This window comes from Campylobacter sp. MIT 97-5078, from assembly GCF_006864455.1.
GTDB lineage: Bacteria > Campylobacterota > Campylobacteria > Campylobacterales > Campylobacteraceae > Campylobacter_D.
The window spans coordinates 1-57,671 of the sequence record NZ_QHLK01000001.1 but is presented as its reverse complement, the minus strand read 5'-3'; the positions used below and the strand labels follow the sequence as shown (position 1 = coordinate 57,671).

General features: G+C 34.2%; 61 protein-coding genes and 1 pseudogene (1 of these 62 running past the window's edge). 15 read left to right on the top strand and 47 right to left on the bottom strand.

Annotation, left to right across the window (positions count from 1 at the left end; translation table 11 throughout):
- The 4 genes in view from napH to DMB91_RS00290 are tightly spaced (at most 10 nt apart) and all read left to right on the top strand, a layout consistent with a single transcriptional unit that may run on beyond the window.
- On the top strand, positions 1-209 hold the 3' portion of the coding sequence (napH, locus tag DMB91_RS00305) for a quinol dehydrogenase ferredoxin subunit NapH (protein ID WP_034904007.1). It extends 577 nt beyond the left edge of the window; 209 of the gene's 786 nt are visible here — the last part of the coding sequence; the start codon falls outside the window, past its left edge; the stop codon is at positions 207-209.
- Entirely contained in the window at positions 206-760 is a 555-nt protein-coding gene (locus tag DMB91_RS00300; RefSeq protein ID WP_034904011.1) for a nitrate reductase cytochrome c-type subunit, read from the top strand. Before napH ends, DMB91_RS00300 begins: the two co-directional genes overlap by 4 nt.
- Positions 761-1,702: a WD40 repeat domain-containing protein gene (locus DMB91_RS00295; protein ID WP_034904018.1), complete on the top strand. Its 942-nt coding sequence runs from the start codon at positions 761-763 to the stop codon at positions 1,700-1,702.
- Between the two features lie 10 nt (positions 1,703-1,712).
- Entirely contained in the window at positions 1,713-2,048 is a 336-nt protein-coding gene (locus DMB91_RS00290; RefSeq protein ID WP_034904021.1) for a chaperone NapD, read from the top strand.
- 108 nt (positions 2,049-2,156) lie between these two features.
- On the opposite strand, the gene DMB91_RS00285 is transcribed toward DMB91_RS00290, so the two are convergent.
- The 10 genes from DMB91_RS00285 to DMB91_RS00240 form a co-directional block, all read right to left on the bottom strand.
- Positions 2,157-4,175 (bottom strand): ATP-dependent helicase, encoded by a 2,019-nt coding sequence (locus DMB91_RS00285; RefSeq protein ID WP_034904024.1) that lies wholly within the window; start codon positions 4,173-4,175, stop codon positions 2,157-2,159.
- Positions 4,176-4,446: 271 nt separating this feature from the next.
- The gene (cysE, locus tag DMB91_RS00280; protein ID WP_034904244.1) at positions 4,447-5,103 is read right to left on the bottom strand and encodes a serine O-acetyltransferase; all 657 of its coding nucleotides are present in this window, start codon (positions 5,101-5,103) and stop codon (positions 4,447-4,449) included.
- Positions 5,103-6,938: a biosynthetic arginine decarboxylase gene (speA, locus tag DMB91_RS00275; RefSeq protein WP_034904027.1), complete on the bottom strand. Its 1,836-nt coding sequence runs from the start codon at positions 6,936-6,938 to the stop codon at positions 5,103-5,105. The genes cysE and speA overlap by 1 nt, the downstream gene beginning before the upstream one ends.
- Positions 6,935-8,161: a histidine--tRNA ligase gene (gene hisS, locus DMB91_RS00270; RefSeq protein WP_034904029.1), complete on the bottom strand. Its 1,227-nt coding sequence runs from the start codon at positions 8,159-8,161 to the stop codon at positions 6,935-6,937. Before hisS ends, speA begins: the two co-directional genes overlap by 4 nt.
- Entirely contained in the window at positions 8,154-8,738 is a 585-nt protein-coding gene (gene tmk / locus DMB91_RS00265; protein WP_034904031.1) for a dTMP kinase, read from the bottom strand. The genes hisS and tmk overlap by 8 nt, the downstream gene beginning before the upstream one ends.
- Entirely contained in the window at positions 8,729-9,208 is a 480-nt protein-coding gene (gene coaD, locus DMB91_RS00260) for a pantetheine-phosphate adenylyltransferase (protein WP_034904034.1), read from the bottom strand. Before coaD ends, tmk begins: the two co-directional genes overlap by 10 nt.
- A gap of 60 nt (positions 9,209-9,268) precedes the next feature.
- Positions 9,269-9,883 carry a UbiX family flavin prenyltransferase gene (locus DMB91_RS00255; protein WP_034904037.1) on the bottom strand — a complete coding sequence of 205 codons (615 nt, stop codon included), beginning with the start codon at positions 9,881-9,883 and terminating at the stop codon, positions 9,269-9,271.
- Positions 9,880-10,548, bottom strand: a complete 669-nt coding sequence (flgA, locus tag DMB91_RS00250; protein ID WP_231549664.1) for a flagellar basal body P-ring formation chaperone FlgA — start codon at positions 10,546-10,548, stop codon at positions 9,880-9,882. Before flgA ends, DMB91_RS00255 begins: the two co-directional genes overlap by 4 nt.
- A gap of 74 nt (positions 10,549-10,622) precedes the next feature.
- Positions 10,623-11,399 (bottom strand): MetQ/NlpA family ABC transporter substrate-binding protein, encoded by a 777-nt coding sequence (locus DMB91_RS00245; RefSeq protein WP_034904040.1) that lies wholly within the window; start codon positions 11,397-11,399, stop codon positions 10,623-10,625.
- A 43-nt stretch (positions 11,400-11,442) separates the two neighbouring features.
- Positions 11,443-12,219, bottom strand: a complete 777-nt coding sequence (locus DMB91_RS00240; protein WP_034904042.1) for a MetQ/NlpA family ABC transporter substrate-binding protein — start codon at positions 12,217-12,219, stop codon at positions 11,443-11,445.
- Positions 12,220-12,554: 335 nt separating this feature from the next.
- Here DMB91_RS00240 and DMB91_RS00235 point away from each other — a divergent pair, with 335 nt between their 5' ends.
- Both DMB91_RS00235 and DMB91_RS00230 read left to right on the top strand, forming a co-directional pair.
- Positions 12,555-13,727: a pyridoxal phosphate-dependent aminotransferase gene (locus DMB91_RS00235; protein WP_034904044.1), complete on the top strand. Its 1,173-nt coding sequence runs from the start codon at positions 12,555-12,557 to the stop codon at positions 13,725-13,727.
- 687 nt (positions 13,728-14,414) lie between these two features.
- Positions 14,415-16,265: a TonB-dependent receptor plug domain-containing protein gene (locus DMB91_RS00230; RefSeq protein ID WP_052043177.1), complete on the top strand. Its 1,851-nt coding sequence runs from the start codon at positions 14,415-14,417 to the stop codon at positions 16,263-16,265.
- Between the two features lie 38 nt (positions 16,266-16,303).
- Here the strand turns inward: DMB91_RS00230 and hypA are convergent, their stop codons facing one another.
- The 11 genes from hypA to pta form a co-directional block, all read right to left on the bottom strand.
- Positions 16,304-16,648: a hydrogenase maturation nickel metallochaperone HypA gene (gene hypA / locus DMB91_RS00225; protein WP_034904047.1), complete on the bottom strand. Its 345-nt coding sequence runs from the start codon at positions 16,646-16,648 to the stop codon at positions 16,304-16,306.
- A 1-nt stretch (position 16,649) separates the two neighbouring features.
- Entirely contained in the window at positions 16,650-17,624 is a 975-nt protein-coding gene (hypE, locus tag DMB91_RS00220) for a hydrogenase expression/formation protein HypE (RefSeq protein ID WP_034904049.1), read from the bottom strand.
- Positions 17,625-17,636: 12 nt separating this feature from the next.
- Positions 17,637-18,725 (bottom strand): hydrogenase formation protein HypD, encoded by a 1,089-nt coding sequence (hypD, locus tag DMB91_RS00215; protein ID WP_034904052.1) that lies wholly within the window; start codon positions 18,723-18,725, stop codon positions 17,637-17,639.
- A complete protein-coding gene (locus DMB91_RS00210) occupies positions 18,709-18,990 on the bottom strand; it encodes a HypC/HybG/HupF family hydrogenase formation chaperone (RefSeq protein WP_034904054.1) in 282 nt (93 codons plus the stop codon). The genes hypD and DMB91_RS00210 overlap by 17 nt, the downstream gene beginning before the upstream one ends.
- A complete protein-coding gene (hypB, locus tag DMB91_RS00205) occupies positions 18,990-19,751 on the bottom strand; it encodes a hydrogenase nickel incorporation protein HypB (protein ID WP_034904056.1) in 762 nt (253 codons plus the stop codon). The genes DMB91_RS00210 and hypB overlap by 1 nt, the downstream gene beginning before the upstream one ends.
- Before the next feature lie 135 nt (positions 19,752-19,886).
- Entirely contained in the window at positions 19,887-21,272 is a 1,386-nt protein-coding gene (locus DMB91_RS00200; protein ID WP_034904060.1) for a short-chain fatty acid transporter, read from the bottom strand.
- 9 nt (positions 21,273-21,281) lie between these two features.
- A complete protein-coding gene (locus DMB91_RS00195) occupies positions 21,282-21,923 on the bottom strand; it encodes a 3-oxoacid CoA-transferase subunit B (RefSeq protein ID WP_034904063.1) in 642 nt (213 codons plus the stop codon).
- Positions 21,923-22,576, bottom strand: a complete 654-nt coding sequence (locus DMB91_RS00190) for a CoA transferase subunit A (protein ID WP_034904065.1) — start codon at positions 22,574-22,576, stop codon at positions 21,923-21,925. The genes DMB91_RS00195 and DMB91_RS00190 overlap by 1 nt, the downstream gene beginning before the upstream one ends.
- Positions 22,576-23,760 (bottom strand): acetyl-CoA C-acetyltransferase, encoded by a 1,185-nt coding sequence (locus DMB91_RS00185; protein ID WP_034904066.1) that lies wholly within the window; start codon positions 23,758-23,760, stop codon positions 22,576-22,578. The genes DMB91_RS00190 and DMB91_RS00185 overlap by 1 nt, the downstream gene beginning before the upstream one ends.
- 562 nt (positions 23,761-24,322) lie before the next feature.
- A complete protein-coding gene (locus DMB91_RS00180) occupies positions 24,323-25,507 on the bottom strand; it encodes an acetate kinase (RefSeq protein ID WP_034904068.1) in 1,185 nt (394 codons plus the stop codon).
- Positions 25,508-25,527: 20 nt separating this feature from the next.
- Complete coding sequence (gene pta, locus DMB91_RS00175) at positions 25,528-27,036, bottom strand: phosphate acetyltransferase (protein WP_034904071.1); 1,509 nt, start codon at positions 27,034-27,036, stop codon at positions 25,528-25,530.
- A gap of 94 nt (positions 27,037-27,130) precedes the next feature.
- On the opposite strand from pta, the gene flgH reads away from it, so the two are divergent.
- The gene (flgH, locus tag DMB91_RS00170) at positions 27,131-27,838 is read left to right on the top strand and encodes a flagellar basal body L-ring protein FlgH (protein ID WP_034904075.1); all 708 of its coding nucleotides are present in this window, start codon (positions 27,131-27,133) and stop codon (positions 27,836-27,838) included.
- A gap of 215 nt (positions 27,839-28,053) precedes the next feature.
- On the opposite strand, the gene DMB91_RS00165 is transcribed toward flgH, so the two are convergent.
- From DMB91_RS00165 to DMB91_RS00125, 9 genes are all read right to left on the bottom strand, one after another.
- On the bottom strand, positions 28,054-28,896 hold the full coding sequence (locus DMB91_RS00165; RefSeq protein WP_034904079.1) for a bifunctional riboflavin kinase/FAD synthetase: 843 nt from the start codon (positions 28,894-28,896) through the stop codon (positions 28,054-28,056).
- Positions 28,862-29,641 carry a TlyA family RNA methyltransferase gene (locus DMB91_RS00160; protein ID WP_034904083.1) on the bottom strand — a complete coding sequence of 260 codons (780 nt, stop codon included), beginning with the start codon at positions 29,639-29,641 and terminating at the stop codon, positions 28,862-28,864. Before DMB91_RS00160 ends, DMB91_RS00165 begins: the two co-directional genes overlap by 35 nt.
- Complete coding sequence (locus DMB91_RS00155) at positions 29,638-30,483, bottom strand: hypothetical protein (protein ID WP_143116756.1); 846 nt, start codon at positions 30,481-30,483, stop codon at positions 29,638-29,640. The genes DMB91_RS00160 and DMB91_RS00155 overlap by 4 nt, the downstream gene beginning before the upstream one ends.
- 136 nt (positions 30,484-30,619) lie before the next feature.
- Positions 30,620-32,560, bottom strand: a complete 1,941-nt coding sequence (ligA, locus tag DMB91_RS00150) for an NAD-dependent DNA ligase LigA (protein ID WP_034904088.1) — start codon at positions 32,558-32,560, stop codon at positions 30,620-30,622.
- Between the two features lie 14 nt (positions 32,561-32,574).
- On the bottom strand, positions 32,575-33,717 hold the full coding sequence (gene folP / locus DMB91_RS00145; protein WP_034904091.1) for a dihydropteroate synthase: 1,143 nt from the start codon (positions 33,715-33,717) through the stop codon (positions 32,575-32,577).
- A complete protein-coding gene (locus DMB91_RS00140) occupies positions 33,717-34,325 on the bottom strand; it encodes a DNA polymerase III subunit delta' (RefSeq protein ID WP_034904093.1) in 609 nt (202 codons plus the stop codon). Before DMB91_RS00140 ends, folP begins: the two co-directional genes overlap by 1 nt.
- Complete coding sequence (locus DMB91_RS00135) at positions 34,322-34,861, bottom strand: HobA family DNA replication regulator (RefSeq protein WP_034904095.1); 540 nt, start codon at positions 34,859-34,861, stop codon at positions 34,322-34,324. The genes DMB91_RS00140 and DMB91_RS00135 overlap by 4 nt, the downstream gene beginning before the upstream one ends.
- Positions 34,858-36,063, bottom strand: a complete 1,206-nt coding sequence (locus DMB91_RS00130; protein WP_034904098.1) for an aspartate kinase — start codon at positions 36,061-36,063, stop codon at positions 34,858-34,860. Before DMB91_RS00130 ends, DMB91_RS00135 begins: the two co-directional genes overlap by 4 nt.
- Positions 36,063-36,533: an RNA pyrophosphohydrolase gene (locus DMB91_RS00125; protein ID WP_034904252.1), complete on the bottom strand. Its 471-nt coding sequence runs from the start codon at positions 36,531-36,533 to the stop codon at positions 36,063-36,065. Before DMB91_RS00125 ends, DMB91_RS00130 begins: the two co-directional genes overlap by 1 nt.
- Before the next feature lie 103 nt (positions 36,534-36,636).
- On the opposite strand from DMB91_RS00125, the gene hemW reads away from it, so the two are divergent.
- The 4 genes from hemW to queA all read left to right on the top strand — a co-directional run bounded on the left by hemW (position 36,637) and on the right by queA (position 39,934).
- Positions 36,637-37,692, top strand: a complete 1,056-nt coding sequence (gene hemW / locus DMB91_RS00120; protein ID WP_034904101.1) for a radical SAM family heme chaperone HemW — start codon at positions 36,637-36,639, stop codon at positions 37,690-37,692.
- Between the two features lie 65 nt (positions 37,693-37,757).
- Positions 37,758-38,183, top strand: coding sequence for a Sec-independent protein translocase protein TatB (tatB, locus tag DMB91_RS09205; protein ID WP_034904103.1), 426 nt, complete (start codon positions 37,758-37,760; stop codon positions 38,181-38,183).
- Positions 38,176-38,916: a twin-arginine translocase subunit TatC gene (gene tatC / locus DMB91_RS00110; protein WP_034904105.1), complete on the top strand. Its 741-nt coding sequence runs from the start codon at positions 38,176-38,178 to the stop codon at positions 38,914-38,916. The genes tatB and tatC overlap by 8 nt, the downstream gene beginning before the upstream one ends.
- Positions 38,906-39,934, top strand: coding sequence for a tRNA preQ1(34) S-adenosylmethionine ribosyltransferase-isomerase QueA (gene queA, locus DMB91_RS00105; RefSeq protein WP_034904107.1), 1,029 nt, complete (start codon positions 38,906-38,908; stop codon positions 39,932-39,934). The genes tatC and queA overlap by 11 nt, the downstream gene beginning before the upstream one ends.
- A 163-nt stretch (positions 39,935-40,097) precedes the next feature.
- Here the strand turns inward: queA and mrdA are convergent, their stop codons facing one another.
- From mrdA to DMB91_RS00045, 12 genes are all read right to left on the bottom strand, one after another.
- Positions 40,098-41,921 (bottom strand): penicillin-binding protein 2, encoded by a 1,824-nt coding sequence (mrdA, locus tag DMB91_RS00100; RefSeq protein WP_034904109.1) that lies wholly within the window; start codon positions 41,919-41,921, stop codon positions 40,098-40,100.
- Positions 41,918-42,427, bottom strand: coding sequence for a hypothetical protein (locus tag DMB91_RS00095; RefSeq protein WP_052043181.1), 510 nt, complete (start codon positions 42,425-42,427; stop codon positions 41,918-41,920). The genes mrdA and DMB91_RS00095 overlap by 4 nt, the downstream gene beginning before the upstream one ends.
- 1 nt (position 42,428) lies before the next feature.
- The gene (gene yihA, locus DMB91_RS00090; protein WP_034904112.1) at positions 42,429-43,019 is read right to left on the bottom strand and encodes a ribosome biogenesis GTP-binding protein YihA/YsxC; all 591 of its coding nucleotides are present in this window, start codon (positions 43,017-43,019) and stop codon (positions 42,429-42,431) included.
- A complete protein-coding gene (gene lptA, locus DMB91_RS00085) occupies positions 43,016-43,477 on the bottom strand; it encodes a lipopolysaccharide transport periplasmic protein LptA (protein ID WP_034904114.1) in 462 nt (153 codons plus the stop codon). Before lptA ends, yihA begins: the two co-directional genes overlap by 4 nt.
- Complete coding sequence (locus tag DMB91_RS00080; protein WP_034904116.1) at positions 43,459-43,965, bottom strand: LPS export ABC transporter periplasmic protein LptC; 507 nt, start codon at positions 43,963-43,965, stop codon at positions 43,459-43,461. The genes lptA and DMB91_RS00080 overlap by 19 nt, the downstream gene beginning before the upstream one ends.
- Positions 43,956-44,444, bottom strand: coding sequence for a KdsC family phosphatase (locus tag DMB91_RS00075; protein ID WP_034904118.1), 489 nt, complete (start codon positions 44,442-44,444; stop codon positions 43,956-43,958). Before DMB91_RS00075 ends, DMB91_RS00080 begins: the two co-directional genes overlap by 10 nt.
- Positions 44,445-44,471: 27 nt before the next feature.
- Positions 44,472-45,299, bottom strand: coding sequence for a septal ring lytic transglycosylase RlpA family protein (locus DMB91_RS00070; RefSeq protein WP_034904121.1), 828 nt, complete (start codon positions 45,297-45,299; stop codon positions 44,472-44,474).
- Entirely contained in the window at positions 45,253-46,383 is a 1,131-nt protein-coding gene (locus DMB91_RS00065) for a lytic transglycosylase domain-containing protein (RefSeq protein ID WP_034904257.1), read from the bottom strand. Before DMB91_RS00065 ends, DMB91_RS00070 begins: the two co-directional genes overlap by 47 nt.
- 8 nt (positions 46,384-46,391) lie before the next feature.
- Complete coding sequence (locus DMB91_RS00060) at positions 46,392-47,198, bottom strand: TatD family hydrolase (RefSeq protein ID WP_034904123.1); 807 nt, start codon at positions 47,196-47,198, stop codon at positions 46,392-46,394.
- Positions 47,189-48,436: a response regulator gene (locus DMB91_RS00055; protein ID WP_034904126.1), complete on the bottom strand. Its 1,248-nt coding sequence runs from the start codon at positions 48,434-48,436 to the stop codon at positions 47,189-47,191. Before DMB91_RS00055 ends, DMB91_RS00060 begins: the two co-directional genes overlap by 10 nt.
- Before the next feature lie 205 nt (positions 48,437-48,641).
- Positions 48,642-50,168, bottom strand: a complete 1,527-nt coding sequence (locus DMB91_RS00050; protein WP_034904128.1) for an AAA family ATPase — start codon at positions 50,166-50,168, stop codon at positions 48,642-48,644.
- Positions 50,169-50,193: 25 nt separating this feature from the next.
- On the bottom strand, positions 50,194-51,054 hold the full coding sequence (locus DMB91_RS00045; RefSeq protein ID WP_034904130.1) for an NAD(+) kinase: 861 nt from the start codon (positions 51,052-51,054) through the stop codon (positions 50,194-50,196).
- 82 nt (positions 51,055-51,136) lie between these two features.
- Here DMB91_RS00045 and aspS point away from each other — a divergent pair, with 82 nt between their 5' ends.
- The 4 genes from aspS to msrA all read left to right on the top strand — a co-directional run bounded on the left by aspS (position 51,137) and on the right by msrA (position 54,578).
- Positions 51,137-52,888: an aspartate--tRNA ligase gene (aspS, locus tag DMB91_RS00040; protein ID WP_034904133.1), complete on the top strand. Its 1,752-nt coding sequence runs from the start codon at positions 51,137-51,139 to the stop codon at positions 52,886-52,888.
- The gene (locus DMB91_RS00035) at positions 52,885-53,460 is read left to right on the top strand and encodes an adenylate kinase (RefSeq protein ID WP_034904136.1); all 576 of its coding nucleotides are present in this window, start codon (positions 52,885-52,887) and stop codon (positions 53,458-53,460) included. The genes aspS and DMB91_RS00035 overlap by 4 nt, the downstream gene beginning before the upstream one ends.
- A 1-nt stretch (position 53,461) precedes the next feature.
- Positions 53,462-53,980 carry an inorganic diphosphatase gene (gene ppa, locus DMB91_RS00030; protein ID WP_034904139.1) on the top strand — a complete coding sequence of 173 codons (519 nt, stop codon included), beginning with the start codon at positions 53,462-53,464 and terminating at the stop codon, positions 53,978-53,980.
- A gap of 73 nt (positions 53,981-54,053) precedes the next feature.
- Positions 54,054-54,578, top strand: a complete 525-nt coding sequence (msrA, locus tag DMB91_RS00025; RefSeq protein ID WP_034904260.1) for a peptide-methionine (S)-S-oxide reductase MsrA — start codon at positions 54,054-54,056, stop codon at positions 54,576-54,578.
- Between the two features lie 228 nt (positions 54,579-54,806).
- Here msrA and DMB91_RS00020 read toward each other — a convergent pair.
- From DMB91_RS00020 to DMB91_RS00005, 5 genes and pseudogenes are all read right to left on the bottom strand, one after another.
- A pseudogene (locus DMB91_RS00020) lies at positions 54,807-55,616 on the bottom strand (type ISP restriction/modification enzyme); the annotation flags it as partial.
- Positions 55,532-55,846, bottom strand: a complete 315-nt coding sequence (locus tag DMB91_RS09240; protein ID WP_409513456.1) for a type ISP restriction/modification enzyme — start codon at positions 55,844-55,846, stop codon at positions 55,532-55,534. The pseudogene DMB91_RS00020 and the gene DMB91_RS09240, both read right to left, overlap by 85 nt.
- A gap of 175 nt (positions 55,847-56,021) precedes the next feature.
- The gene (locus tag DMB91_RS00015; protein WP_142930367.1) at positions 56,022-56,234 is read right to left on the bottom strand and encodes a hypothetical protein; all 213 of its coding nucleotides are present in this window, start codon (positions 56,232-56,234) and stop codon (positions 56,022-56,024) included.
- A 63-nt stretch (positions 56,235-56,297) separates the two neighbouring features.
- The gene (locus tag DMB91_RS00010; RefSeq protein ID WP_260604854.1) at positions 56,298-57,074 is read right to left on the bottom strand and encodes a hypothetical protein; all 777 of its coding nucleotides are present in this window, start codon (positions 57,072-57,074) and stop codon (positions 56,298-56,300) included.
- Positions 57,071-57,671 (bottom strand): bacteriocin (locus DMB91_RS00005; protein ID WP_260604853.1); only part of this gene is annotated, 601 nt, incomplete at its 5' end. The genes DMB91_RS00005 and DMB91_RS00010, both read right to left, overlap by 4 nt.

Here is a 57,671-nt window from a genome sequence, read left to right as displayed (position 1 = left end):
CTTTGCTTAAAATAAAGCACAAAGCACAAAACTGCACCAAATGCTATAAATGTATAGAAATCTGCCCTGAAAAACAAGTGCTTTTTATGGTAGGTAAAGAAAGCAAAAGCGTGAGTTCTGGAGAATGTATAAGATGTGGGCGTTGCATTGAGGTTTGTGATGATGATGCTTTGGTTTTTAATATTTTAGATTTAAGGAGTAAAAAATGAAAAAGAAAATTATAATGTTGGCATGTGCGTGTGCTTTGACTTTCATCGCTTGTCAAGATAAAAAAGAAAACACAAGTTCAAAAGAAAATACAAGCTCAGCAGTAAGTTCTGATGAAATAGGCATAAGAAAAACAAGCGTTGAAAATGAAAACAATGTTGTTTTACCTGATGCAAATTTCACTTCTTTGCAACCAGGTGAATCAAATTTGATCGAGCGATCATTTGAAAACGCTCCACCGCTCATCTCTCACAGCATTGAGGATATGCTTCCTATCACAAGAGAAAATAATATCTGCTTAAGTTGCCATGACAAAGCAATTGCTGCTGATGTAGGAGCTACAGCTATGCCTATGACTCATTATTTTGACTTTCAAGCAGGCAAAGCAACAGGAGATGAAGTGAGTAACGAAAGATTTAACTGCACCCAATGTCATGTGCCTCAAAGCGATGCAAAACCTTTGGTTGGAAACACTTTCAAGCCAGAGTTTAAAAGCGAAGAAGCGAAGAAAAGATCAAATCTCATCGATGCCTTAAACGAAGGGGTAAAATAAGTGTCAAAAGCTCTTGCTATCTTGCTTTTAAGTCTAAGCCTGCCTTTGACTTTAGAGGCTGAAGTGTTTAAAAAAACTCAAGATCATTCAAATATTATGAGCTTGAGTAAAACAGATGAAATTTTACTCATCGGCACAGATTCAGGTAGTGTAGAGCTTTTTGACTTAAAAGATAAAAAGAATGCGTTTTATCTTCAGCTAGCAAAAATTGAAAACTATTATAAAAAAAATGTCTCACCACGCGTTTTTAGTCTTGATATGCAAAAAGACAGGGTGCTTATCTTAAGTGAGGCTTCATTTGGTGGAAAAAACTTAAGCTTGCTTGATAAAAATAAAAATTTACGAAGCAAAAAACTTATTTTTGATTCTACAAAAAAAGCTTTTTTACTCGATGATGATAAGGTTTTACTTGCTCTTTCTTCAGCTCGTTTAATCTTGCTTGATTTTTCAAATTTAAAAGTGCTGAAAGAGTATATTTTTTCACATTCTAGCTTAAATGATGTTGCATTAAATGAAAATAAAACCAAGCTTATAGCTGGTTTTGAGAGCGGAGAAGTCAAGCTTTTTGATTTAAAAAGTTGGCAAGAAATTGCTAATTTTGATCAAATTCATAAAGATAGTATATATAGCGTGGATTTTAAAAACTCAAGTGTTTTAAGTTGTGCTACAGATAGAAAAGTAGCACTTATACAAAATAATATTCAACGATTTATAGAAAGGGATTTTCTTATCTATACTTGTGCTTTAAGCACTAATGCAAGTATGTTTGCCTTTGGCGATAGTAGTAAAAATACGCTTGAAATTTTTTCTAGCTCAAGCCTAAAAAGGATAAAAGCTTTTGAAAATCTTAATTTTTCACTCGAACACATACTTTTTTTAGATGAAAAAACTCTGCTTGTTTCAGGATATAACGATACAATTTTAATTTTTACACTAAATTGAAAGGATAAAAATGAATATCTCAAGCGTTTTAATCATAGCAAAAAAAGAACACCAAGATAAGCTTTTAAAAGAGATTAAGCAGATCAAAGACTGTAGTGTCGAGCTTAATGAAAATGATAAAATCATCGTTATTATTGAAAGTATGTGCTTAGATGATGAACTAAAAGCATACAAAAGCCTAGAATCTTTAAAAAATATCATCAGCATAAATATGGTTTTTTCTTATCAAGACTTAGATGAGGATATTCAAAAAGCAAGCGAAAACAAAAACCTGCTTAAAAAACTTGAAAAAAAACAAAATGCAAAAGATATAGAGTATTATGGAAACATCTTTCAAAAATACTAAAACATTTAATTTTTACTTTTATATTTTTAAACCCGCAATCCATATACCCAGTTTTTCACTTTTTTAAGGTAAGTGTATAATTTGGAATAAAGCTAAAAAAATCTTTAGTTAAGAAGGCTTGCATAAACCAGCTTCAATGAGAAAACAAGAGGGCTTATAATGTGTGTTTTTATTTTTATCGTATTTGGCAAAACTAAGATAAAGCATATCTTTTGCCCTTGTTGTAGCTACATAAAACAACCTTCTTTCTTCCTCTAAAGATCCACCCATAAGCATAAGCTTTTCATTAGGAAAACGCCCCTGTGCAAGATCGACAACAAAAACAAGATCAAACTCAAGCCCCTTACTTGCATGAACGCTAAGTAAATTTACCCCAGAACCATTACTCATCTCATTTGCTCCAAGCGTGAGAAAATTATAAAATTTATAAACATCGCTGTAGTTTTTTGCCAAATCCTTAAGCATAGCCAGCTTTAACTCGATCTTTTCCAAAGCCAACTTTTTTTTATCTATATCAATATGTCCTGCTTTGTTTGTTGCCCTTTTTGTCGCCAGAAGATCACAAATTTCTACAAAAAGTTCGTTTTTTAAAATAAGTGTAATGAGTTCATTTGAATTTGTCGTTTTAACGCTTTCTTTTATAAAATGATATATTTTTTCAAGCTTTAAAGCCATATATTCATTGATCTTTGGCAGACTTAAAATGGGATTTTCATTAAATTCGCTTTTTAAATGAAAACGACTTGGGTTTTGCAAGCTTTCAAGCTCCTCAAAAAGCCCCAAATCATAACTTTTTTTTGCTATTTTTTTTAAATTTACTTTTTTATCTGGCTCTAAAAAACCACGGATTAAACTACCCTCGCCAAGTTTTAAAAAACTATCAAAAAGTTCCTTTGCAAGCACGCTTCCAACACCTTTTACATACTCAAGTAAATGAATAAAAGCCATGATATCTTTAGGATTTACCCTTAAAGCAAGCATTGCACAAAATGCTCTAATCTCAAGACTATCAAAAAAACTACGGCTTTCCTTTCGCACACAAGCAATGCCTTGCTCTCTTAAAGCCACTTCCATACCATCAGCACTTGAGTTGTTACGAAAGATCACTGCTATGTTTTCAAAATTTACTCCGCTTGTAAGTATGATTTTAGCAATATGCTGATACTGCTCAAAAAGTTCATTAAAGACGAGCAAAACAGGGGCTTTAAACTCTCCTTGCCTTGTTACAACAAGTTCTTTTGGATAAAGGCGTTCGTTATTGATAATGACTTTGTTTGCAAGGGCAAGTATAAAACGGCTTGAGCGGTAATTTTTGTTTAAGGTGTGGATCGTAGCACCTTTAAATCTTTCTTTAAAGCCCCCTATAATACTAATATCAGCTCCATTAAAAGCATAAATACTTTGATCATAATCCCCCACACAAAATAAACTCTTGCTCTTAAAAGCTTCTATTAAAGAGCCTTGCAAGGTATTTGTATCTTGATATTCATCAACTAAAATTTCATCAAATTCTTTTTTCTCTTCTTTTAAGCTTTGTTTAAGATAAAGTAGCAAATCATTAAAATCTACATAATTAAATCGCCTTTTTTCCTCCTCGTATTCGTGCAAAATATCTTGATAAATTTCTGCAAAAACGGCTTGTTCTGGGTAGTTTTGATAAAAAAATACTTCAAAATTCTTATCTTTGCTTTTATTTTGAAAAAGTGAGTATATATCATACAAATAACTTGGCATATAAGGCTTAGTATCACTTAAGTGAGCAAAGGTTCTTCGCTCATAAATGCTTTTTAAAAGCACTTTAAGTTCAGCATTTGGCTTTAAAAGTATTTCTTTGTTGCGTTCTTTAAGCAAGGTGTAAGCGGTGCTGTGAAAGGTTCCAGCGATAATTTTTTGTGTAATTTTTTTTGGAAAATAAAGGCTTAAGCGAGAAATCATCTCTTTACTTGCTTTATTTGTAAAGGTTAAAAGCATGATCTTTTCAGCACAAATTCCTTGCTTTAAAAGATATGCTATACGAGCAACTATAGTAGAAGTTTTACCCGTGCCAGCACTGGCGATGATGAGATTGTGTCCGAGTTTAGCTGTAGCGGCTTTGTATTGTTCTTCATTAAGCTTTGAAAGTGGCATTATTTTCCTTAAACTAAAGGCAAGATTATAGCAAAATTTATCAAATCAAGCTTTTATTCTTTCTCAAAAAATCAAATCAAACTTTACAACTTAAACTATAAATGCTTTTTATTTTTCTGTCTGTAAAAAAGGTATTTTAAAAGTTTAGTTACACCGCTTTTAGGATAAAAGTTTTTATCGAATGCAAAACGATAATTATGAATCCTTAACTATGATTTAAAAGCACGAATTTCTATAAAAATAAGCTAGTTTAAAGGTTTTTAAAACTCTCTTATCTTTTTTTTGAATTAAAAAACTGACGCTCATTTTTTTCATGCAAAAGCAAATTTTCAAGTTCAAGCACTCTTTTTTCAAGTAAAGCAAGTTTGTCTTCGCAATGCTTATCTATAGCTCTACTATTTTCTTTTTTATTTTTTACTATCCTTGCTGGTATGCCAACAGCTGTTGCGTTTTCTGGAACATCAGCTATAACTACAGCATTTGAGCCTATTTTTGCGTTTTTAGCTATAGTGATATTGCCAAGCACTCTTGCTCCTGCTCCTATAATAACACCGCTTTTTATAGTGGGGTGACGTTTGATGTTTTTATCTAAACTTGTGCCACCTAAGGTTACACCTTGATAGATTAAAACATCATCTTCAATTATAGTCGTTTGTCCTATGACAACCCCATTTGCGTGATCGATAAACACACGTCTGCCAAGCTTTGCACCCGGGTGTAAATCAACCCCTGTAAAAAATTGTGAAATTCCACTAATGATGCGAGCGATTCGCTTACATTTTCTTGTATAGAAAAAATGTGCAAAGCGATAATTTACCACAGCCCAAATTCCAGGATAATTAAAAAAGAGCTCAAAAACTGAATGGTAAGCTGGATCTTGAAGCCTAGCTTGATCAAAATCTTCTTTAATAAGAGCAAAAAAATTCATCATACATCTGCACTTTTTAAATATCCATTATCATTTAAAAATAGATAAAGTTCACCTAAAATTTGCTTTTTTTGTTTTTCATTCACAAGTTTTGAATTTGAAATTCTTTCATTGAGTATGTCCATAATCACATGGATATCATAGTCTAGATCATCTAAGGTATCAAGTATAGATTGAGCTTCTATAATGCTTTGCACCTCATAACCTTTTTCATCTATCTTTATGCTCGCTTCAGTAGGATGCACAAAAAGATTGTGTTTCATTCCAAGCACTTCTTGATAGGCTCCTACTAAAAAAAATCCTAAAAAATAATTTTCTTTCTCAATATCTATGTCGTGCAAAAATAAAGGATTGCTCTTAGAATATAAAATTTCACCATCACTATCACAAGTAATATCCCAAATACTCGCACTTCTTGTTGGTTTTTTATCCAAATGCGTCAAAGGCATGATAGGGAAATTTTGCTCTAAGCCCCAAAAATCAGGAATTGATTGAAAAAGTGAAAAATTGATCAAATAACGTTCTTGCACCTCATTTTGCAAGGCTAAAAAATCAGCCGAGTTTTGCGTATCTCCAAGCAAAGCAATGGCTTTTTTAATAATTAAATGCACTAAAATTTCAGTATTTGATCTGTCTATTAAATCCACATAACCAAGATCAAAAAGGGTTAAAATACTTTCCATATGATCTATGCTATCGTGCATATATTCAAGAGCATTTGAAGGTTTTATGCTTTTATATAGATCATAAAGTTCATCAACAAGCTTTGGATTTTGCTTTTTAAGCACAAGCTTGCTTTCTGTATATTCTTGAGAGAAAAGCTCTAAAACAGGAGCAATTAAAACAGCGTGACTAGCTGCGACAAAACGCCCACTTTCTATAAAAATGTCTGGCTCTAAATCTTTTTTTTGCTCGGCTATATTTTTAAGGATAAAAACCACATCATTAGCATATTCGCCTAAGGTATAGTTTTTACTTTGCTCGTCTTTAAACTGCGAATACTCAACGGCTAAGCCTCCACCTAGATTAATGGCTTTTAAATTTTTTGCCCCCATTTTTCTTAGCTCTGTGTAGATATTGCCTGCTTCATTTAGGGCTTTTTTAAGGGGATGAATTTCAGTAATTTGCGAGCCAAGATGAAAATGTATCATGGTAAAATACTCAAGTAAATTATTTTTTTTAAGTAAATTAATGGCTTCTATAAGCTCGGTTGAAGTAAGCCCAAATTTAGAGTTTATTCCCCCGCTTTTAGCCCAAATTCCAACTCCAGCTGAATGAAGCCTTACTCTTAAGCCTATATTTGGCTTAGGTTTAAAACGTTCCTTAGCAATATCAATAATGCTTTCAAGCTCATTTAAACCCTCTATAGTCAAGGTGATATTATGCCCCATTTCACGGGCTATAAAGCCTATGTTAATAAGCTCTCTATCCTTAAAGCCATTGACTGTTATAGGTGCGTCTTGATTATTGTATGCCATGGCAAGTAAAAGTTCAGCCTTTGAACCTGCTTCAAGTCCGTAATTATAATCCTTGCCAAGTTTAACAAGGTTTTTTACAAAGCCTGGGTATTGATTTACCTTAAGTGGATACACAGCGTTAAATGAGCCTTTATAGTCAAATTCCTTTCTTGCGTTTGTAAATTTTCCATAAATATTTTCAATTTGCTTGTGGATAAGATGAGGAAAACGCAATAACAAAGGTCCTTTGTAGCCATCATCTCTTAAAGCTCTTACGATCTCAATGAGGGCTGGTTTTTTGCCAAAATTTATGCAAACCTTGCCATTTTTAATGACGAAATTATCATCACCCCAAATATCTATACCATAATCTTTCATAAAGCCTGCTCCAAGTTTTTAAGATGTATAAGCTTTTCTTCTTTTGTGTTTAAGTTTTTATAAAAAAGGCTTTGCTTTTGTGCCTCATCTTCGCCCATACATAAAAAAACTTCAGCTCCTAAAGTATCGGCTTGATTTAAATGCTTTGCAAGCTTTTTTGCCTCATGACTAAAATGCACGATTTTATTTTCTTGAAGCTTCAAGCTTAAAGTAAAAAGCTCTTTGATAAAAGCCTCATCTAAAGCACAAAGATAAATTCCTTTTCTTAACTCCTTTTGCCCTTTAAGCTCTAAAATCGCCATTAAACGTTCTATACCTATAGCAAAACCTACTCCATAACCTTGCTTGCCTCCAAGATAAGAAATCAGTCTATCATAACGCCCACCACCTGCTACAGCAGACTTTGCACCAAGTTCATCACTTTCAAATTCAAAAGCCGTTTTTGAGTAATAATCAAGCCCACGCACCAACCTTTCATCGCACTCAAAGCTTATTCCACTCGCAATTAAAAGCTCTTTTAAAAGGCTAAAATCTTGCCTGCATTCCTCGCACAAGCACTCGCTTAATTTTGGGTGATTTTTTAAAAGCTCTTGACAATGTTCGTTCTTACAATCAAGTATGCGGATAACATTTTGTTCCTTGCGTCTTAAACAATCCTCACAAAAGCCTTCCTTGTTCTCAACAAAGGCAAGAAATTTTTGCTTAAACACCCCTATGCACTTTTCGCAACCTAAAGAGTTTATCTTTAATCTTGTTTGAATTTCAAGCTTTTTTAAGATAGTATTAAGCATAGCTATAAGTTTTGCATCCTCATACACACTTGGAGTGCCAAAGCTTTCAACCCCAAATTGATGAAATTCACGCAAACGTCCTTTTTGCGGTCTTTCGTAACGAAACATTGAGCCATGGTAAAACCATCTTTTTACACTCATGCTTTTATCAAATTTATGCTCTATATACGCTCTTACAACCCCAGCTGTGCCTTCAGGTCGCAAGCAAACTTCATTTTGCCCCTTATCCACAAACTCATACATTTCTTTACCCACTATATCAGAGCTTTCTCCAACACTGCGTCTAAAAAGTTTGCTAAGTTCTAAATGAGGCGTATTGATGAAGCTAAAACCATAATTTATAGCTACTTCTTCGCAGGTTCGCACCACTTTTTCATAAAGCTTAGCTTGCTTATCAAAGATATCTTTTATTCCTTTTAAAGCATTAATCATTGATAAATTCCTTAATTAATTTATGAAGCTTAAGCTTATCCTCGCAAGCCTCAAGTGTGATAAACTCAAGATTTTTTTGTTCTTTTAAAAATAAAAGCGTTTTTTTGAAATTTTCTTGTATATTCATAAAATATTCAAAGCCTCTTTGCTCTATCTTATCAAGCCCCTTACCAATAAGTCTTTGCCTAAGTACTTCTTCATCAGCTTGCAAAAATACAGCCTTTTTTGGAAAAAAATCCTCAAGCACAAAGTCATTTAAAAAAAGCAAACTTTCTAAGCTAAAATAGACGCTTGCGTAAGCTATGCCAGAAATAACACTTCGATCTGAGATGATGAGCTTATCAAAGTTTGGCTTTAACACTCGTTCAAAATGATCAGCCCTATCGGCTAAAAAAAGCATAAGCTCAGTTTTTGCATCAAAATTATACTCACCTTCAAGCAATAAAGTTCTCATATGCTTGCCAAATTCAGTTGCACCCGGTTCAAGCGTAAAAAGAGCGTTTTGAAATTCAGGTTTTAAAAGTTCTATTTGCGTGCTTTTGCCTACCCCATCAAGTCCTTCAAATACTACATACATTCTCTATCTTTCATATAAGAAATAATCTCTTTTGGCACAAGCGAACTTAAATCTCCGCCATGTTCATTAACCGAACGCACTATGGAGCTTGAGATAAAAGCATTTCGCAAATGAGGCATTAAAAAAATGGTTTCAAATTCTTGCCACAAGGCATTATTAGCATAATTAAGCTGCAATTCATACTCAAAATCGCTCACCGCTCTAAGCCCACGAATGACAGTGCTTATATTCATCTGCCTTGCTAAATCCACGAGCAAAAAATCAAAAGTGATGATTTGCACATTACCCTTTAAATTTTCAGTAGCAAGCAAAGCGAGTTGCTTTCTTTTTTCTAGGCTAAAAAAAGGGTGTTTTTGCTCATTTTTAGCTATGGCTACGACAACTTTGTCAAAGATATTTAAGGCTCTTTTAATCACATCTAAATGCCCATTTGTGATAGGATCAAAAGTGCCCGGATATAAACAAGTCATTTGTTTTTACTCCAGTTTTAAATTTATAAGATCAAGCGAGGAATTCTAGCAAATTTTTCCTTAATCCAACTCATTTTGCCATTTTTTAAATAAATCATGTTCTAAACCAAGCAAATCAAGCCATTTACCAACGATGAAATTTTCAAGTTCTTTTAAGCTTGAAGCATTACTATAGCTTGCTATCACAGGAGGAGCTATACAAACGCCCATCTTAGAAAGCTTATACATATGCTTTAAATTTAAGCTTGAAAAAGGTAGTTCTCTTACACCTAAAATGAGCTTTTTTTGCTCCTTTAAAGCCACAGCACAAGCTCTAGTAAGCAAAGTATGAGCTAAACCTTGATAAATTTGAGCTAGGGTATTGATAGAACAAGGTGCAATGATCGTTTTTTCTATGCCAAAAGAACCACTTGAAACCCCAGCAGCCAAGTTCCTATCATCAAAAAAATGCGTTTTTACAAGCTTAAATTTATCCTTGCAAAAATTTAAAAACTCATCTTGATGAAGTATGTTTTGCTGGGCATTTTCAGCCAAAAAGCTCATCTTTGCTCCCTCACTCATCACCGCATAAATTTGCATTGATTGTTCTTGCAAAGAAATATCTTCTAAAGCCTTAAGCAAAGAAAAGCCTAGATTTACACTACTTGCTCCACTTATACCAACAAGAATTTTCATTGCAAAAGCACCTCGTTTTTGCTTATAATCTGTCCTTGCATAACTTTGCCATCTTTAGTTTTAACTTTTATTGTTTCGCCTTTGTCGCCACTTTCAAGAGCACTCACTTCAATCAGCACATTCAAGCCTTCATCTTTAAGTAAGCCTTGTATAGTATTGTTTTTTTTAATGAGTTTGTTACCCTTAAACATATTTTTTTTCAAAATGCTGTTTTTTCGTATTGTGGTTTTAGCGATCAAATCAAGATCATCATCACGCAAAAGAGCATCCTGAGGCACTTTATCAAAACTCATTAAAACAAGATTGTAATCAAAAGCACTTAAACTTTGCCCTCTTTCTAAGTCCTTATTTGCCCTTAAAACTTCCAAATCAGCCTTGATAAAATAGCGTAAAAAAATATTTCTTTGCAAGTTTTGTGGGCTTTTAAATTCAGCTCTTAAATAACCATTTGCTCGGCTGAATTTGCCTTGTGCAAGTTTTAAAAATTTATATTGTGAAAAGTCCCTTGGTAAAGAATTGCTGTAAAATTCTATATCTTTGATGATAAGGGCTGGGAATTTGTCTTGATATGCCTTGATAAGTTCAAGTTTTACTTGTTCTAGATTTGTATCAAGTCCAAAAGCTAAAAACGGCACAAATAACAAAAAACAAATTTTTCGTATCAAAGCCTTGCTCCGTAGTTTTTTACACTATCATACAAAAAAATTCTTATAAAACAAAGCTTTGAAACGCATTTTGTCTAAAAAGTTGGGATTATATTACCCTCATATTTTTCAAGCATAAATTCTTTCACTTTTTGACTATGTAAAATTTCTTTTATAACTTGAGTTTTGACTGAATTTACATCTTCTTTACGCACAACAAGAAAATTTGCATAAGGGCTATTTTTATCCTCTAGGATAATAGAATCCTTAAGCGGTTTTAAGCCAAAATCAAGAGCGTAGTTGGTATTAATCACCGCTAAATCCACATCCTCTAAAGCTCTTGCAACTTGAGCAGCTTTGAGCTCTTTAAAATTTAATTTTTTAGGATTAGAACTGATATCAAGTGGGGTTTTTAAAGCTACCTTTTCATCAAGTTTGATTAAATTAGCTTTTTCAAGAAGTTCCAAAGCCCTACTTTCATTTGTTGGATCATTTGGCACGGCTACATTTGCACCATTTTTGAGCTCTTTGATATCTTTGAATTTTCTTGAATACGCTCCCATAGGAAAGATAGCTACACTTAAAACAGCTTGCAAATCTGTCTTATTGGCTCTATTGAATTCATCTAAATAGGGCTTATGCTGAAATAAATTCGCATCCAGTGAGCCTTCAAGCAAGGATTTATTTGGTATAGAATAATCACTAAATTCAACGATCTTAAGCTCATAGCCCTTTTGTTTAAAAAGCGGTTTTGCAAATTCTAAAACTTCACCAAACGGCACCGGAGTTGCCCCTATAGTGATAATCTTATCATTTGCACTTAAGCTCGTCAAAAAAAGCAAGCAAGAGATGACAAAAGTTTTGATTTTCATATATACTCCTTTATATCTAGGGCTTCTAAAAAGAAGCCCTAGTTTAAAATGCTGGTATTACCGCACCTTGGTATTTCTCTTCGATGAATTTTCTCACTTCATCGCTTTGCAAGGCTTTAATTAAAGCTTTGGTTTTGGCTGTATTTTCATTGCCAGCTTTTACAACTAAAATATTCGCATATGGACTATCCTTGCTTTCTATAACAAGAGAATCCTTAACCGGATTTAAATTTGCTGCCATAGCATAATTTGAATTAATCACAGCAAAATCAGCATCTTCTAAAGCCCTTGGAAGCTGAGCAGCCTTAAGCTCTAAAAATTTAAGTTTAAGTTGATTTTTGCTAATATCAAGCGGGGTTTTAAGCTCTTTTTGAGCGTCTTTAAACTCAATCACTTTTGTGCTAGCAATGATATTTAAAGCTCTGCTTTCATTTGTCGGATCGTTTGGAATAGCAATTTTTGCACCATTTTTAAGCTCTTTGATACTTTTAAATTTCTTAGAATACACACCCATAGGTTCAAGATGAATACTAGCGACATTAACAAGCTTTGTGCCTTTGTTTTTGTTAAATTCGTTTAAGTATGGTGCATGCTGAAAGAAGTTCGCATCAAGCTCTCCACTATCTGTGGCTAAATTTGGCTGCACATAATCGTTAAATTCTTTAATCTCAAGTTCAAAGCCAGCTTTAGCTAAATTTGGCTTTATGAACTGCAAAATCTCAACATGGGGCACGGGAGTAGCACCAATGATAATTTTTTCTGCATTTGCATAAGTGGTTAAACCTAAGATAGAAGCTAGAAGTAAAGTTTTTAATTTCATTTTGTTTTCCTTATCATAGTCAAAATATTTGTGCTTGCTTCATATAAAATAATCTGACTACCGAAAACGCTAAAGTTTTTGATGATAGCCAGACTAACGCATCTGAGTCATCATAAAAAATCCTTTATTTTTAGAAATTAAAAATTGTGTAGGATTTTACACTTTTTTTTCTTAAATTAAACTGAATTTAAATAAAAATATTGCTATTTTTTATAAATTAAAAAATAAAAAATATGAGTAAAAACTTAAAAACAAGAGCATTTTTCTGACTCTTTTTCACGGAATTTAATTTAAATTTTGTTATAATCAAGTCAAGCTTTTAAAAGGAGTAAATAATGTTAAGCAAAAGATCACAAGTTTTAAGCGAGTCTATAACCTTAGCTATCACAGCTCTTGCAAATGAGCTTAAGACTAAGGGCGAGGATATACTGAGCTTTTCAGCCGGAGAGCCAGATTTTGACACCCCAGAAGTCATTAAAAACGCAGCCATAAAAGCTATACAGCAAGGTTGTGGTAAATACACTGCCGTAGCTGGTATAAATGAAGTTTTAAAAGCTGTAGCTTTTAAACTTAAAAAAGACAATAATCTAAACTATGATATCAGCGAGATCATCACAAACGTAGGAGCTAAGCACTCACTTTTTGAGTGCATTCAATGCCTTGTAGAAGAAAATGATGAAGTGCTTATCCCAAGTCCTTATTGGGTGAGTTATCCTGAAATGGTAAAATACGCCGGTGCAAAACCTGTTTTCATAGAAGGTGAAGAAGAAAATGGCTTTAAAATCACAGCTAATCAGCTTAAAAAAGCCATCACTTCAAAAACTAAACTTTTGATCTTAAATTCCCCAAACAACCCCATAGGAGCTATTTATAGCAAAGATGAGCTTTTAAGCTTAGCTAAGGTGCTTGAAGGCACAAATATCATCGTTTTAAGCGATGAAATGTATGAAAAACTTCGTTATGATAAGACTGAATTCCACGCCTTTGCAAGCCTCAGTGAAGATGCCTTACAAAGAAGCGTCACTATAAATGGCTTAAGCAAATGTGGAGCAATGCCGGGCTGGCGTTTTGGCTATATGGCAAGTAAAAACAAGGATTTGATTAAGGCTGTAAAAAAACTGCAAGGACAAAGCACTTCAAATATCTGCTCTATCACTCAATATGCTGCTATCCCTGCCCTGCTTGGCGAGGCTGATACGGATATAGAGTCTATGAGGAATGAGTTTGAAAAAAGACGCGATAAAGCCTTAGAATTCTTAGCACAAATGCCAAATTTAAGCGTATATAAACCTCAAGGGGCATTTTATCTTTTTGTCAATATTTCAAAACTTGAAAAAGACTCTATGAAATTTTGCCAAAGACTCTTAGAAGAACAAAAAGTGGCAGTGGTGCCGGGTATTGGCTTTGGCATGGAAGGGTATTTTCGCCTTTCTTATGCCACAAGTTTAGATAATATCATTAAAGGTTTAGAACGCATTAAGACTTTCGTGCAAAATTACAAAGCTTAAACCTACTCTTAACTTGTCTTCATCTCAAGGCAAGTTAGTTTGTCTATCCTAAACTTTTTAAAAACTCATATAAAAGCTTTAGTTTTTACTACAAAGGCTTTAAATAGCATTTATCCTAGCGATATTATCGGCTTTAGCAGGGCTTAAACATCTTTAAAGCTTTTAAAAAATGGGGCACATTTGCACTTAAAGCTATCATATCAAGAACATTGAAGCTTTATAATTTCATTTTCTAGGCTAAATTCAATCTCGCCTTTTGCTTATATTAAATAGAGCTTTATGCTCTTTCATCACACTTTCTTTTGGCATAATGATTTGAATTTTTGTGTTTGCGTTTTCATGAAGAACTTTAAAGCTGACTTGTTCATCTTTAAATTCAAGCCTACTCCAAGAAATAATTTACATTGAATTTTACTTCTATTTTAAAATAATTTTCGTCATTCTGGCATTTTTTATCATTGTAAAGTATAACCTAAGATAATAAAATTCAGTTTATTTTTAGTATAATACTATATAATCATTATTATTTTAAAATAAAGAAATTTCTTATGCGACTTTTAAGACAATGTTTTTTTTAACTTTATTTTTTTATCAAATTCGTTTTATCTCTTAGCAGATGAAAATACTCAAGATTACAAAAACTCCACACTAAAGCTATCAGCTTCTGTAATCACAGCACAAAAAGATATGCTTGATGCTACCAACAACACGGAATTTTCTGCAAAAAATACACTCTTACATTCAGGTGATCTTGCTAAATCCTTCTTAAATCTGCCCGGTTTTTCTATGGCAAGAAAAGGTGGTGGTGGAAGTGAGATATTTTTTCGCTCACAAGGTGCATCAAGACTACCTATTTTTATCAATGGTGGTGTTTTAAATGGCGGTTGTGGTGGGCGAATGGACACAAGTATCTCTTATATATTTCCAGAAAATTATGACACCATTGTTACCTTAAAAGGTCCTCAAGATGTGCGTTTTGGGAATTTAATCAGTGGAGGAGTGCTTTTTGATAGAGATATTAAAAGGCTTGATACAACCACGATGAAAGCTCAAAGTAGCGTGCTTTACGCAAGCTTTAACCAACTTGAGCTTAATGCTGATATGCTTGGCGGTAATGAGTTTGGTTCTTTACGCATCATTGGTTCAAGGTATTCAAGCAATGATTATAAAACTGCAGATAAGCAGAGTGTGCATTCAGCCTACAAAAGAGAGTCTTTAAGCCTCATTGGCACACTCACGCCCTTTGAAAGCACAGGCGTAGAATTTGATGCGGACTTTGGCAAAGGTTTTGCTTCATACGCAGACCGTGCTATGGACGGACGTGCTTTTGATAGAACCTCTTTTAATATAAGGGCAAAACAAGAACTTAACACTCTTTTTGAGTATATTGATTTTCGTGCGTGGTATAATGAGATCGATCATATCATGGATAATTTCTCACATCGCCCAAATACAAGCTCTATGTTTATGCTAAGCAATCCAAAACGTATAAATTCAGGCTTTAGAGCAGAACTTAACTATAGGGCAAATCAAGAACTCTCTTTTTATCTTGGCACAAATTATAACCACGACAAACACTCTTTTCGTATTGGTTTAGGCACAAATGCCCAAACAGCTGATACAAATGCCTTTAGCAAATCCTACGCTCCAAACTATCTTGAACAAAGCATTGGCGGTTTTTTACAAGGACAATATTTTGGCTTTAAAGATATGGGTGTATTTTTTGGCACAAGATATGATGAGCTAAAGACCTTGCGTTATAAAACTATGCGAACAAATGGTGGCTATAAACACAAAAGTGATGGGCTTGTTAGTGCTTTTGTGCGTTTAGAACACTATCAAGAAGCAATGACTTTGTATGCTGGAGCTGGTTATGCACAAAGAGGGGCTGATTATTGGGAGATTAATCAAAAAAATGGCGAAAATTTAAAATCAGAAAATAACGCCCAGCTTGACTTTGGAGCAATTTATAAGACAGAAAATTTTTATCTTAACACCTCATTTTTTGCTTCAAGAATGTATGATTATATACTTATAAATTGGGCAGATAGCTCCACACTTCAAACAAATGCTAGGCTTTATGGAGGTGAGATAGAAGGTGAAATTTCTTTTGATGAAATTTATCATTTTTATGCCAATCTTTCTTATACCTACGCTCAAAATACTAAAACGAACACAGCTTTACCAAGAATAGCCCCTTTACAAACGCGTTTTGCCTTTTATATCGATACAAACTCATGGCTTTTACGCCTTGATATTGATGCACAAGCTGCACAAACGCGTTATGCAAAAGATTATGGAAATGTTGTTGGAAGGGACTTTGGGCGAAGTGCTGGCTTTTATACAGCAAATTTATACGGAGGTTATAAAAATAAAAATTTTTCCTTTTTACTCGGTATAGACAATCTTACAAACATCTTATACGCTTATCATTTATCCAAAAACAGCGTTGAAATCAGCATGCTTGATAATCCTATCAGTCAAAGAGTATTTGAGCCCGGACGCAGTATGTGGGCAAAATTCAAACTTGACTTTTGAAACAATTTGCTTTATTAAAAAAGCTCAAACTCTCAAATTTAGTTCATCACCAAACGCATTAAAAGCAAATCTTCTCCACTAATAATCTTTAGCTCTGTGCTTTGACAATGCGGACATTTAAACTCATTTTGTTTTAAAATGCTATTTTGTCCACACTCAAAACAAGTTATTTCAAGCTCGCTTTGTTCTATAAAAAGCTCAGCTTGCTTGCAAAAACTTGAATTAAGCTTGAAAGTATCAAAACAACGTTTGAAAAGCTCACTTTCTATACCGCTTAAACGTCCTATTTTCACATATACTTCGCTGATTTGTGTAGTGTTTTGCTCTTTTGCATTTTGTTCGCAAAGTGTGATTAAGGATTCAACTATGCTAAGTTCGTGCATATTAACAAATTCTTGGTAAAAGCTCGCCTTTTGGAGCTTCTAAAAAACGTTTTGCTCCAAAAGCATTTTCAAGTATAACCCTGCCCTTTTTCTCGCTTAAAATTTCGCCTATTATATTTGCGTTTGGGTTAAAAGCTCTTAAAATTTCAAGGGCTTTTTGTTCATCTTTTTTTTCAACGCAAAGCACAAAGGTGCCTTCATTTGCTAGCTCACAAGGCTCAAATCCAAAAAGCTCGCACACTCCAGCCACCTCATCTTTAACCGAGATTTTTTGCTCAAATACAAGTATATCAAAGCCACTTTGTCTTGCCCACTCATTAAGCACAGCAGATAAACCTCCACGCGTTGCATCACGCATAGCAATGGGCTTGATATGTGCTTTAAAAAGGCTTAAAACCTCATCCTTTAAACTCTTACAATCACTCTTTACTTCAGCTTCAAGCTCGTTTCTTTGCACCAAAACAGCTGCTCCGTGCCTGCCTATATCGCCTGAAAGAAGCACAGATAAGCCAGCTTTTATGTCTTTAGTTTGCACTTTTTGAATGATAGTGCCAAGTGCTGTTGTGTTAATATAAAGTTCATCAGCCTTGCCTTTTGGCACGACTTTGGTGTCTCCACACACAACTTTTACCCCAGCTTTTTGGCATTCTTTATAAATGCTAGCAAGAATTTTTTCAAGTTTTTGCGCCTTAAAGCCCTCTTCTATGATAAAAGCAAGACTTAAAAATTCAGGCTTAGCTCCTACCATTAAAACGTCATTAATGCTTCCACATACGCAAAGCTTGCCTATATTAACTTCTTCATCTAAAAAAATGGGATTAAGGGTAAATGAATCCGTGCTTAAAGCTAAATTTCCAAGTATAGCTGCATCATTTGCTTCACGCAAAATCTCATTATCTAAAGCCTTAAAAATCCCAGCTATAAGCTCGTTCATCTCCTCGCCACCGCCACCATGTGCAAGTTGAATTTCTTTCATCATACCCCTTTGTTAATTCACTTTTGAGTATTTATAATAAGCCGCACAGGCTCCCTCGCCACTTACCATACAGCTACCAACTGGAGTTTTAGGCGTGCAAGCCTTGCCAAAAACCTTACAATCATAAGGCTTAGCTATACCTCTTAATATACTACCACAAATGCAAGCCTTGCTTTCATTTTTACTTTGCACGCTACAATCAAATACCTTTTCAGCATCATAGCTTGCAAATTCATCTTTAAGCTTAAGCCCAGAATCAGCTATCATACCAAGCCCACGGAATTCAAAATCGCAAGTTATAAAATACCTCTTTACAAGCTCTTGAGCTTTTTCATTGCCCTTAGCACTTACTGCTCTTGAGTATTGATTGTATACCTCATAAGTGCCTGCGTTTTCTTGTTTAATGATATTAAGCACGCTTTGCATAATATCAACTGGCTCAAAACCACTTACAGCTATAGGCGTGTGGTATTTTTGGGCTATAGGTTTATAAAGTTCATAACCTGTGATAACGCTTACATGAGAAGGTCCTAAAAAAGCATCGATTTTGACATTTTCATCATTCATAATAGCTTCAATTGGAGCTGGAACTGTGATATGATTGATATGAAAAAAGACATTTTTAAAGCCTTTTTCTATGACTTTTTCAAGCAGTAAAGCACTCATAGGTGTTGTAGTTTCAAAGCCTATGGCAAAGAAGATGATAGTTTTATCTGGGTTTTGCTCCGCAATTTTAAGCACTTCAAGAGGCGAATACAAAGCCCTTACATCTCCACCTTTTGCACGAAGTTCAAGTAAGGATATAGAACTTCCTGGCACTCTTAGTAAATCCCCTAGCGTGCAAAAGATAGAATTTGGCATAGAAGCAAGCTTAATCGCCATATCAATGCGAGTTCTAGGCATAACGCACACCGGACAACCCGGACCATGCACAAAGTTAATTTCTTTTGGCAGTATAGAAGGCAGGGCAAATTTCATAATGCTGTGTGTATGCCCACCGCAAATTTCCATAATATTAACAGGCTTTTTAAGCTCTTTTTCAATGAGCTTTTTAAAAGCTAAAATGGTATTTTTGTCTCTATATTCATTGATGAAGTCCATGGTATCCTAAATTCCCTTCATATTCATCTATCTTTCCACTTTGCATTTGCTGGACTATTTCTTGATAGGCTTTTATGCTTTCTTTGGCGTATTCTTTATCAATCTTTTCCATAGCCACACCTACATGGATAAGCACAAAATCTCCTACTTTACAGGGTTCAGCAATCAAATCCAAATTTACCCTTCTTTTCACGCCTAAGGTTTGCACCACAGCATTATTAAATTCATCGATTTCCAAAATTTCAGATGGTATAGATAAGCACATTAATTTAACTCCTTTTTAAGTTTTAAGTATTTAAACCAAAGTTCTAAATTTGTGCCATTTTTTGCATCAAGAGCGATAATTTCTACTTTTGGATTGAGTTTTTTACACTCTTTTATGGCTTCATTTATATCAAAATCAAACAAAGAAGCTAAATCAGCCTTTGAGATGATGACAAGATCAGCTTTTTTAAACATTACTGGATATTTTGCTGGCTTATCACTACCTTCAGTTACACTTAAAAGCACCACATTGATATGCTGCCCTAAATCATAGCTTGCAGGACAAACAAGATTACCTACATTTTCAATAAAAAGCAAATCAGTATCTGCTAAATTTAAGTGGTGTAAAGCCTTATGCACCATAAAAGCATCTAAATGACAACTTTGTCCTGTAGTGATCTGATAAGCATTTGCTCCGGCTTCTATTACTCTTTTAGCGTCATTTTCAGTTTCTAAGTCCCCTTCAATCACGGCTATATTAAGTTCAGCTTTTAAAGCCTTTATTGTGCTTTCTAAGAGCGTAGTTTTACCACTTCCTGGAGAACTCATTAAATTTAAACACAGGACTTTATTTTCATTAAAATGCTCCCTATTATGCCCTGCTTCATGATCGTTTTGGCTAAGAATTTTTGTAATCACTTCTACGCTTTTTGGCTCGTTTAATGTTGGGTGATCGTGAGTATGGTTGTGTGAATGAGTGTGTGAGTGTCCATCTTTGTGAGTATGCTCGTGAGTGAGCGAGCAACCGCAATCTTTACACATAATTTTCCTTTGTATTTTTATTTGATTATAATGATTTTTGGCTTAAATGAAGGTAAAAAGTAAGACTAAGTTAATCTTGCTTTGTCAAGAAAAAGCAAATTGAGTCAAACAAAGCAAGATTAAAAATTTAAAGCTTTATGGTATAAACCACAAAGAAATCACAAAGATCGGTAAAGAAAAGATCAAAGCAGTGATACAAAAGCCCATGATATCTCTTACACCAAGTCCAGCTATAGCTAAGGCTGGTAAAGCCCAGAAAGGCTGAGCCATATTTGCCCATTGTTCGCCATATGCTATTGCCATAGTTGCTTTTCCAAGATTAGCACCAAGTTCTTTAGCTGCTTCTAAAACAAAAGGTCCTTGAATAACCCAGTGTCCTCCACCTGAAGGCACAGCAAAATTAATCGCTGCTGAACTGAAAAATGCCCAAACGGCATAATTATCTTTATTGGCTATACCGATGAAAAAGTCAGTGATTAAGCCTCCAAGCCCGGAATCTTCCATCATCAAAGCAATTGCCGCATAAAAAGGAAATTGCACTAAAATTCCAGCTGTGGATCGAGCCGCACCTTGAATGGCTCTCATATATGCCATAGGTGTTTTATGAAGTGCAAGCCCGCCGACTAAAAAGATGAGATTAACTCTATTTAAATCAAGTCCAGCAAAGCCTTTTTTCATAAAGTAATCCACCAAATACACCACGCCCACAAGCACAATAATATAAGCTAAAGATTTGCTTTCTTCCATTTTAAGTGCTGGAGGAGCGTCTTTTGGAAGTTCTTTTTGATAACTTGGCTCTTCGGCTAAAAGTGCTGGATCAACGACTTTTGGTTCTTTTGGCACCATATAAGTAACTAAAATCGGCATAAAAACAAGCAAGCAAAGTATAGTAAAGCCATTATACCAAGTAAAAACTGTGTCAGTTAAAGGGATAGGCACACCAGCAAGGTATTTTTGCACTATCCCATTGTCCGCACTTGCAGCTGAAAGCGGCATAGAGCCACTTAAGCCTCCACCCCAAGTCATAAAGCCCATATAAGCACAAGCAATAAGCAAACCATAATCCACAGCCTTTAAATTTCTTGCGATTTGTTTTGCAAAAAGTGCACCAATAACTAGTCCAAAACCCCAATTAATCGCACTTGCAACACCACCAAAAAAAACAACCAAAGCCACGGCTTGTTTTGGAGTTTTAGCATAAAAAGCACAAAATTTTAAAAGCTTTTTTACTGGCTCGGAACTAGCTAGCGCAAAACCAGTAACCACGATCATCGCCATTTGAGTGGTAAAGGCAAGTAAATTCCAAAAACCATCACCCCAAAATCTTGTCATTGACATCAATGCACTTGGAGTCTCTCCAGCTGTTGCTCCAGCTGCCTTTAAAGCCGCTGCGCTTGAAACATCAACAACAAAATACCCCCAAACAAAAACGATCACACTTAAGATGATCGCAAAAACAAGCGGATCAGGTAAATAACGCTGAACCACCCTCGTCATAAAAGATGAAATTGCACCTATCATATTAGTCCTTTAAATACATACTTCAAAGTTTGCTTCAGTTTTAGCTTTCACCTCATCTAAAGTTACTTCGCCTTGAAGTTCAACAAGTTTCATTTTGCCATTTTCAAAATCAAACACCCCAAGTTCAGTGATCACACGATTGACGCATTTTACACCGGTTAATGGCAAAGAACACGCTTTTTTAAGCTTTGAATTGCCGTTTTTATCGGTATGTTCCATAACCACGATCACTTTTTTTGTTCCATTGACAAGGTCCATTGCCCCACCCATACCTGGCACTAATTTACCCGGGATAATCCAGTTTGCAAGGTTTCCTTGCTCATCAACCTCAAGTCCGCCAAGCACAGTAATATCAACATGCCCGCCACGAATCAAGCCAAAAGAAAAGTTTGAGTCAAAAAACATACCTCCTTCTAGTATAGATGAAGCCTGTCCGCCTGCGTTTGTAATGCGTGGATTTTTTTCAGCTGGTGCTGGTCCCATTTTAAGCATACCATTTTCTGATTGCATGATGATCTCAACTCCACTTGGCAAGTAGTTTGCTGCTTGAGTTGGCATACCTATACCTAAATTTACTAAATCCCCATCTTTAAAGTCTTTTGCTACTCTTTTTACGATACGAGCGACGATTTCTTCTTTACTTAGTGCCATTATTTCTCCTTTTTGCTTTCTACTATGTAATCAACCACGACGCCAGGAATGATCACTTGGTTTGGATCTAAGGCACCATCGACAAATTCCTCAACTTCAACGATGACTATATCAGCCGCCATAGCCATTACGACATTAAAATTTCTTGTTGTGCCATCATAACTTAGATTGCCGTATTTATCAGCCTTTGTAGCATAAATAAGTGCAACTTTTGCACGCAAAGCCTTTTCAAGCAAGAACTCTTTACCATCAATTTTAACTATATCTTTACCCTTAGCCGCATCAGTGCCAAGTCCTGTAGTTACAAGCACACCACCAAGTCCATATCCTCCAGCTCTTATCCTCTCAGCTAAAGTTCCTTGTGGCACAAGATCAACTTCAAGCTGTCCTTCACTCATCAGTCTTCCGGTTTCTTTGTTTGTGCCTATGTGAGTGGCGATGACTTTTTTTAGCTGTCCAGCCACAACAAGCTTGCCATAACTATAATCAGCCATAGCCGTATCATTACCTATCATTGTTAAATTCTTTGTTCCAGCTTCAAGCAAAGCATCAACACATTTATGTGCTGTGCCACAACCTAAAAAGCCACCCATCATTACAGAATCCCCATCCTTAATCAAGGCTACCGCTTCTTTTGCAGAGATTTTTTTCATTATTCATTCCTTTCAAAAATAGCAGCGATTCCCTGTCCGCCACCTATACATAAAGTTGCTAAGCCATATTTTGCTTTTCTTCTTTTCATCTCATGAAGTAAACTTACGGTGATTCTTGCTCCACTTGCACCAACTGGATGCCCTAAAGCTATAGCTCCACCATTGACATTGATTTTTGAGAGATCGTTTGGTTTTAGTTCTTTTAAGCACGCTAAAGATTGGGCTGCAAAGGCTTCATTTGCTTCAATTACATCGATATCATTAATACTCATCTTAGCCTTATCAAGCACTTTTTGTGCTGCAGCTGCTGCTCCTATACCCATGATGCTTGGATCAACTCCAGCTGCTGCTACAGCTTTGATAGTTGCTAGTATAGGAAGGTTTAAAGCCTGAGCTTTTGCTTTACTCATCACAAGCACTAAGGCTGCTCCGTCATTGATACCTGATGAATTTCCAGCTGTTACTGAACCTTCTTTATCAAAGGCTGGTTTAAGTTTATTCAGTCCTTCAGCACTTGCATCAAGTTTTACAAACTCGTCTTTATCAAAAATAGTATCACCTTTTTTGCTTTTTAGTGTTATAGGCACGATTTCATCTTTAAAAACGCCTGATTCTAAGGCTTTTTTAGCTTTCATTTGAGAATTAAGGGCAAATTCATCTTGCTCAGCCCTTGTTAAGCCGTATTTTTTTACCAAATTTTCAGCAGTAATGCCCATGTGGTAATTATTAAAAGCACAAGATAAAGCATCTTTAATCATGCTATCGACGACTTTTTTATCGCCCATTTTATAGCCTTCTCGAATTCCTTCAAGCAAATAAGGAGACATCGACATATTCTCAGTCCCACCTGCAAGTATCACTTCAGCATCCCCTAGAGCTATGCTTTGTTGTGCTAAACCTATGGCTTTAAGTCCAGAGCCACATACTTTATTGATCGTAAAGGCAGATTTGCTTTGATCAATTCCACTATTGATTAAGACTTGTCTAGCAGAGTTTTGTCCTTGTCCTGCTTGAAGGATTTGTCCTAAAATCACTTCATCAACAAGATTTGGGTCAATCTTGGTTTCTGCAAAAATCGCCTTAGCAACAGCACTTGCTAAATCCACCGCTTTTGTGTTTTTCAAGCTACCCATAAAAGAACCCAGCGCGGTTCTTTTCGCACTCACAATAACAACTTCTTGCACTGCTTGCTCCTAAAAAAAGAATTTGAGACTACTCTTGCTTTTCACCTCATAATTTCAATGATAGCAAAAATTAAAAATTCTCATTAAAAAAATGCTTTTTTTAAGTTTATTTTAATTTTTTTTGAGTAGGAAAGTAACAAATTTTTCATTTTTTATTACTTTTATATTTAAGTTTTATTTAATATTTTTTTACTTTTTGATATAAATTATTGTATAAAAAAGTATAGAGTTGTCTTAACGAAAGGAAGATATAGTATATTAAATATTTATTTTATCATAATTTAAATTCAAATAGCTATAATAAAAATATCATGGAATGACAAAAACTATAAATAATAAGAACAACCAATAATGACTTTAAAAATCTAAAGCGTAAAATCAAAAACATTGAGAAAGAAAAATTTAAAAATTTTTAATCTTGTTTTTTTAAACCTAATTACACTTAAAGCAAAGTAATATAGCAAAAAATAGATAGAACTTACTTAAATATTTAATTAAGCAAACTTCAGTATGCAAAAAAAGCTTACATACTGAAATATTTTAAAAGTTAGGGAAAAAAGAGTTATTTGATCAAATTCTCTGTAATAGTAGCGATTTCAAACTCTTCATCAGTTGGCACGATAAGAATTTTTACCTTTGAGCCTACTTTAGAAATTTCACAAAGCTTACCTCTTAAGCCTTTATTTACGCTTTCATCAAGTTCAAAACCAAGATGAGCAAGCTTATCGCACACAAGTTTTCGAACAAGATCAGAATTTTCACCAATCCCAGCCGTAAAAATAAGTGCATCAGTGCGTGGCAATATAGTAAAATACGAGCCTATGTATTTAGTAAGGCGGTAGATATACATATCTTGAGCGAGTTTTGCTTTTTTGTCACCTTTTTTAATTTGTGCTTCAACATCTCTTAAGTCATTAAAGCCACAAATTCCTAAAAATCCACTTTTTTTATTCATTATATTATCGATTTGATCAGGATTTAAGCCCTTAGTTTTAGTAAGATATGGCACGATAGCTGGATCAATATCCCCGCATCTTGTTCCCATCATCAACCCTTCAAGTGGAGTAAATCCCATAGAAGTATCCACGCATTTTCCACATTCTATCGCACTTACACTTGCTCCATTTCCAAGATGAGCGGTAATAGCATTAAATTTGTTTAGTTCTATGCCCAAAAACTCAGCTGCTTTTTTACTCACATAAGAATGAGAAGTGCCATGAAAGCCGTATTTTCTAATCTTGTCTTCTTCAAAATACTCATAAGGTAAGGCATACATATACGCAAAATCCGGCATAGTTGAATGAAATGCTGTATCAAATACAGCGACATTTTTTACCTTAGGAGCAGCTTTTTGCATGGTTTTAATGCCAGCTATGTGGGCTGGATTATGTAAAGGTGCCATAACACTTACTCTTTGAATTTCATTTAACACAGCCTCATCAACAACGCAGTGATTAATTAACTTTGCCCCACCTTGCACGACTCTATGTCCACAACCATCAAGCTCATCTAAGTCATGCAAAAGTCCTGATTCTTTAAAAAGTTCATTAACAAGACTTAAACCCACTTCATGATTTGCAATTGCTCCCTCGCGTGAGTATTTTTTATCTTTAGTGATATCTTTAAGCTCCACTTTAGAATCACCTTCGCCTATCTTTTCAACAAGTCCGCTTGCAACAGCAGTTTTATCTTCATAAAGCTTAAATTTAATCGAGCTTGAACCTGAATTTAATACTAGAATTTTCATTGTTTTCCTTTTATCAAAATTTAATTATCTTGTGCCTGAATAGCACTTAAAATGACGGTATTAACCACATCATCAACCAAACATCCTCGACTTAAGTCATTTACCGGCTTTTTAAGTCCTTGTAAGATAGGACCTATAGCAAGTGCTCCAGCCGTTCTTTGCACGGCTTTATAGCTTATATTTGCAGCGTTTAAGTCTGGAAATATAAAAACATTTGCATAGCCTGCGACTTTTGAGCCGGGCATTTTGCTTTTTGCAGTGAGCGGATCACAAGCTGCGTCAAATTGCAAAGGCCCATCAACGCAAAGTTCAGGATATAGTTCTTTTGCTATTTTTAGCGCCTCTTTGCTTGCCTCTACACTCACGCCACTGCCACTATTTCCACTTGAGTAAGAAAGTATAGCTACTTTTGGATCAAGCCCAAAAGCTTTGGCTGTGCTTGCACTCGTATATGCTATCTCTGCAATTTGTCCTGGGGTAGGATTTGGCGTAACCGCACAGTCTGCAAATACTAAAAGTTTGTCTTCTAAACTCATAAAAAACATACCCGAAACGGTTTTAACATTTGGTTTTGTTTTAATGAGCTGCAAAGCTGGTCGTATAGTCTCAGCTGTAGTTGTAGAAGCTCCACTTACCATAGCATCAGCTTTTTGAGTATGCACTAAAAGTGTGCCAAAAAAAGTGCGATCAAGCACAAGTTTTTTTGCTTCTTCTAAGCTCATACCCTTTGCTTTTCGTGCTTCATAAAGCGTGTTTGCAAACTCATCATGAAAAGGTGAGTTTTTTGGATCAAGAATTTGTGTATTTTTAAGATCAACACCAAGTTTATCTGCTCTATCTTTCACTTCTTTTTCATTGCCAAGCAAGATAAGATCGACAACTTCTTGCTCGAGCAAAATTCCACTTGCTTCAATGATCCTATCATCATCGCTCTCTGGCAAAACAACGATTTTTTTGTTCTTTTTAGCACTTTGTATAAGCTTATAGCGAAAGCGGTTAGGTGTTAAAAAGGTATATTCATCGAGTTCTTTTATGTTTTCTTGATTAAACCATTCATCAATAATCACAAAATTTTTATTCTCAAGACGCTTATGTAGATAATCATCGCACATTTTAGCATTGTTTTTATCTACTATAGCATAAATTGGCGTGTTAAGTTCTTTTGCAAGACGGGTATTAATCTCAAAAGAACCTAAAATTCCAAACCTTGAAAAACCTACAACAAAAACAAAATCATAATTTGCTTTTAAATTTTCATAATCATTAATGATCTTATCGGTAAAAAGGTTTTGATCGTCGTCGTATTGCTTGGTGCCATTTTGAAAATTAAAACTATACACGCTTGCTAAGTCTTGTTTGAGTCTGAATTTAGTAATGAGATTTTTAAGCGTTTCTATAGTATCTTCGCTCACCACTGGACAAAAAAGAGCTAGGTTTTTATGCTTTTTGCATAAATTTTCTAGTAATTGGGTGCTGATTTTGAGGTTTATTTCCTTTTGATTAGAACGAATGAGGTATAAACTTCTCATTTTTACTCCTTGTTTTTTTTAAAGTTGGAACTCAATTTGCTTTTATAATTTTACTAAGATTTTATTAAAAATAAACTTTTATTAAGGAAGAAAAATGAAAAAAAGGATTTTTTGTGTAAGCTCTTTGATAGTGGCTTATTTTTTAACAGGATGTGGAGCTGGTGTTGAACCACAAATCAGCATGAAACCGCCCGCTTATGTAGAGGAACTTGCACCAAAACAAACAAACAATGTCGAAATAGCACCCGGATCGCTTTTTGGCAAGGGAGACAATCCCTTGTTTTCAGATAAAAAAGCGATGAATGTCAATGATCTTGTAACTGTTACCATACAAGAAAGCACTACCCAAAGCACGCAAGCCAACAAAGCCACTTCAAAAACAAATAATACAAATTTAGGTGGAGCTACGCTTACAGCTGGTGGAGCTTTATCAAGCATAGCAAATACAATTAGTGATTATTCAAATATAGGCTTTGGGACAAATTCAAACTCAAACTACACAGGACAAGGCTCACAAACAAGAAATGAAAGCTTTAACACTACCATTTCAACCCGTGTGATTAAAATCCTTGCAAATGGAAATTATTTCATCGAAGGCTCAAGAGAGCTTCTTATTAATGGCGAAAAACAAACTATACAACTTAGCGGTGTAATCCGTCCTTATGATATAGGACAAGGTAATACCATAGATAGTCGTTACATAGCTGATGCAAAAATCCTATACAAAACTGAAGGTGATGTCGCAAGAAGCACAAGGAAACCTTGGGGAACAAGCATATTTGAAGCAATTTGGCCTTATTAAAATACTAAAGACAAACTATAAATTTGCGATGACAAGCTTGATATGTCATCGCAAAGCTTTAGCTAAGAATCCATACCTTGCAGTGCATCTTCTATAATAATTTTTCTAAAATATCTCATTAGGTGTAATTTTGCTTTTCAATAAAACATTTTACTTTGAATTTTTTTTGTTTTGTTTTATAGCAATGTTAGAAAAAATATATCACTTTTAAATTCTCAAAGCAAAGATAAAGCCTTGTTAATATCCTTTTGAATTTGAGCTTTAAGCTCGATAAGGGTGTTAAATTTTTGATTTTCTCTTAAAAAAGCTTTAAATTCTAAGGCTATGGGCTCATTTTTTAAAACTTTAAGCCCAAAAGGCTCGATAATATGCGTTTCTATACTGAACTTTTCATCAGTGCTTAAGCGTTTACCTATAAAACTTACACTTTTAAAACGCTGATTTTGCACTATAGTATGGCTTGCATATACCGCATTTTTAGGTAAAAAATACTGCTCTTTTGTATCAAGATTTAATGTAGCAAAAAGTTCTTTTGAACCAAGTCCTTGCCCACTGATAAGTTCCCCGCTAACCTTGTAGCTTCTACCTAAAAAAGCATTTGCCTTTTCAATCAATCCCTCACTTAAAAACTCCTTAATCTTACTTGAATGCACTCCTACCCCATCAAGTTCAAACTCCTTTACAATGAGCGTTTTAATCCCACTTAAAGGCTCAATGTCTTTTGCAGCTAAAGCCCTATCTTTACCAAAACGAAAATCCTCACCCACGACGATCTTTTTTAAATTCTTAAACTCAAGCCTTAAAAGCCTTAAAAACGCCTCTCCACTCAGTCCTTTAAGCAAAGAAAAGCTCACATTAATGAACTCAAAATTTACAAGCTCTTTTTTATCCTCTAAGCTTGTGAGTGCAAAAGGCTTTTTTGTATCAATAAGCAAAAGTGCTGGATTTTTATCAAGATAGGAAAAAAGCTTGAAATGCCCAAGGTGCATTCCATCAAACCTACCTATAGCAAGACTTTCTATACTATCTTTTTGAATACAGGTAAAAATACTCGACATTGCCTTCCTTTCCTTTTAAGCTTGATTTTATACTTGTTTGTAAAAGCCAGTCAAGTTGCATACAGGCTTTTTCAAAGTCTTTTCTTGCCAAATTGATGGCTTTTTCATCTTTTAAAACGCCTTTTTTATCTCTTTTTGCTTGCTTACCAACTTCAAATTGAGGCTTAAAAAGCAAAATGATATAAGCTTTTGCAAGCCTATCAATAAAACTAAGCAAATGCAAAAGCGAGATAAAGCTCACATCACAAGTAATAAACTCAAATTTTTGCCCCTCATAACTCTTTGCAAAGTCTCTTAAATCAGTATTTTCAAGACTTTTTACCCTTGAGTTTAAACGCAAGCTTTCATGCAATTGCCCTGCTCCAACATCTAAAGCAAACACACTCTTAGCTTCATTTTCAAGCAAAACCTGCACAAAACCACCCGTGCTAGAACCTATATCAAGGCAACTTTTACCTCTTATATCAAGCCTAATTTCTTTTAAAAATGCCTCAAGTTTAAAAGCTGCTCTTGAAACATAGAGTTGGTTTAAAAGCTTTAAATTTAAAGCTTGGCTTTCTAAAAGCTCTTTTTGCGTTAGCTCTTGCTTGGCACACCCGCCCTTTAAGCTTAGATAATAAGCATTTATATCAAAGGCTGGTTTAAAAAAGCTTTGATTAAGCATAATTTGTTTGTTTTCGATTAGCTCTAGGGCTTTGTTCCTTGAAATTTCAAGCTTTTTACTGACAAAAATATCATATCTCATCGCAAGAGCTCATCTAAGTCTTTTTTAAGCCTATCTTTATCATTTGAAAACCACCAAATTCCCATATCAAAGGCATTTTTATCAAGCAAGCTTCTTAAATTTTTAAGCTCTTTATAAAAATTTTGATTTTTTTGCCTTAAAAGACTTAAATTTTCATCAAAAAAAAGCGAGCTTTGATCTAAATTTTGCATAAAAACAGGAATTTTATCTTGGTATTTGTGCTCCTCATTTTTCTTTTCATCATATAAAAACAAAAGCAAAAGTCCAAAAATAAGGCATAAGAAAAAATCTATATTGCCCTTAAACGCAAAGCTATAAATCAAACCAAAACCTAGAGCTTGAGTAAAAAAATTCATAAAATCAAAGCAAAATACAACAAAATAAATACTCAAATCATCACTTAACAGTAATAAAAAATTTTTAAACACCAAAAGCATATGCAAGGCTTGAGAAAGCGTATCAATAAAAGCAATCGAGCTTGTTTTATACGCATCAATATTGCTACTAATATACGAAAAAGCTTCTGTTTTTTCAAGCAAAAAAACTTGAGCTAAAGCATAAAAAAAGGCACAAGGTAAGCTTGCAAAAAGTATAAATTTAAAGATATTATAAGGGTGTTTTTTAAACTGAGTTCTAAAAAATAAAACAGCAAGCACAAAAAAACATGGAAAAATAACAAATAAAAAAAGTAATTCCAAAAATCCAGCTAGCATTAAATTCAAAACTAAATGAAGCCAAATACCAAAAGCAAAAACAAAAGCTAGACTTCTTGGTAAAAAATCCCCATTAGTAAGCCTATAAAACAAGGTATTTTGCCTTAAAGTTGCTCTTTTAATGATCATTTTTCTTGCTTTTAAAAAGATAAAAAGCTCATAAAATATCACATATAAAGGCAAAAGCAAAAACGCAAAGGCAAAGTATAGCTCCTGCCAAAGTAAGCAAAATGCAAAGAGTGAAAAAAGGGTAAAAAATCGCATATTATTTAGCTAAAAGCTCGTTTAATTCATCTTCTGTGAGTGTTTTCACTCCAAGCTCTCTTGCCTTTTCAAGCTTGCTTCCAGCTTCAGCTCCATACAGCACAAAATCAGTTTTTTTAGATACTGAAGAGCTGATTTTAGCTCCTAAGCTTTCTAATCTTGCTTTAAATTCCTCTCTTGGCTTTGAAAGCGTGCCAGTTATCACAAAACTCTTACCTGAAATTTGACTTTCATTTTGTGTGCTTTGAGTGTGAGTAAGCCTTAAAATTTTATAAAAATGAAGGATTTTTTCTTTATTTACACGCAAAAATTCAGCCAAACTCTCAGCCATTTGCACGCCAAAGCCTTCTAAGCTTTCAAAATCTTGCCTGCTTTTATCAATCCACTCAAAGCCAAAGCTATTTGCCAACTTTTTAGCTGCAACTTCACCGATATGTTCTATACCCAAAGCACTGATAAAGCGGAAAAGCTCGCAATCTTTGGCTTGTTCTATGGCTTTTAAAAGATTATTGATCTTTTTATCCTTAAAGCCTTCTAAATCCTCAAAATCCTCTTTTTTAAGATCAAATATACTCAAGGTTGAATGAATTTTGCCCCTTTTGTATAAAAACTCTACTATGTTTTGTCCTAAACCGTCTATATTTAAGCACTTTTTGGAGACAAAATAAATAATGCTTTCAAGCACCCTAGCCTCACAATCAAGATTTTGACACTTAATCAAAGCCCCCTCATCTAAAAGCTCGCTTTGACAAATAGGACAAAGTTTTGGGCGAGTAATAAGCTGCTCAAGACCCTGCCTACGCTCTTTAAATACCTTTGTGATCTTTGGGATCACATCTCCACTTCTAATGATATTAACCTCATCATTTATCCTTATATCAAGTCTTGCTATCTCATCAAAATTATGCAAAGAGGCTGATTTAACCTTTACTCCGTCCAAATCAACAGCTTCTAAAACAGCCACAGGCGTAACTACTCCACTTCGCCCAACTTGTAAATTTACTCCTAATAAACGCGTTGTTTTTTCAAGGGCTGGAAATTTAAAAGCTGCCATAAATTTTGGAAATTTCGCTGTATAGCCAAGCTCCTCACAAAGCCTAAGATCATTTACTCTTACGACCATACCATCCATCATCACATCCTTGCTATCTCTTAAAGCCAAAAGCTCATCATAGGCTTTTAAAACTTCATCTAAATTCGCACAAATCTTGATAAAATCATCTTTTAAAAAGCCAAGCCCTCTTACAAAGCCCATCACTTCAGCATGACTTTTAAACTCCAAAGAATTTGTGCCCACATCCCAAGGAAAAAACATTAAATTCCGCTCTTTAGTGATACTGGTATCAAGCTGTCTTAAACTCCCACTTGCTGCGTTGCGAGGATTTGCAAACAAACTTAAGCCCTCATTTGCCCTTTTTTCATTAAGTCTTTCAAAGTCTGCTTTTAAGATCACTACCTCGCCTCTAATTTCTATAAATTCTTTATAAGCTATAGTTTTTGGGATATTTGCTATCTCGCGTATATTTAAGCTTATATCCTCGCCAACCTCTCCATCTCCCCTAGTAGCTCCACTTACAAGCAGTCCATTTTCATAAGTTAAATTTAAACTTGCCCCATCAAATTTAGGCTCTATAAAAAAATCATTTTCACACTTTGCTCTCTTTGCCCAAGCCCTAAACTCAACCTCATCAAAAACATCTTCCATGCTCCACATCCTTGCTCTATGTTTAAGTTTATGAAATTCACTTTGTATAATAGGGGCTACATTTTGAGTTGGAGAATCCTTACTGATAAGACTTGGATTGTCTGCCTCAAAGGCTCTTAATGCTCTTATGAGCTTATCATACTCCTCATCACTTGCTAAGGGCTCATCTTTTTCGTAATACGCCCTTGCATAGGTATTTGCAAGCTGTATTTTTTCAAGATAATTTTCATAAGTCATTTTCAAGTCCTTTTTTAAATTCCAAGTTCATTTATCGCATTTTGTAGTGCAAAATACTGCTTATGTTCATATAAATCATGCGTTCTTATGATACTTGCTCCATTTTCAAAAGCTCTTGCATGCAAGCTTAAAGAGCCAGCCAAACGATCCTTTACCTCACTTTTAAAATAAGTATCTATTACACTTTTTCTACTTGCACCTACAAGCAAGGGCTTTTCAAACTGCAAAAAATGACTTAAATGCTTGATAAGCAAGAGATTGTGTTTAGGAGTTTTGCCAAAGCCTATGCCTACATCTAAGATGATTTTATCAGCCTCTAAGTTCTTTAAAAGCTCAAGCTTTTGCTCGAAAAAACTAGCTATTTCAAAGAGTAAATTCTCATAATGGGGCTTAATTTGCATGGTTTTAGGATCGTTTTGCATGTGCATTAAACAATAATACGCCTTGTATTCTTTAGCAAGTTTAGCTAAATCTAAATTTTTAAGCCCGCTTATGTCATTAATGAGCCTAAAACCTCTATCAAGAGCATATTTTAAACAAGTATAATCAAAGCTATCAAGGCTAAAAATCGCCTTTTCATATAAGCCTTTTTCATAGATCAAATCAAGGGCTGGCTTTATCCTTTTAAATTCTTCTTCACTCCCACAATACTCACTACCCGGTCTTGAGCTAACCGCTCCTATATCGATAAATTCAGGCTCAAGCTCTAAAAGAGTTTCAAGTCTTGCTTCAAGCTCGTTTAAGCTTACCCTACTTTGGGCATTAAAACTATCCTCGTTGATATTTAAAACCCCCATAAGCTTTGCAGTCTTTGGCTTTACAAAGCTTTTTTCCAAAAATTTCGCAAGCTCCTTGAGTTTAAAATCTTGCAATTTTTCTTTAGCTACAAGCTTAATGATTTGTTCTTCATTAGCGATTAATAAAGCATTTGAATGTTTTAGCGTGCCAAGTATAAGCTCACTTTGTGTAACAAGTTCTGCTCCTACTCTTAAGGCGTCTTGCTTGAGTATATTTGCAGCTGGGGTGCTTAAGTTTTGAATGAAAAAAAAATGCAATCTACTTTTTGCACTCATAATCTTTTCGCCCATTTTATGAGGCTTTATAAATTTACAAAGCACATGAAAATCACTCTTTTCATCGATATGAAAACACAGCATTATTTTGCCTTATATAGTGTTAAAAGTAAGCTTGAAAGTAAGATACTTGGCTTTGAATTAAGCTTTGCAAGCTCATAAGCTTCATAAAAAAACTCAAGTTCTTCTTCGCTTAAATTTTTATTTTTACTTGCTTCTAGTCCAAGCTGAGCGATAAGCTCCATTAGCTCGCCTTTATCTAAACTTTCATTTTTTTGTAAAAAAGCAAGAATTTCTTTTAAATCAAGATTTTCAAAATTAAGTTCTAGGACTTTTCTTACTTTTTTAGGCTTTAAATTCTCACAAATCAGCCTTGAGCGTATGGTTGGCAAAAGCAAATTTTTTGAAGGGCTGATGATGAGAAATTTAATATTTCTTGGTGGTTCTTCAAGGAGCTTAAGCAAGAAATTTTGTGCTTCAATACGAAAAGCCTTTGCCATGATGATGATGATTTTTTCAGTATTTTCTGCTATATAACTTTCTTTTTCTATGGCTCTAGCATCTTCCATTAAAAGTTCATTTGCTGGCATTTTTGGGATAAAACGTAATTTTTTTTCACCAAATTCTTTGATAAACTTTTCTTTCAAACCCTCAAAATCATCACTGATAAGAATTTTGCTGACAAAACTCAAAGGCTCACCCTTGAAAACAAAATCGCATCAAGCATTTCATCAAAAAGCCTATAAAGTGCTAATAGCTTGTTATCTAAGTCCTTATCTTTGCTATTAAGATAAAAACTATTTTGTAAATCCTCATCAAAAAGCCAAAGCAAACTATCATCTTTTGACTTTGCAATTTGGGCTTTTTTATCTAAATTTGAACCTATGTAAAAATACACAAAACCATTAGGAAATGCAAGCTCAAGCAAATCATTTAAAAGAGCTATATCCTCGCTCTTTTCGATTTTTTTTTTGCATAAGGCTTGTAAAGAAAAAACAGGCACAAGCGGACGATATGCTTTGGCATTGATATTTTCAAGCAAATATGACTCATACCAAGTTCGCTCTTCATCGCACATCAGCACGAAAGGTTTATTTTCAAGCACCAAAAGCCTTAATCTCGCACTTAAAAGTGGCACAAGCTCAAGCCTCCTTGTCTCCAGCCACGCCATAGAACTGCCACCTTCACGAATACTTTTTAGGGCATAGCTTAGGATATTTTCACTCATTTTTCGTCCAGCTTATACACTTTATGTAAAGCTCTTAGGGCAAGTTCGCCATATTTTTCTTGCACTATCATTGAAATTTTAATCTCGCTTGTAGAGATCATTTGTATGTTTATACCCTCATTTGCAAGGCACTGAAAAGCAGCTGAAGCTACGCCGGAGTGTGATTTCATACCAACGCCCACAACTGAAACTTTCACAACCTCTTTATCTGTTTCAATCAAACTCTTAGCCCCTAAAATATTTTGCATTGTTTCTTTGGCTAAGTCAAGATCATTTTCAGGCACAGTAAAGCCTAAATTTGTCGCTCCATCGACACCGACATTTTGAATAATCATATCAACATTGATATTTCTTGCTGCAAGGGCTGAAAAAATTTCAGCTGCAATTCCGGGCTTATCTTCAATCTGTCTTAAAGTCACCCTTGCTTGGTTTTTGTCCATAGCTATACCACTTACTAAAGCTTGTTCCATACCTTCCTCTTTCGTAATAATTGTTCCTTCATTGTTATTAAAACTGCTTCTTGTGATGAGTTTTACATCAAGTTTTTTAGCCAGCTCCACAGAACGATTTTGAAGCACTTTTGCCCCTAAACTTGCAAGTTCAAGCATTTCTTCATAAGAAATTCTATCAAGTTTTCTTGCTTTTGGTTCTATGCGTGGATCGGTTGTATAAACTCCATCAACATCAGTATAGATTTCGCATAAATCAGCCCTTAAAGCACCCGCCAAAGCCACAGCACTCAAATCACTTCCCCCACGTCCAAGCGTTGTTACTTCACCTTTTTCATTGACACCTTGAAAACCAGCCACAACAACGATGTAATCATTATTTAAGGCTTCTTGCAAAGCTCTTGTATCGATCTTTTCTATCCTTGCTTTAGTAAAAACGCTATCTGTGAGAATACCAGCTTTTCTGCCTGAAAAAGAAAGAGCTTTATAGCCTTGTTCATTTAAAGCTATGCTTAATAATGCTGAAGCAATACGTTCGCCACTACTTAAGAGCATATCCATATCTTTGGCATTAGGCTGTTTTGAAAAATGATGAGCATAATCTATAAGCTCGTTTGTCACCCCACTCATCGCAGAAACAACAACCACAAGCTTTGCACACTCTTTTTTTGTCTTTATAACCCTTTTAGCGACTTCTTCTATACGCTTTAAATCCCCAACGCTCGTTCCACCATACTTTTGAACGATAAGCATTACATAAATCCTTTCTCTTGAAAATACCGAATCACCTTAACATATAAAGGTCTTTTAAAATGATGGATCATCGCAAAAAGCTTTTTTAAATCTACAAATTTATACTCTTCAAATTCTGGTTCTTTGGTTTGTAAATTTATCCTTGCATTTGCCTTTAAACGCACCAAAAAATACTTTTGTCTTTGTCCATCATAAGGATACATTTTCTCGCTTACCTTGCCTGGAAAATCATACTGCAACCACTTTGGATACTCACTGATAATCTCAACTTCAGCCGTGCCTATCTCCTCTTCAAGCTCTCTTAATAAAGCAGTTTTCGGATTTTCTCCAGCATCAATACCTCCTTGAGGGAATTGCCAAATATTATCTATATCATTTCGCTTTGCAAGCATTATCTTACACTCAAAAGGATAGGTGCTTGAAAGCACTACTGCAGCGACATTTAATCTGTATTTTTTCTCAACTTGTATCAAATCTAACTCAACTTTTTATTTTTTTAGTCTAATTTTAACCTAATATAAATCAATTTTTTATTAAAATTTTCTCAAATTCCATTTAAATTAAGGCTTATTTTTGCATTTATATCTTCATATCCCATTTTGTGAAAGCAAGTGTCATTATTGTGCTTTTACTTCTTTAGCCACAAATAAACTTGAAAAACCTTATATGTCAGCTTTACTTAAGGATATAAAAACCCAACTCTATCAATTAAACGCACGAAAGCAAAGCATACAAACACTTTTCATCGGTGGGGGCACACCAAGCGTGATTAAAGCTTATTTTTACGAGCCTATTTTTGAGTTTTTGCAAGCATTTTTAGCCCCAAATGCCGAGCTTACAAGTGAAGCTAATCCAAATTCAGCAGATAAAAATTGGCTTAAAATGATGAAAAGTTTTGGTTTGAATAGAATTTCTTTTGGTGTGCAAAGCTTTGATGAAAAAAAACTTCATTTTCTAGGACGCATACATCGCTTTAAAGAGGTGCTTGAAGCTCTTGAAAACGCAAATTTTGTCGGCTTTAAAAATATAAATATCGATATGATTTATGATACAAAAATGGACACAAAAAAAATGCTTGATTTTGAACTTGCAAATTTAAATTCTTTAAAAAAGCTTTTTACTCATATCAGTGCGTATCATCTTAGCATAGAAAATAATACGGCTTTTAGCAAAAAATTGCATTATAAAAAAAATGCTTCAAATTTGATGAAATATTTTATTAAAAATATAGAAAATTTAGGCTTGAAGCAGTATGAGATAAGCAATTTTGGTAAAAAATGCAAGCATAATTTAGCCTATTGGCAAGGTAAAAACTATATAGGCTGTGGTTTAAGCAGTGTTGGTTTTAAAGATGATAGACGCTTTTATACCAAAGCAAATTTACAAAGCTATATCAAAGAGCCTTGCTTTCGAAAAATGGAACTTTTAAGCAAAGAAGATTTGCACTTAGAGCATTTATTTTTAGGACTAAGAAGCTGTGTAGGCATAGATGAAAAAAGACTGAGTCAAAAAGAGCTTGAAAAAGCTTTGTTTCTAAGCAAGAAAGAAAAGCTTATCTACAAAAATCATCGTTTTTTTAATACAAATTTCTTGCTTAGTGATGAAATTGTCTTATTTTTGCAAAACTAAAAGGAAATTTTAGGCAAATTTGTGTAAAATTAAGCCTTGAGTTTTAAATATTAAAAGGAAAAAGTATGAGTATGGGCGAGATCATCATTATTATTATCGTAGCGATCTTAGTCTTAGGACCTGATAAATTACCAAGCACTATAGCACAGATTGCTAAAATAATCAAAGCCCTTAAAAAACAAGTCAATGAAGCCAAAGAAAGTATAGAAAAAGAACTCCAACTTAGCGAACTTAAAGAAGAAAGTCAAAAATACAAAGATGAATTTTCAGAGTATAATCAAAACATAAGAAAAAAGCTTAGTTTTGAGGAATTTGACGAACTAAAAAAAGAAATTCTAGCAGATACAAATGAGATTAAAAAAGATCTTAGTATCATAGAAAATGACTTAAAAGAAGCCCAAAAACATATTGATGAGAAAAATTTAAATTCAAACGATATGAAAGAAAAAAACCAAGAAACTAGGGAGTCAAAAGAGGTAAAACATGTTTGAAGAACTTCGCCCTCATTTAATCGAGCTAAGAAAAAGGCTTTTTATCAGCGTTGTTGTGCTTCTTGGCTTTTTTATCGTGTGCTTATTTTTCAATGAATACCTTATCAGTATTTTAACTAAACCTGTTCGTGATGCCCTGCCTGAACTTTCAAACAAAATGACTTTCACAGAGCTTACTGAACCTATCTTTACTTCGATGAAGGTGAGTTTTTTTGCGGGCTTTATCCTTGCTTTACCAGTGATTTTTTGGCAACTTTGGAAATTTATAGCTCCGGGACTTTATGATAATGAAAAACGCATGGTTATCCCTTTTGTCGTTTCAGCTACCATTATGTTTTTACTTGGAGCTGGATTTTGCTATTTTATCGCTGTGCCTATGGCGTTTGCTTTTCTCATTCATTTTGGAGCTGTAACGCAAAACTTAGCTCCATTAATCAGCCTTGGACCTTATGTAGGCTTTTTTACAAAACTAATGATTGCTTTTGGCTTAGCCTTTGAAATGCCTGTGCTAACCTTTTTTTTAGCAAAACTTGACCTTGTTGATGATACTTTTTTAAAAAAGCATTTTAGAGTAGCAGTGCTTGTTATCTTTATCTTTTCAGCCCTTATGACTCCACCTGATGTGCTTTCTCAATTTTTGATGGCTGGACCTTTGTGTTTGTTATATTTGCTTTCTATCTTTATTGCTAAGAAAATCAACCCAGCCCAAAAAGAAACACTTGATGAGAAATGACGAGGATTTGCGTGTCGCAAGTTATGATTATAATTTGCCTCAAGAATTCATAGCCACAAAACCAATTTTACCAAAAGAAAATGCCAAGCTTTTAGTCTATGAGCGAGCAAAAGAAAAGATAACGCATACTTTTTTTGGAAATTTAGAGCAGTTTTTACCTCCTTGTGCTATCGTTTTTAACGATACTAAGGTTATAAAGGCTCGAATTTATGGCACAAAACAAAGTGGAGCAAAAATAGAACTTTTATATCATAAAACCTTAGCTAATGGACTTTTTTTAGTGCAGATTAAAGGCAGGATAAAGCCAAAAGATATTTTGGAATTTGATTTAAATTTAAAGGCTGAAGTTGTTGCGTTAGGTGATGATGGTTTTAGAAAGGTGCGTTTTTTTGATACGCAAAAAGAACTTAGTGAAAATGAGCTTTTTTTAAAGCTTGAAAAAATCGGACATGTGCCTTTGCCTCCTTATATCAAAAGAACTGATGAAAAAAGCGATGAGATTAATTATCAAAGCGAGTTTGCAAGGCATAAAGGAAGCATTGCTGCACCTACTGCAAGTCTTCATTTTTCAAAAAACCAGCTTAAAAAACTTGCCTTAAAACATGAAATTTACACGCTTACTTTGCATGTGGGTGCTGGGACTTTTAAAAGTGTTGAAACTGAGTTTTTAAATGAGCACAAAATGCACGCTGAACGCTTTTTCATAGATGAAAAGCTTATAAAGCTTTTGCAAAGTGATGAACCTATACTTGGCGTTGGCACCACCACGACAAGAGTGATTGAAAACTTTTTAAGAACTCAGCAAAAAAGCGGAGAATGCACACTTTTTTTGCACCCTCATAATCCACCTTTAAGGCAAAATTATTATTTTTTAACCAATTTTCATCTACCAAAATCCACTCTTATCATGCTTGTAGCAAGCTTTATAGGTAGAAAAACGACATTAAGGCTGTATGAAGAGGCTATAAAACAAAATTACCGCTTTTATTCTTATGGAGATGCCATGCTCATACTTTGAAAACGCAAATTTTGATCAATTTACAATTTAATTTTTTACATAAAATTTTACACATTTTTAGTTTTTTTGTAGTTATTTCTGCGAAATGAAGTTTAAATTATGCTTGAAGATATGTTATGAAATCTACAAAAAGCAATATCTCAACAATATAAAACAAAGAGACTTATTTTTCGTCTTCAAAATATTTTAGTTCGAGCATTTTTTTATAAATCGCAACTGTAAGTTCGCCTGAATTTATGCTTCTGCCGCCGTGTTCAAGTAAGACGGTTACGACATATTGAGGCTTTTTATAAGGTGCAAAACTTGTAAGCCAAGTGTGCGAACGAGAATAATACTTTAAGTCTTTTTCCCTAATGTTTTTCTTTTCAGCTTGAGAAAAGCCTACCACTTGAGCCGTGCCTGTTTTTCCAGCTACACTTAAAGGTAAATCTTTAAAAAAGCGATACGCTGTGCCACCTTCTTGTTTAGTAACAGCAAGCATAGCTTCTCTTAAAGCAGGCAATTGACTTTTCTCAAAGACATTAAAAAGCTCACCTTCTTCGTCTTGTTTTTGGTATTCTCTTCTTACATTTTCGTCAAGTTCGCCTTCGATCTCTTTAAGAAAATGTGGATTAACATTTTTTCCAACAGCGATTTGAGCAGTATATTTAGCCACTTGCATAGGCGTAACTAAGAAATTACCCTGCCCTATACTTGTATTTAAGGTTTCTCCTTGATACCAAGGCTGTTTATAACGTTGTATTTTCCATTCTTTACTTGGAACTGTGCCAACAAACTCATTTGGCAAATCTACTCCTGTTTTATTCCCAAATCCTATTTTACCAATAGTTGAGCTGATTTGATCTATGCCTACTTTTAAGCCACCCTCATAAAAATACACATCACAACTTTGAGCAATAGCGTGCTTAAGGTTCATATTTCCATGCCCTGAACGATTCCAGCAGCGAAAATTTCTGCCTCCTAATTCTATCAAGCCAGCACAATAAAACTCTGTAGCGGTATTAATACTTCTTGAGTTTAAAAAAGCAAGAGCTGTGCCCATTTTGATGATAGAACCGGGTGGATAAAGCCCATTAACCATTTTATTCGTAAATGGATGATCTGGGCTATTTGAAAGCTCTTTCCAATCCTGCATTGAAATTCCAGTAACAAAAGGATTTAAATCATATTCTGGAAAGCTTCCAGCAGCTAAAATAGCCCCAGTGTTTGCTTCCATAATGATCGCAACGCCAGCATTATCAGCAAAGAGCTCGCTTAAAAAGCTTTGTAATTGAATATCTATAGTTAAGCTTATGTCATTTGAATTTGTTTTTTGAAAAGAAATTTCTTCTATTTCTTTGTTGTGTGCATTGACTTTTACCTCACGCACACCTTTTTGTCCTTGCAAAATTTCATTATAATACCGCTCTATACCACTTTTTCCGGTGTAATTTGTCAGTTTTGCAATCTCATTTTCATTCATATCTTGCAAATTTGCCTTGCCGATATAGCCGATGATATGACTTGCTAGCTTGCCATAAGGATACCTTCTTTTAACAATAGGCGTAATTTGTAAATTCTCTCTTAAGTTAAGCTGAGAAAAATGCGGTATCATCTCATCATAAGGGATAAAATCTACAATATTAATAAAATCTTGATTATAATAAGAATCCTCTTTAATATAATTTCGCTTTAAAAGCGTAACATTTAGATCAGGAAAGGTTTGCGAAAGCACGAAAAGCTCTTCATCTAAAAGCCCTTGATTTTGCTTTTTTATATTTAAATAAGGCTTTATAGCAATACTAAAACCAAGATCATTGTCTGCTAAAAGCTTACCTTTGCTATCTTTAATCAAGCCTCTTGTAGGAGGCAAAAATTTTGTTTTTATCGCATTTTGCTTTGCCATTTCTTCATAATATATATTTGATTTTATGCTCAAATAATAAATTCTGCTTAAAAGCAAAACAAAAAATAAAAAGATAAAAGCGACAACCAAACGCATTCTCATCGGATTTTATCCTTAAAAAAAAGATAGCAAAACAAAGCTTCTACACCCATGCTAATAAAATACTCACTACCAAAAATTTTAATATTTACATTGTCAATATAAGAAAGAATACTATCAAAAACACAAAATAAAAGATAAGTGCAAAACACAAAAAATATCGGAATAAACTTGCCAATTTTAAAATTCGTCTTAATCCAGTCCGCACAAAAACAATAAAACACAAAAAAACAAATCCACGACACAAAAAGGTAAAAATCATGCGTTATATCAATAAATAAAAGATATACTAAAGAAAAATACCAACGAAAATCAAGATCGTATAAAGTCTCATCTTTTTCTTGAAGCAAACTATACATATAACAAAAGAAAAAACCAATCAATATAGGCAAATATGTGAAAATAGAGCTTAATACCTGATAAAAAACCAACACCAAAGCTAGAAAAATATAGGAAAGATCAATGTTATAATGTAAAGTTTTGTTTGTGCCGTATTTTCGCCTTGCCATTTTATAGCCCCAAACTTTGCTTAAAAAGCTCATTTTCAAGCTCTTCTAAGCCTTGTTTTGCTGTGCTTGATATAAGAAAAGCATCTTTAAAGTTTTGCTTAAGCTTTGCTTTTTGACTTTGATTAAGCTTGTCAGCCTTAGTAAAAACCCTTAAAATTCTTTGATCAACTTGCAAAAAGCTTTGCAAATACCGTTGCAAGCCCTCATCAAGCTCTAAATTTGTATGCCTTGCATCAACTAAATGCACAAAAAGCTTGATTTGCCTTTGCTTGCGTAAAAACTCATCTAAACTCTTATGCCATTGTTCTTTTGTGTCTTTATTAACCTTAGCGTAACCAAAACCGGGTAAATCTACAAAAATGAAAGTATGTTTTTTTTCATCAAGCTTAAATACAACCTCAAAAAGATTGATAAGCTGTGTTTTTCCGGGCGTGCTTGAGCTTTTTGCCAAACTCTTTTGACGACATAAAGCATTGATTAAAGAGCTTTTTCCTACATTAGAACGTCCAAGAAAAGCGATCTGCGTGCAAGCTAAAGGCGAGTTTTCATCGTATTTGGCTAAAGAGCTTATAAATTTGGCACTAATAATCACTTTTCCTCCAAATCAAACACAAAGCGAGCAGGCTGATTTTGCTTGCTTGTAACGCTATAAAGATTTTTTTTTCTATTTACAACAATCTTGTCACCAAAAAGTTTTTTTCCACTTTCAAGCTCTTCTATATAAGCATTTCCGTTAATCTCATAAGTATCTTGTGCTACGATATAGACAAACTCATCTCCACTGCCTTTATAATTTTTGCCATTAAGAACGATATCAAAACAAGCTTTTCCAGAGGCTATATACCTTGTAGGCTTACGGCTTTCATTGGTAAGGATAGTCAGTTTTGCTGAACGTAAAATGTCTTTTTCGTGCTTTACGATGACATTGCCACTAAGCACATTTTGACCTTTTTTTTCATCTGCGTAAAAATGGCTCGCACTCACTTCGATCTGTCCAGCATACAAAATAAGAGTAAGGCTAAAAAAAAGTATCAATTTGACTCTAACCACGCCTTTACTCCTTTGATATTAAGCTCTTTATTTCGCACATCATAAATCAAACTTTGCCCAGTAAACATATTTACGCCCCTATATGCCTTAAACTTAGTTTGCGTGCTTAAAAGTTTTTGCGTTCTATCATAAAGCAAGCTTTGGGCTTCTATACGCGTTTGATTGACATCCTTGTATAACACATTGCCTTCAAGTTTGGTATTTTTTTGACTTAAGTTGAGTGTATTTGCGCTTAAATTATAATCATAGCCAAAAACTCTAAACTCGGTAAAAATATCATCTTCTCCATACCTACTCCAACTTGAAGCTTGAAAATGAGTAAAAACTTCGCTTGAATTGAGCTCATATACTTCAATATGCTTAGATTCGACATTTTTAAAATCAATCCCATAGGGCTTAAAATCAATAAAATAAAAATCTTGAGTACTTAAAAAAACAAGAACTAAAGCAAAAATTCCCATCAAAGTAGCAAAGATTTTTATCGCCAAAGCTCATTCCACTCTCTTTGCATTTTATTATATTTGATGATATATTCTATCATCTCAGCTACTGCACCATCTCCGCCTTTGTGAGCAAGGCTTTTATCTACTTTTAAAGCTTTGTGGGCATTTTTAGGCTTAAAGCTTAATTTTACGGCTTCTAAAAGGGCAATATCATTATAATAATCCCCAATAGCTGCACTTTGCTTGAAATTTAACTTCAAGCTTTTAAGCACTGATTTAGCACAAGTAAGTTTATCCTTTACGCCTTGATACACAAAATCAATTTTCAAGTCCTCTGCTCTTGTAGCGACACATTCGCTTTTTCTACCTGTAATGATAGCTATTTTCTTACCAAGCTTAAGCCATGCTTCAATAGCTGCACCATCATGCACATGAAATTCTTTTATTTCTTTATTGTCCGAAGTATAGATGATCTTGCCATCTGTTAAGCACCCATCAATATCTAAAAAAATAAGCTCTATCATCACAAAAACCTTTTTTTTATTCTCTTTTTATTCCCTTACGACAAAAGCACCGATGAAAGCTCCACTTTTTGCAAAATCTCTCGCCTCATCTTCACTTCTAAAGCCTATTAAAAATACTCTATTAAGCCCATCTTTTGCACTCGTTCTTACTATAGCGGTATAGCCTTGATAATTTTTATATTTTTGTGCTGTGCTTTGAGCACCCTCTTGAAAACGAAAAGCCCCGATTTGCACCATAAAGCCTCCACCTTCATACACCTTGCCATTATCTACAATTTCGCCATCTGTGCCTAAATTTACATTTTGTTGAACAAGTTGATGTGAGCTATCTACAGAACCAAAGCCTATAACTTCAAGGCGAACTGGAGCTGTGCCACTTTGAAGCATATCAATTTGACTTGCTGCACTCTTTGAAAGATCGATAATTCTGTTATTCACAAAAGGTCCTCTGTCATTGACGCGAACGGTAGTTTTGCGTCCGTTGTTTAAATTTGTTACACTTAAAATAGTATTCATCGGCAAGGTTTTATGAGCTGCGGTAAAGTCATTTTGATTATAAGTTTCGCCGTTTGAAGTTTTTTTGCCATGAAAACCCGGTCCATACCAGCTTGCGATACCATCGGCTGTTTCACCTACTTCAACAACAGTTGGATAATAAGTCTTGCCATTAACCGTATAAGGTTTCATCGTGCCTTTTGCACCAGAATTTGCGGCGTCTTTGTTACTTTTAAAATCTTTGCTTGGATAATATACACTTGGTGCTCTTGAGCTTGTCAAACCACATGCACTGATAAACAAAGCAAGAAAACTAACGGCTAACGAGTTTTGTAGTCGTTTTATTTTGAGTTTTTGCATAATTATACTCCTGTTTTGGTATTGGAATCACAAGCTTTTGTTTGATACTGAGATGATTTTTTTTGATTTTATTATACGCTCTTATGGAAGCGACTGAAATTTTGTATTTTTTGGCTATACTATAAAGCGAATCACCGGACTTTACGATATAAATTTGCGTTTTTGGTATAGTTGTATCAACCTTTGCAAGCTTTGTTGTATCGAGCTTTTGTTTAAAACTTTCACTTTTATTTAAAGGCAGATATACAAAAACTTCTCCATTTGGAGGGGTAAAATCATAACGAAAATGCGGATTATAGCGTTTAAATTCAGCAAAATCCAAATCAGCAAGTTTTGCCAAATCCTTCAAAGAAACACTTTGAGGCACTCTTACTTTGCTAAATTCATGAGAAAGAGAATAATTAGCAAAGGCTAAATTCTGCTCAAAAACAAAATCCTCATTGTTTGCCAAAAATGCTAAAGTGAGAATTTTGCGTATAAAAACCCTTGTTTCAAGTGGAATGTATTGTTTATCCGCATCAAGCAAGATACTTAAATCATCACTTCCAGCCTCTTTTATAGCTTGATGAAGCTTGCCACTACCACAATTATACGCTAAGATAGCCAAATACCATTTACCAAACTCGGCTTTTAAACTTTTAAGATAGTTTGTTGCTGCAAGCGTGGATTTAAACACATCTTTACGCTCATCAATATAAGGATCAACACGCAAGTCAAGGCTTTTTGCTGTATTTTCCATAAACTGCCACACTCCAATAGCTTTAGTGCGTGAAGTGCTATGTGTTTTAAGCCCTGATTCAACGATAGCAAGATACAAAAATTCTTTTGGTAAATCTTGTTCGTCAATGATTTGCCGAAGCACTGGAATAAACTCATAATTATTTTCAGCTGAAACCACAAGGGTTTTTGAGTGTAGTTTTTTAAGCTCGTTTTTCGCTTCAACAAATACAGGATCGCCAATAAAACTACTTTCTATATCAAGCGTTCTTAGAATTTCAATTTGATTTTTGTAATATTCTGGTGCAAAAACATTGGCAAAAAGTAAGCTTTGAGCCAAGAATGATAATAAAACTATTTTTTTTATGACAATTTTCACGAAGCTTTGTTCTCCTTAAAAAATAACTCCTTAGCATTATGCGTGCAAAGTGTGATAAGATCATCTCTTGACATGGCTAAAAGCTCTGCCATTTTACTTGCGACAAAGTGCGTTAAAATAGGCTCATTTCTCTTTCCCCTAAAAGGCTCTGGGCTAAGATAAGGAGCGTCAGTTTCAAGCAAAAGCTTCTTTTTTGGGATTTTTGGCAGTATAGAAACTAAATTTTTCGCATTTTTAAAGGTTAAAACCCCACCTATGCCAAAATAAAAATTACACTCATGTAAAGAAAGCAAAAGCTCACTTGCATTAAAGCAGTGCAAAACTCCACCTACAAGCTTTGGAGTGTATTTTTTAAGCGTTTGATAAGTATCATCATTTGCTTCTCTTGAATGGATAATCACTGGTTTTTGAAACTCACAAGCAAGTTCAAGTTGAGCCTCAAATACAAATCTTTGAGAAGCTTTCATAGCCTCATCTTTGGAACGATAATAATCAAAACCACACTCGCCCACAGCCACACATTTTTCATGTGTGATAAGCTTTCTTAAAAGCTTTTCATCAAATTTATCGCACTCATAAGGATGTGTTCCTACCGCGAAATAAAGTTCTTTATAACGCTCGCAAAGTTTTACCGCCCTGTTTAAATCTTGCGGATTTGCTGCTGGAATGATGACTTTGTCAATGGCATTTTTAAAGCTATGCTCTAAAAGTTCATCAAGATCATCAATAAAAACTTCACTATCTAAATGACAATGCGTATCAATGATCTTTGCACTTGTGCTAAAATCGAGCTCTAAAAACATACCTCTGCCCTATCTTTTCCACTATCTTTTGCACTTTGTAAAGCTTTGTTTGCTTTCAAACTCAATTCATTTAAATTTGCCCCAGCTTTACCAAAAGTTATGCCTATGCTAGCAGTGAAAAAAAGTTCATCAAAAGAAACTAAAATACTTTTATTTTTGATATTTACTCGTATCGATGAAAAGACTTTAATCGCTTTTTCACTACTGATATTTTTAAGCAATATACAAATTTTTTCTGTGCTAAAATGTCCCACTATATCCTTACCCATAGTTTCATTTAACGCTTCTTTTACCGCACTTTTAAGCACCGCATTTCCTATATCAAAGCCGTATTCTTCATTGATAAAATTTAAATTATCTATATCTAGGTATGCAAAGGCAAATTCCTCATCACTTCCTTGAATTTCCCTTAGATAATCCTCGAGTTCGCTTTTCAAGGCTACTGAATTTTTTGCTCCTGTTAAAGGCTCGATATCTGTAAAAGTGCTAATAAGCTCAAAGTCATTCATATATTTTAAAAGCTTATCAAGCCTAGCATTAAAAAGCTCTTTGCTAAAAGGTTTAGCGATAAATTCATTTACATTATTGCGAAGCAAGCTTGCTTCAAGAGCATCATTTTTTTCGCCAACTATGATCATGCCAAGTTCTGTTTTAGAGTATTTTTCTCTAATCTCAATGAGTAAATCCAAGCCGTTCATCACAGGCATTTGAGCATCTGCTATGATAAGCTTTGTATCTGCATTATCATTAAGATAATTTAAAGCTTCTTCGCCATGAGCTGCGACAAGGACATTAAAAAGCCTAAGATTAAATATCTTTTTAAGTTCATTTCGCTCGGCAACCTTACTTAAAGCAATGATGACTTTACTTTTTCTATTTTTGTTTAACAGATCAATCGAGTTTATAATCTGTTCTATGCAGGTTTTGCTTTCTTTGTAAATATACGCAAGTATATCTTTATCCATGAATTTTTCTCTAGTTTGTGCATCATTACTTGCTGTTAAAACTATAGTCGGCAAACCAATCTCAAGTACATAATCAACGATTTCTCCATCATTCGCATCAGGCAAACACAGATCAGCAAAACACAAAAAATATCTATTTCCTTGCTCAAAAAGCCCTATAGCTTCAGTAAAAGAAAAAGCCGTATCCACTTCAAAATGCAAAGCACTTGAAATTTTTTTAGCCAAAAGTTTTGTAAGCATTTTATTATCATCAATGATAAGAATTTTTTCCATGAATATCGCTTTATATTTTGGTTTAATAAAGCCTTAATTTTAGCATTTCTTTGTTATAATTTTGCTTAAATTTAGGCTAAAAGCTAAAGAATTTCAAGTTTTTATTATCAAAAAACGCGTCTAAAATATAAAAAGTTTGTAGTTTTACTTTTACTTACAATATATTATTTATATATCTAAAATTTCAAATAAGATATATTAAAACTCATTTTGCATTTTCAAGCAAAGTTTTAGCAAATTCTAGAGCTTGAGTTGTGATTTTTTCGCCACTTACCATTCTTGCTAGTTCATTTACCCTTTCATCTTTTTCAAGTCTTCTTACTATGCTTTGCGTGCCTTGTTTTTCGACTAAAAAATGATTACACGCATAAGAAGAAAGTTGAGGTAAATGAGAAATGGCAAAGATTTGATAATACTTTGAAAGTTCATCAAGCACCTTAGCTATACTCATAGCTTCCTTTCCGCTTAAATTCGCATCGATTTCATCTAAAAAGATAATGCCTCTACCAGCATTTAAAATCCTACATTGTGTGGCGATAAATGCAAGTCTTAGGCGGTTAAGTTCGCCTGAACTGAGATTTTTAAGTCCGGTTTTATCAATCTCAAGATTTACCACATCAAAGCCAAGCTCATTAAGCTCTGTTGTATTCAAGCTTAGATGAATATTTTTCATATATAAATTCTGTAGATATTCGTTTAAAAATTTCTCAAGTGTGTTTAGGTTTTGTTTTCTTTTTGCACTGATATTTTGGGCTAAACTTAAAACTTGTTCTTCAAGTTCTTTAAGTTGAATTTCAAGCTCCTTTTTTTCAAAGCTTAAATTCTCATAGCGAGCAAGTTCTTTCTTTTTTTGTTCTAGGACAAGTAAGGCATTTTCCACACTTTCATAACGTTTTATCAGTCCTGATAAACTTTCTATACGATCAAGCACAGCTTCTATATCAAATTCAATCTCATCAAAACTTTGTTTTTCAGCAATAACCCTAAGTTCGTTTAAACAATCAGAAAAAAAACTCGAATCCACTTCACTTAAACTCAAAGCCTCCAAAACGCTTTTTTCAAGAGCAAAAATTCCATTTGCTTGAGCCCAAGCTTGCTCGATCTTATCCTTTTTTGAAAGCCTTTTTTTGAGATTCATCAGTTCCTCAAACTCGTTTGGCTTTGGATTGATCTGTTCGATTTTTTGAATTTGAAGTTGGGCAAGTTCTTTAAGTTCTTCTACTTTTTGCTCTTCTTTTAAAAGTATTTCAAGTTCATTTTTTACCTGCAAAAATCGCTTAAAAACTTCGCTAAATTCAAGCTTTAAATTTATAAAATTTGCATCTTTTTGTTCCTCAAGAGCATCAAGCAAAAATAAAAAATTTTCATTTGAAAACTCGTTATTTTCCTTTGCACTAAGATATTTTACAAAGCCTTTACAAAGTTGATTTAAGGACTTTTTAGCGATACTTTGGTTATTGATGAAGTATTTTGTTGCTTTATCTTTAAGCATTTTAAATGAGTTTTCTTCTTCAGCAAAAATACCAAAATCGTTTAAATCAAGCCTATCATTAAGTTCAAGTTCTACAAATTTCGCTTCAGAATCGCTCAAAGCAAAGGCTGAAAGTATGCCCTTAAAAAGCACAGATTTTCCAGCCCCACTTAAACCCGTAAAGACTGTTAAACCGGGCTTTAGGTCAAGCTCGGCAAGCTTAAATCCCACATTTTCACGCATAAAAACTTTAGTAATCATTTATCCCTCATTAAAAAGCGAAAAACTAATTTCCCCACTGCAACTTCTCTTTTAAAACTTGAAAATAACTTCTGTTTTTTCTATATATCAAACGAACACTTTTATCACTTAAACCAAGCTGCACGCTTTTAAAGTCTTTGAGTAAGAAATTCTCTTGTCCATCTATGCAAAGCACACAATCGCTCGCTTGCACTTCAAGCTTAAAACACCTTGGCAAAACGATAGGGCGTTGGGTAAGTGAATGAGAACAAATAGGTGTAAGCAAAAAAACTTCAGCCAAAGCATAAACTATAGGACCATTTGCACTTAAATTATATGCTGTTGAACCAGCTGGAGTAGCGATGATAAGCCCATCTCCATTATATTCGTTAAACACCTTACCTTTTTCTAGAACTTTAATATGCGTCATTGAAAAAGAATTACTTTGACGAAAAACAGCGTCATTAAAGGCGATTTTATTAAGTTTTGTGCTGTCTTTTTTTTCAAGATTTATCTCAAGTAAAAAAGATTTTTCAAGCCTAAATTCGCCCCGAAAAAAATCTTCAAAAAAATCCTCAGCCTCACTCACTTTAAAACCCGTTAAAAAACCAAGATTACCAGCATTGATCCCTAAAACTGCCTTATCATACTTCCAAAGCCTGCGACATAAGGATATAAGCGTGCCATCGCCACCCAAAGAGATGATAAGATCGCATTCTTTGCAAAGTGTGTGAAAGTCAAACCTTATCAAATCAAGCGTGCAAGAACTTTCATCACTTAAAAAAAGCTCTATACCTCTTGCCTTTAAAAGCCTTGCAAGAAAAGCAATTTCATCATCAAGCTGTGTATTATGCCTTGAAACAAGCCCTATTTTTCGTATATTTTTATAATTTAGTTCATTTTGCATAAAAAATTATAACAAAACTTAGCAAAATAAAAGGCTAAATTTATTATAATCTTGTAAATATTTTCATCAAAAAAGGAAAAATTTGCGAACTCATTATAATACAGATTTAGATATAAATAATGTAGGACAAGAAGTAAGATTGTGTGGCTGGGCAAACAATTACCGCGATCATGGTGGAGTAATTTTCATCGATTTGCGTGATAGAAGTGGGCTTATCCAATTGGTTTGTGATCCAAACGATAGTCAAAAAGCTCATGAAATAGCCTCGAAAATAAGAAACGAATTTGTTCTTATTGCTAAAGGAAAAATCCGCCCAAGAGGCGAAGGTTTAGCAAATCCTAAGCTCAAAACTGGGCAGATTGAAGTTGTAGTTGATGAACTTATCATCGAAAATGAAAGTTTTACAACCCCTTTTGGCATAGGCGATGAAAGCGTAAATGAAGAATTAAGGCTAAAATACCGCTTCTTAGACTTAAGAAACCCTAAGCTTTTTGAAAATTTCTCCCTTCGCTCAAAGGCTTGTATAGTCGCACGAAATTCCTTAACCAATATGGGATTTTTAGAGGTTGAAACGCCTATTTTAACAAAAGCTACTCCAGAAGGAGCAAGGGACTATCTCGTGCCTTCTCGTGTGCATCAAGGCGAATTTTATGCTCTACCTCAAAGCCCACAGCTTTTTAAACAGCTTTTAATGTGTGCTGGTTTTGATCGCTATTTTCAAATCGCAAAATGTTTTAGAGATGAGGACTTAAGAGCTGACAGGCAACCTGAATTTACTCAAATTGATGTTGAGTTAAGTTTTGGCGGAGAAGATGAAGTTATAAAGGTGGCTGAAACTTTTTTAAAAGATATTTTTAAAGCCTGTGGCAAAGACATACAAATCCCTTTTATGCGAATGACTTACAAACAAGCTATGGAGGAGTATGGCTCTGATAAGCCGGACTTAAGATTTGACTTAAAACTTGTTGATGTTATCGATATTTTTGCCCGATCAAATAATGAAATTTTTGCAAAAATCGCTTCAGATTCTAAGAAAAACCGCATAAAAGCCTTAAGAGTGCCAAAGGGCGATACCATCTTTTCAAAAAGACAAATGCAAGGCTTTGAAGAATTTGTGCGTAAATTTGGAGCAGCTGGGCTTGCTTTTATACAGGTTAAAGAAGACGGACTTAAGGGTCCTCTGTGTAAATTTTTTGAACAAAAAGACTTAGATGAGCTTGTAAAAAGATGCGAACTTGAGGTGGGCGATGTGGTGTTTTTTGGGGCTGGAGTGAAAAAAGTCGTGCTTGATTATATGGGGCGATTTAGGGTGTTTTTAGCTCAAAATTTAAATATCATCGATGAAAATAGACTTGAGTTTTTGTGGGTGGTTGATTTTCCTATGTTTGAGCAAAATGATGATGGTTCTTACTCAGCCATGCACCACCCCTTTACCATGCCAAAAAATATAGATGAAGAGGATTTAGAAAAAATTCAATCAATTGCTTATGATGTCGTTTTAAACGGCGTTGAATTAGGCGGAGGGAGTGTAAGAATTCATAAAAATGAAATTCAACAAAAAGTCTTTAAGCTTTTAAATATCAACGAAGAAGAGCAAAATGAAAAATTTGGTTTCTTGCTTGACGCGCTAAATTTTGGAGCACCGCCACATGCGGGCATAGCCATAGGACTTGATAGACTTATCATGCTTGTAAATAAAGCAAATAGCATTAGAGAAGTCATCGCCTTTCCAAAGACACAACGCGCACAATGTCTGATGACTGATGCACCTTCAAAGCCAAATGCTGAAGCAATGAGAGAACTTGGACTTAAATTAAGGGAGAATGTGAAATGAAAGAATTATTTTTAATCATAGGAGCACCCGGAAGTGGTAAAACCACCGATGCGAGCATTATTGCTCAAGATGATGAGCAAATTACGCATTATTCAACAGGAGATTTACTGCGTGAAGAAGTGGCTAAGCAAACAGAACTTGGCAAGCTTATCGATAGCTTCATCTCAAAGGGAAATTTAGTGCCTTTAGAAGTAGTGGTAAATACCATACTTTCAGCTCTTAAAGCTGCACCAACACCTATTATTCTGATCGATGGCTATCCAAGAAGCATAGAACAAATGCAAGCCTTTGAAACAGAGCTTGAAAAACACAAAGAAGTTAAGCTAAAAGGCGTAATCGAAATCGCAGTGAGTGAAGCTGTAGCTAAAGAAAGAGTGCTAGGACGAGCACGTGGGGCTGATGATGATGAGAATGTGTTTAATAACAGAATGAAAGTATATATTGAGCCTTTAAAAGAAATTCAAGACTTTTATAAGGCAAAAAATCTTCATTTTGTCATCAATGGCGAACGCAGTATAGAAGAAATCGTCGCTGATATCAAAAAACTTATACAAGAAAAGAAAGGAAAGTAAAATGGATATCTCAAAGATACAAATAGGAAAAATTCCAGACAAAATCAACGCAGTGATAGAAATCCCTTATGGATCAAGCATAAAATACGAGCTTGATAAAGATAGCGGAGCAGTGTTTGTAGATCGCGTTATGGCTAGTGCAGTGTATTATCCGGCAAATTATGGCTTTATCGCTAATACCTTAGCAGATGATGGTGATCCTGTGGATATACTTGTGCTAAATGATTATCCTATACAAGCAGGAGCGGTGATGCCTTGCCGTTTGATAGGTGTCTTGATCATGGAAGATGAAAACGGGATGGATGAAAAGCTTTTAGCTGTGCCAAGCGATAAAATAGACGCTAGATATAAAGAGATAAAAAGCCTTGATGATATGCCAAAGGCAAGCCTAGCACAAATTAAAAATTTCTTTGAAACTTATAAAATACTTGAGCCTGAAAAATGGGTAAAAGTGCAAGATTTCAAAGGTGTAGATGAGGCAGTTAAAATCCTAGAAAAAGCTGTTAAAAACTATAAATAAGTCTTAAATTTAAGCTTATTTATAAAAAGCTAGAATTATACAAATGAAAAAGTTTATTTTAGGGATGTTTGTGATGATAAACATTGCTTTTGGCAAAGAAATCATTTTAGGTGGTGGTTGCTTTTGGTGTGTTGAGGCAAGCTTTGATCGTGTTGAGGGCGTGCTTAAAACTGAAGTTGGCTATAGCGGTGGCAAGGCAAATCCTAGCTATGAAAGCGTTTCAAGAGGCGATGGCAACATAGAAGTAGCAAAAATCAACTATGATGAAAGTCAAATCAGCCTTGAAAAGCTTTTGGAGCTTTTCTTTGTCATTCACGATCCAACAAGCAAAGACAAACAAGGCACTGATGTGGGAGTGCAATATAGATCAGTGATTTTTTATGAAGATGAGGCGGATAAAAAGATAATTCAAGCTTTTATCACAAAGCAAGCCTCAAACTACGCAAAACCTATAGTTACGCAAGTAAGCAAACTTCAAAACTATACAAAGGCTGAAGAATATCATCAAAAGTATTTTGAGAAAAACCCAAATCAAGCGTATTGTCAAGTCATCATCGCCCCTAAAATCAAAAAACTTGAAGCTCATCTTGACAAATAAAGCTTTAAAGCAAAATTTTAAACTTAAAAGAATTGGCTTTTCTTTCTGTTTGGCTTTGATCTTTGCAAATTCAGCTTTTGGCGATGATTTTTTATTTGCCGATTTTAGAGCCCTATAATCCTAAAAACAAAATCAAAAAAGGTATAAAACGTTTAATTCTACAACCTCAAATATCACTCAACACTATACGAACTCTTATGCAAATAAAAAATAAGTTGCAAACTCTAACTAAACTAGCCCCACTCTTGCAATCTCTTCTTCTATCTCTAAACTTTTGCTTAAGGTTTGAATGATTTTTGTAAAATATTCAAAATCTATCTCCTCGCCCTTGTGGCTTTTGAGGTATTTATCCAAAACTTGATAACCGCCGATTTTATATTCCCACACTTCCTTAGCAACTCCGCAAAAATGCAAAGAATCATTTACAAAAAGCTTTTGGTCTTTTGCGATATAATTTGGTTTTATGATTTGCAAGTTTTTGTCGTTATCGTCTTTAAACAATGCCTCACCGATAGATTGAATATTATCAAATTTATGCGAAAGCGGAATGTCTATTGTAGAATCTTGCATTAAATGTGTAGCGATTAATTCTTGTCCCAATGCACTTAGAGTTAAAAATTTCTCTTTGGATTCTACAAATAAAATCTTTGGAAAGTCAATTTTTAAAAAATCAATATATTTTTCTCTATAGTCTTTATGAAAAAACACAGCGTAGATATAGCCTAGAATCACTTCAGGGCTAAAATGTTCGTTATATTTAGAATCAATAAAGCTTCTAAATTCATGGGTGAAGTTTTCCAGCCGTAAATTTAGAGAATAATTATAAAGCGGAAAAATATTACTCCCACCTCCTACTAAGTGTAAATCAATCAAGGTATTTGCAATTAATATATTATCCAGCCCATTTACTCCACAAGTGCGATAACAAACTAAACCAACATTATTTTGTAACATTAAATTTTGCACTGCTCCAGCAGGACACCCCAAAAACCCTTTAGATTTTCCAGTAAAATAAATATATTTAAAGTCAAAAGGCTTAAAATGTACCTTTTTATAAGATTATCATTTAAGTTTGTTTGTAAAAACTCTTGCTTTGCGTTTTGAATTGTCCAGTCTCTAGAATCTTTTGGTAAGTTAAAATATGTTCTGTTTGATTCAATTTCTTGTTTGCTAAAAAGTTCTATACGATTTTTTAATTCATCTTTAGAATTTGCATAGCAAAAGAAGTCTCTATAAGTGCAGATTCCAAGCCCTGTTTTAGCAAAAATCTCTTTAATGCTCTACCCTTCATTATAGGCTTTTCTTAATTTATTATTTTGAATAAAAAATTCATAAGTTGGAAATTGCGACTTCAAGGTTTGCCAAGTGATAGAATCTAAAGTGTTTTCATAGAGAAAGGTGTATTTGTCCTTGCGTTTGCCATATAAATCACAATAGAATACTTCACATTTTGGTGTATTGCTTAGAGATTTTTTTAGGTTTTGTCTTTACAAAAATGCTTATACCTGCACCTTGTTTAATGTCAAATACATTTTCATCCTTGCTTCCGTCTGGACAGACTTCGTATTTGTTGCTATCTCCGTGTAAATTAAGCAAATAAATTTTATCAAAAGAATTAAGCAAACTCTTAGATAAAGCTAGAGTTTTAAAAGCCAAAGAGGCTTAAAAATATAAAACTCTTTTTACTTTATATTATTTTAAATCAAAGTTTTAATATTCTTAAGCTCTTATATCTATACCCTTTATATTATTTAAACCCATTTGAGAAATAATCTTTCTAAAATTATCATTACTTGTATCATCATCACTTGTTTTCATACCAAAAAGAATTTTTAACTCTTCACTTGTGCTAAATTTATCTTCTAAGAGTTTTTTTAAAAATTCACTTCTTATATTGTCATCTTTGTAAGTTTCTTTGTTTTTACTTTCACCTTGTATGGGTTTAAAAGGTTTTGTTTCTTGGGTTTGGTTTGCTTGATTGTCTTTTGTTATTGAGGTAGAATTTACAGAAGCGTTTTGATTGTTATCTTGCAATTCTTTATGAACTTGTTCTTGAGGTTTTTTTTGTGATGAATTATTGCTATTAAAATTAAACAAATATTTTTGTTGAAGCTCGCGATATTTTGTTTTAAATTCATCTATACTTTTGCTCGTATGAAAGACTTCAGTATAAGCTTCATCATAACTCACCCCGTCAATTTCCATCCAATGCGTCGTTGTATTTTCATCTATCCATTTAAATAAACTTTTGGTTTCGGATTCTGATAATTCATTTTTTCTAAGTTTATCTTCTATTGAGCCTTCAAGTAATCCTACTTTATCACTTAATTTTTCATAATACTTGTATACAGTTATAAAACTATTGCCAAGTGTTTCTCTTGCTTCTCTTGTAAGTTCAGGATTTCCATTTTGAATACCTTCGTCTCTTATCTTAGTAAGTGTTTCTAGCGGATTATTTCCAAAACATCTATTAAAAGAGCTTAAGGTTATCATCATCTTGTATACCATCCTCCAAGATCAGATTCCATTTGTCCCTTATACTTATTTGCCATTTCTTTAATAATCATATTGTTATTTAGCATTCCGCTTGAATTAAAATTATACATTTGTTTGGCTTGAGTATCATATGCTCCAACGCCATAAGTGAAAAGTACATAAGGTTTTCCTAAATCAGAAACTTTTACTTGTCTTTTAACTATGTAGACAGGAAGCATAGAAATAGAATTTTGTGTTACTTGTAAAAATGCTGTAAGTCTATTTGCACTAGGATTAGAACAAGTTTCTTGATCTATACCACAAAGTCCTTTTGGTGCATTTGCATTGTCTTGAAAATAATTTACCATATACTGTAATTCTCCTTCAGTATATTTTGCTATGGCATAGGCCTCATCTGCCGGGTTCCATTTAGATCCATTATACAAAGGAATGACTTGATACCCACCCTTAACCTCTTTCATCTCATCAAGGCTAAGAACTTTAACACCTTTAGAGTTATCACTTAAGGCACCTTGAGTAACTTTAGCTAAAAAATCATCTGCTAAAGCTGAACTTACAAACAAAGAACCTAATGCTACAAGGCTAAGAATTTTCTTT

Bases quoted from the DNA above. Each gene is read 5' to 3' on its own strand.
- DMB91_RS00300 (WP_034904011.1), top strand. From the start codon at position 206: ATGAAAAAGAAAATTATAATGTTGGCATGTGCGTGTGCTTTGACTTTC.
- DMB91_RS00290 (WP_034904021.1), top strand. From the start codon at position 1,713: ATGAATATCTCAAGCGTTTTAATCATAGCAAAAAAAGAACACCAAGAT.
- DMB91_RS00285 (WP_034904024.1), bottom strand. From the start codon at position 4,175: ATGCCACTTTCAAAGCTTAATGAAGAACAATACAAAGCCGCTACAGCT.
- cysE (WP_034904244.1), bottom strand. From the start codon at position 5,103: ATGAATTTTTTTGCTCTTATTAAAGAAGATTTTGATCAAGCTAGGCTT.
- speA (WP_034904027.1), bottom strand. From the start codon at position 6,938: ATGAAAGATTATGGTATAGATATTTGGGGTGATGATAATTTCGTCATT.
- hisS (WP_034904029.1), bottom strand. From the start codon at position 8,161: ATGATTAATGCTTTAAAAGGAATAAAAGATATCTTTGATAAGCAAGCT.
- tmk (WP_034904031.1), bottom strand. From the start codon at position 8,738: ATGTATGTAGTATTTGAAGGACTTGATGGGGTAGGCAAAAGCACGCAA.
- coaD (WP_034904034.1), bottom strand. From the start codon at position 9,208: ATGACTTGTTTATATCCGGGCACTTTTGATCCTATCACAAATGGGCAT.
- DMB91_RS00255 (WP_034904037.1), bottom strand. From the start codon at position 9,883: ATGAAAATTCTTGTTGGTATAAGTGGAGCAAGTAGTGTAAATCTAGGC.
- DMB91_RS00245 (WP_034904040.1), bottom strand. From the start codon at position 11,399: ATGAAAATCAAAACTTTTGTCATCTCTTGCTTGCTTTTTTTGACGAGC.
- DMB91_RS00240 (WP_034904042.1), bottom strand. From the start codon at position 12,219: ATGAAATTAAAAACTTTACTTCTAGCTTCTATCTTAGGTTTAACCACT.
- DMB91_RS00235 (WP_034904044.1), top strand. From the start codon at position 12,555: ATGTTAAGCAAAAGATCACAAGTTTTAAGCGAGTCTATAACCTTAGCT.
- DMB91_RS00230 (WP_052043177.1), top strand. From the start codon at position 14,415: ATGCTTGATGCTACCAACAACACGGAATTTTCTGCAAAAAATACACTC.
- hypA (WP_034904047.1), bottom strand. From the start codon at position 16,648: ATGCACGAACTTAGCATAGTTGAATCCTTAATCACACTTTGCGAACAA.
- hypE (WP_034904049.1), bottom strand. From the start codon at position 17,624: ATGAAAGAAATTCAACTTGCACATGGTGGCGGTGGCGAGGAGATGAAC.
- hypD (WP_034904052.1), bottom strand. From the start codon at position 18,725: ATGGACTTCATCAATGAATATAGAGACAAAAATACCATTTTAGCTTTT.
- DMB91_RS00210 (WP_034904054.1), bottom strand. From the start codon at position 18,990: ATGTGCTTATCTATACCATCTGAAATTTTGGAAATCGATGAATTTAAT.
- hypB (WP_034904056.1), bottom strand. From the start codon at position 19,751: ATGTGTAAAGATTGCGGTTGCTCGCTCACTCACGAGCATACTCACAAA.
- DMB91_RS00200 (WP_034904060.1), bottom strand. From the start codon at position 21,272: ATGATAGGTGCAATTTCATCTTTTATGACGAGGGTGGTTCAGCGTTAT.
- DMB91_RS00195 (WP_034904063.1), bottom strand. From the start codon at position 21,923: ATGGCACTAAGTAAAGAAGAAATCGTCGCTCGTATCGTAAAAAGAGTA.
- DMB91_RS00190 (WP_034904065.1), bottom strand. From the start codon at position 22,576: ATGAAAAAAATCTCTGCAAAAGAAGCGGTAGCCTTGATTAAGGATGGG.
- DMB91_RS00180 (WP_034904068.1), bottom strand. From the start codon at position 25,507: ATGAAAATTCTAGTATTAAATTCAGGTTCAAGCTCGATTAAATTTAAG.
- pta (WP_034904071.1), bottom strand. From the start codon at position 27,036: ATGAGAAGTTTATACCTCATTCGTTCTAATCAAAAGGAAATAAACCTC.
- flgH (WP_034904075.1), top strand. From the start codon at position 27,131: ATGAAAAAAAGGATTTTTTGTGTAAGCTCTTTGATAGTGGCTTATTTT.
- DMB91_RS00165 (WP_034904079.1), bottom strand. From the start codon at position 28,896: ATGTCGAGTATTTTTACCTGTATTCAAAAAGATAGTATAGAAAGTCTT.
- DMB91_RS00160 (WP_034904083.1), bottom strand. From the start codon at position 29,641: ATGAGATATGATATTTTTGTCAGTAAAAAGCTTGAAATTTCAAGGAAC.
- DMB91_RS00155 (WP_143116756.1), bottom strand. From the start codon at position 30,483: ATGATCATTAAAAGAGCAACTTTAAGGCAAAATACCTTGTTTTATAGG.
- ligA (WP_034904088.1), bottom strand. From the start codon at position 32,560: ATGACTTATGAAAATTATCTTGAAAAAATACAGCTTGCAAATACCTAT.
- folP (WP_034904091.1), bottom strand. From the start codon at position 33,717: ATGCTGTGTTTTCATATCGATGAAAAGAGTGATTTTCATGTGCTTTGT.
- DMB91_RS00135 (WP_034904095.1), bottom strand. From the start codon at position 34,861: ATGAGTGAAAATATCCTAAGCTATGCCCTAAAAAGTATTCGTGAAGGT.
- DMB91_RS00130 (WP_034904098.1), bottom strand. From the start codon at position 36,063: ATGCTTATCGTTCAAAAGTATGGTGGAACGAGCGTTGGGGATTTAAAG.
- tatB (WP_034904103.1), top strand. From the start codon at position 37,758: ATGAGTATGGGCGAGATCATCATTATTATTATCGTAGCGATCTTAGTC.
- tatC (WP_034904105.1), top strand. From the start codon at position 38,176: ATGTTTGAAGAACTTCGCCCTCATTTAATCGAGCTAAGAAAAAGGCTT.
- queA (WP_034904107.1), top strand. From the start codon at position 38,906: ATGAGAAATGACGAGGATTTGCGTGTCGCAAGTTATGATTATAATTTG.
- mrdA (WP_034904109.1), bottom strand. From the start codon at position 41,921: ATGAGAATGCGTTTGGTTGTCGCTTTTATCTTTTTATTTTTTGTTTTG.
- DMB91_RS00095 (WP_052043181.1), bottom strand. From the start codon at position 42,427: ATGGCAAGGCGAAAATACGGCACAAACAAAACTTTACATTATAACATT.
- DMB91_RS00075 (WP_034904118.1), bottom strand. From the start codon at position 44,444: ATGATAGAGCTTATTTTTTTAGATATTGATGGGTGCTTAACAGATGGC.
- DMB91_RS00070 (WP_034904121.1), bottom strand. From the start codon at position 45,299: ATGCAAAAACTCAAAATAAAACGACTACAAAACTCGTTAGCCGTTAGT.
- DMB91_RS00060 (WP_034904123.1), bottom strand. From the start codon at position 47,198: ATGTTTTTAGAGCTCGATTTTAGCACAAGTGCAAAGATCATTGATACG.
- DMB91_RS00055 (WP_034904126.1), bottom strand. From the start codon at position 48,436: ATGGAAAAAATTCTTATCATTGATGATAATAAAATGCTTACAAAACTT.
- DMB91_RS00050 (WP_034904128.1), bottom strand. From the start codon at position 50,168: ATGATTACTAAAGTTTTTATGCGTGAAAATGTGGGATTTAAGCTTGCC.
- DMB91_RS00045 (WP_034904130.1), bottom strand. From the start codon at position 51,054: ATGCAAAATGAACTAAATTATAAAAATATACGAAAAATAGGGCTTGTT.
- DMB91_RS00035 (WP_034904136.1), top strand. From the start codon at position 52,885: ATGAAAGAATTATTTTTAATCATAGGAGCACCCGGAAGTGGTAAAACC.
- ppa (WP_034904139.1), top strand. From the start codon at position 53,462: ATGGATATCTCAAAGATACAAATAGGAAAAATTCCAGACAAAATCAAC.
- msrA (WP_034904260.1), top strand. From the start codon at position 54,054: ATGATAAACATTGCTTTTGGCAAAGAAATCATTTTAGGTGGTGGTTGC.
- DMB91_RS00010 (WP_260604854.1), bottom strand. From the start codon at position 57,074: ATGATGATAACCTTAAGCTCTTTTAATAGATGTTTTGGAAATAATCCG.